Origin of the sequence: Lysinibacillus sp. FSL M8-0355 (genome assembly GCF_038008985.1) — a bacterium.
Taxonomy (GTDB): domain Bacteria; phylum Bacillota; class Bacilli; order Bacillales_A; family Planococcaceae; genus Lysinibacillus; species Lysinibacillus fusiformis_D.
Map to the genome: position 1 here is coordinate 4036027 of NZ_JBBPAI010000001.1, position 57671 is coordinate 4093697.

Here is a 57671-nt window from a genome sequence, read left to right on the forward strand (position 1 = left end):
AAACAAAAATCCTGAGGATTATTTTGCTGAGGTGGAACAGGCCGCATTCGGCACAGGGGTACTGGTTGATGGCTTAGACTTTTCTGATGATAAAATGCTGCAAGGTCGTACTTTCTCTTACTCTGATACACAGCGTCATCGTGTAGGAGCTAACTATCTACAGCTACCGATTAATGCGCCTAAAAAGCGTGTTGCTACCAATCAACATGGTGGGCAAATGATGTATAAACGTGATTTAGCACCCGGTCAAAATCCACATATAAATTATGAGCCATCTATGCTCAATGGTTTAAAGGAAGCGACACAAGCTGGGAAAGAACATACACCCTATGTAGAGGGAAATCTTGTTCGTGAATCAATCGATCGTCAAAGCAATACTAAGCAAGCTGGCGAAACTTACCGTAGCTTTGAGCAGTGGGAGCGAAATGAACTTCTTGAAAACTTAATACGCGATTTATCAGTCTGTCACGAGGATATTCAAAATGCAATGATTGCGCTAGCAGAGGAAGCGGATGAAGAATATGGTCGTTTACTCAAAGAAGGTTTGCATAAGGCACGAAAAAACGCCTCCGCTTCTAAACCACTTGGCAATATCGATGGCGATCAAGCACCTCAAGATGCTATCAATAAAGGTCATGATGCCGAGCCATATTAACTAAGTTAAAAATTGGCTGGGACAAACCAATGAAAACCCGATCTATTTTACGAAACATTCCTTTAGTGTTTTGTAGTAGCTCGGGTTTGCTTTTTGTCTTAAAATTATCTGACTTTCATAATAGCCAAATTAATTATGTATAAGCCTCTTTTTGTATTATTGCTCATAAGCCTTATACCAATGATAGGGTTGAATTTCTTTTAATAACTTAAATACTAATTCACCATTTGCATTCGTAATCGCAGCTTTCACATTCTCTCCTCAATAGAAAAGTCTTTCCTGACAGACCCCGCATGGTGTAAGTTCTGATTTTTCACTTTCTCGAGCAACACAAATTGAATGTGTAACCTTTGTATTGAATTGATGGGCCTCTAGAATAGCTCCCGTTCCCATACATAATTCAGTAGCTGGCATTCATGACCTCTGGTGCGATACTTGTTAAAATCCGCCCATCTTCAGTATACAAAGTTGCAGTTCCTCCCCAGCCAGAGGGATATCTTTTTTCTGCTAATGCTACTGCCGATTCATATAGTGTTTTTTCAATATCCATCCTACATCATTTATGTACGCCAGGTAATATTTTCAATACCTTTTCCTCGGCGTCTAAAATAGCATCCACTCCTAGTGGAATGGCAATATTCGTCGTTTCATGCCCAATCTTAAAGCCAGCCACAACCGGAATGCCCAATTCAGCAAAATACTCCTTCATCAACAGATGCAATGCCGCTTCATCAGCTCCTGTCTGTGTGAATGAGCCAATGATTACACCTGCTAACTGTTCTAACTTCCTAGCCTGTTTTAATTGCTGAAGCATCGAATCAATTCCTGGAATCGTTTCACCTAGTTCTTCTATCAATAAAATTCGACCTTCAGTACGCACTTCAAATTTGGTTCCTAATGTGCTGACAAGACGATAGAGATTGCCTCCGATAATTTCACCTCTTGCAACACCCCCAGCAATTGTTGTTAAAGGAGAAATCGCCTCTGTATACTGAATTTCCATCGGGGAAAATAATTGTAAAAACATTTTCTTTGATAAGTCATCCATCTTACTAGCTGCCATAAGCAGAGGGCCATGAAATGTCACTAGGTTGGCATATTCATTGATGGCACAATGTAAATATGTCAGATCTGAAAAGCCCCAAAAAATTTTAGGGTTTTCCTCTAATAAAGTATAATCAACTTTTTCAGCAATTCGTGCAGAGCCATAGCCTCCCTTGGCACAAAAGATCGCTTTCACTTCAGGGTTTTTCACCATTTCATGCAGATCACCTAACCTGGTCTCGTCATCTCCAGCTAAATAATCATGTTTAGCATGAATCGTATCACCTACAATATAGCGAAGCCCCAATTCGTCCAAAAAAGCTAATGCATCTCCTAACTTTTCAGGCTCTACAAGACTTGAAAGGGCAATAACACCAACTAAATCACCTTTTTGTAGATACGGTACTGTACTTTTCAACGCAATCACTCCTCTTTTCCTTATTTTAGCATAGCCATACTATGGGAGCATTGATTATTGCGATGCTTCATGCCTAAAATAAACCATAATATTAGAAGTTATCGCTTTATGATAATCTCGCCATAGAGTTACCTTCCAGACACACTATCTAGCACAAACTTTATTCCTTGGAAATAGACAGCAACGATTGCTGGTATTTTTGCTTCTATCGTTGCTTTTTTGCTGGAATAACAGTGTCATACTGTTTGGTGCGAACAAGGTGAATATTTATTTTTTTCGATGAAAATTATCCTACCGGAAAAACAAATAAGCAAAGACTTCCACTATAAGAAGTCCTTGCTTATTCTTGTTAGTTTGTTCCACCATAAATAATCGTAACATTAGGATGGTTTAATAATTGACTTGCTGGGAAATCTTCCGTCACATGACCACTCTTCAATTTTTCCATTGCATCCAACTTCTTCTCTCCAAAGGCAATAAGGACGATTTCCTTTGCCTTCATAATGGATTGAATGCCCATCGTAATCGCATGTGTGGGCACTTCAGAAGGGTCATCAAAGTAAATAGCGTTTTCTGTTCTTGTGGACTCTGTTAACTCAACTATATTAGTCATAGAATCAAACGAAGTGCCGGGTTCGTTAAAGCCTATGTGACCATTCACACCGATTCCAAGCAGCTGTAAATCAATGCCTCCTGCTTCCTCAATACGTCTATCATATGCAAGACATTCGGTAGCTAAGTCGGCTGCCTTGCCATTTGGCAAATGTATATTTTCTTCTTGTATATCTACAAAATTAAATAAATTCTTATGCATGAAAGTCCAATAGCTTGCTGGGCTTGTTTGCTCAAGACCTACATACTCATCCAAGTTAAAAGTTTGAACATCCTTAAAAGATAGATGACCTGCCTGATGTCTCGCCACTAATTTCTTATACATACCAACAGGTGATCCACCCGTTGCTAACCCTAAAATACTATTAGGTTTCTCTTGTATTTGCTTGGAGAAAATATGAGCTGCAACTTCGCTCATTTCCTCATATGTATTTACTTCTATCCACTTCATAGTAATTACGATACCTACCTTACCCTCAATATTATTAACTAATATGTAAAATATTTCACTTTATAGTAGCTAATATATTAATCTTACTAGTTATTTAGCTATTTTTCTATCATTTCCTCCTTCAGTTTATGCGTGTAATCTTAGACTATTTCGGTTATGTTATTAATAAGGAAGTGAGGCGATTTTATGAATTCTCAGATTCATCACTATTTACAGCATATTCAATTTCAAGGATCTTTAGAGCCAACTATACAACTACTTGGACAACTACAAACGAAACATCTATTGACCATTCCCTATGAAAATTTAGATGTTACCTTGAACCGTGGTATCTCCTTCGCTATCCCTGATTTATATCAAAAAATAATGGTTGAACGACGTGGTGGCAATTGCTTTGAACTCAATATCTTATTTAGCTGGCTCTTGCGGGAACTTGGATTCTCTGTTACGAATCGATATGCGCAGTTTTGGCGTAACGTGGCAGAAGATACACCTACAGAGGAGATTCCTATGCACCAGCTTTTATTAATAAATGAGGGTGGACAGACCTATATCTCAGATGTAGGAGTAGGTGCTTTAGCACCCTGTAAGCCAGTACCATTGATTGCAGGACATCAACATCGTGAAGGCCAAGAGTTATATAAAATAGAACGAGATGAAGCAAATGGTTGGATGCTGTTTGAACAAACAAAACAAAATTGGCGTTTGCTTTATAGTTTTCATGATGATGCAAATGAGGCAAAATTTGCACCTCGACTCTCGCAGCAAAAAAATAAAATTGCTATGATTCGCACTACTCGTGGACGTCATACCATGATGAACAACGAATTTAGAATCTATGAAGGTTCATCCTTAACAATTTATACTACACACAATGACAAAGAATGGCTGCAAGCTCTTCAGCGTTTTTTTCATATTACATTACAAAACTAACAACAAAGCAAGCCCACTTCAAAAAGAGGCTTGCTTTCAATTTATTTCATTGTACGATTTAATAACTCTAACACAACAATGTCATTGTGTAGCTCTTTCACTAAACCAATTCCATCTACAAAATAATAAGTTTTCACCACATCACTATAGATGGATCTTTCTTCAAGTATCACGACACCTGTATATTGAACCTCACCAGCTCGCACAGTACCGTTAGTCGTTTTAACTGTCACTCGTACACCAGACGTCACTCCCTCGTCATCCTCATGTAAAATGACACCTATTCTAAGTGGTAGTTCCAAATACAAATCATAATGTGTGGTAGCATCACTAGCAATAGCTTGACCATATATACGGTCATGTCCATATAACAGTTCATTAGGAAATGTTTGTGCTGTACTTACATTTTGGACTGTCCATACATCATTTTTACCGTCATGATGGTCATATTGATAGTTTAACGTATAGCGTTGATTATCACTTAAAGAATAATGAGCATACGTATAAACAAAAGCAGGATCTTTTAGCAAATCAGGCTTAGTCAGAGTCATCGCTCGTGCCAAAAATGCTGAAAAGTGAGCACGTGTAACAGGCTCATTTGGTTTAAATGCTCCATCCTCATAACCTCTTATTAAATGATTATGAGCCAATGTTAAAATCTCTTTATAGCCTGGTGTCTGCTCCGTTACATCCGAAAAATAATAAGGATCTGAGCCCTTTAATTGAAAGGCTCTGTGCAGTACAATAGCCATTTGTCCTCTTGTAATCATTGCATCTGGATGGAATTTATCGACTGCATTAAAAATGCCCGCATTTTGTACCGCAGCAATTTCTTTATAATACTTATGCGCAGTCGTTACATCCTGAAAATTAGGATTTTTTATATTGATTGTATTTAATCCTAGAGCACGAGTTAACATCACAGCAACCTGTGCTTTCGTAACTTTTTCGTTCGGCTTGAACAGAGTATTTGAATACCCCCTCACAATATCCTGCTCTACTAAATAATCAATTTCTGTTGATAATGTCTCATCAGTTAAATCTTTAAAGCTTGCTGCCCGTACTTCCTTAGGTAATAGACAAACAGTTATCAGGATTAAACATATAATTTTCAATAGGTTCTTCACATTATCCCTCCTCCTTCGATTCTTTACCCATCTAAGTCAATTTTTACTCTTCATATGAAAATACCACAACCATAAAAGATATGATTGTGGTAGTTCCAATTAGTACATAGCATTTGGTAACACAAGCCCATCGCTCATTTTAATAATACGATCAGCATAGGCGAGCATTTCTTCATCATGTGTCACCATTAATGTTGTAATCTTTAATATTTTCGTTAATTCTCTTAGCAACAGCATAATTTCTTTAGAACGCTGGGAGTCTAAACTAGCTGTTGGTTCATCAGCAAACAATACTTTTGGTTGATGAATGATGGCACGTGCGATTGCTACACGCTGCTTTTCTCCACCTGATAAGGAGGAAGGATAAGCCGTTTTACGATGAGCCATTCCAATTAATTGTAGTAGATGATTCACTTCATGCTGCTGTTCGTACTTCTTTAACCGAGACTCAGCAACATCTAGCATTAACAGCAGCTGCTCCTCCACTGTCAGAAATGGTACGAGATGCGCAAACTGAAAGACAAAGCCAAATTTACTTGCACGTAATTTCCGTACCTGCTCAGTGCTCATCGTTGTAAGATTTTGTTCTTCGAAAAACACTTGCCCATCTGTTGCTGGCTGTAGTCCCGCAGCTATCGTTAACAGTGTACTTTTCCCTGAACCAGACGCACCTACCAATGCAGTAATCTCCCCCTCTTTTAACGAAAGATTGATACCTTTTAAAATTTCCTCCTCCACTTCACCATTTTTAAACGTTTTTCGCACTTCATCAATTGTAAACAATGTCATGATTATGCCTCCCCTTGTTGTATGGCTTGTAACGGTTCAATTTTTTTAATTTGTAGACCCGACAATGTAGCTCCGATAAAGCCAATGATAAGAAACACAATAGATAACTGTGTTGTAGTGCCAATTGCTAAGGTGAAAGGCATTCCCTTAGGTGCAACAACATTAAATAACTGGCTAAGGCTAATGGATATGACAAGTGAGATCATTGTAATAATAGCCATCTGTGTCCAGATCATTTTAAACAACTTACTTGTTTTTAAACCAATTGCTTTTAAGATGCCATACAAACCAATTTTTTGCACATTCATCATATAGAAGAAAATGGCGAATAACATGCCACTAATGACAACTAAGAACCATATAATCATATTTAAAGATAGCTGTTCCGCACTATAGCTGGGAATTGTATTGAGAAATTCTTTATTGTTGTATGCTTGTAGCCCTTTAAACTCTTTTGGCTCGCTATTTGGTACATAAATTAACTGTTTGTCATTTACACGATACATCTCGTGATAGGCCTCTTCACTAATGTAAGCGACAGGTGCGTGGCTATATTTCTTTTGCTCCACAAAGCCTTTAACGATGAACTCACCATTGTATTGATTATTCTTTAATGTATCTCCGACTTTGATTCCTTTATCCTGTAACGAGCTATCTAACAGTACCTCCCCTTGATGCACATTTTGAAACAATCTGGACTCGGTAGATGTAACAAAGGCAACACTCTGCTGTTTATCGTCTTGATCATTTAAAAAGCCCATTTGAATCGAAAAAGCTACTGCTTCTTTCTCTTTCCCCATGACTTCCTGTTGAAGGTCGCTATCAATTCTCGAAAGATTAAACGCCCCCTCTGCATCTTCAGCCATGTAAATTTGTCCTTTCGGTAAATCTTTAATTAAAGCTGCATTATCCTGCGATAGACCATTTGCCAAACCCGAAATAATAAACGTTAAAAAACTAACTAGGAAGATAATGGAGCCTAAGATTAAAAACCGTACTTTATTCTTCTTTATCTCTTTCCACGCAAGATTCATTACTAACCCCTCCATTTCTTTGATTACTCATAGCTTAAAATGTTTACATGAACAGAGCATGAACTAATCATTAAAAATGAACGGGAAAATAAAAAACCGATCTATAAAGGAAGTTTTTATCCTATAGAACGGTTTAAAATATTTTTAATTTAAAAAAATTCATATAATCCATTTTTAAAGTAATTGTATTCATTTTGGTCTATTAACTTAACGCCGTACCCTTCATAGAATATCTGTTCGTCTTGTTCTGTTTCAAATACATGTGGTTTAGGGCGTACCGCCAGAGCAACATCATATCGTGGATCACCTAATGCTCCAGCACTCCAATCGATAACTCCTGAAATTTTTCTATTCTGTACAAGAACATTGTCAATTGTGAAATCACCGTGTATAAATGTTTGCTGAATGATTTTTGGTTTTTTCCTTTTCAATTTATCTAATAATTTTGGAGTGCCATCTACTTTAAAATTTTTCAAATTACACTCAGCTTGTCCCAACATATCGTCTATCCATGGTGTGTTTTTTACTAACTCTTGTGGACATCGGGTTGAATGAATGGCAGAAAGGATCTTTCCAAAATTAAATATTATTTCATGTCTGTTTTCCTCTTTAATCTCATTTTCTAGTGCACTTCTAACGGTGTCACCTTCTAAATATGCCATTAAAGCCCATGACTGATTTTCTAATGGTTGTTCAATAAAATAATGCAACGTTGGAACTGGTAATGTAGATTTTGATAAATGTTTAAGGACAGTTGCTTCTTTCGTTAACCAGGAACAAAATTGTGTTCCTTTTGTTCTTTTTAAAACGAATATTCCTCTTTTAGAATTAAGAATTCCTACATCCGATGTATGTCCTTGTCTTGGAAAATAAATATGGATAACTCCTCCAACATACTCAACTATGTCTTTAGGTATTTCATTTCGTTGTATGGGATGCAAAATTTTCACCACCAATGCTACTTATTTTAATCAGCCTTTCCTATTCCTTTAGTTTGATAAAGAACAGGATCTATATTACTCCACACATAAATTAATAAGTCTAAGTCTTTATTTCCTATATTAATCTTTTCCGTTTTTTCTAATCTAGCACCCAATCTCTCATAAAAACGCTTCGACTGATTATCCTCTAAAACCTCAACAAATATTTTTTCATAGCCTAATGCTTCCAACTTAGTAAACAATTTATTGACTAGTTTACTGCCTATTCCTTGACCCTGAAATTGATCTAAAATGTAGATGGATGTTAAATCCCCAGACCCTTCAATTTCATTTTCAGCTCTCTTACCACCATCAGTAAATCCAATAATTTCCCCATTATCGCTTTCTGCAACAAAGACATAATGATCAACTTTAGAGATGTTCCTTACCCATAATTCTGTTCTTTGCTCATAAGACAATTTTTCTAAATACTCGGTAGGAAGAATATTTTTATAAGTATTCTTCCAACTATCTACATGAACTTTTGCTATGCCTTTAGCATCCGACAATTTTGCTTCCCTTATAATCATATTCCATACCTACCTTCGTATTTACTGTTTATTCAATATGTATGTATTAATATCCTCTTTTGGCATAAGAAATTTTAATCATTCACGCGAGGTTTAGAATGAAATAACACAACTTCCCCATTTTCTCCTTCATATTCATCTTCAATCTCATTAAATCTTCCCTTCCTATAAACATACTTTCCAGTATATTTTTCATTGGACAAAATGCTTTTATTGTTCCTGCTTCAAATTTAAGATTAGGACCAACTACATTTATAGTTGATATTTCCTCTGTGATTTTTGTAATAATTTTCCCATCAAGCTATTAAATATGAAATGAATAATTTGTGATTAATCCTTATTAATCACATACTTTCGTTAGTAATCTAATTTATATATCCCAAATGCACTTTCCTACCAAAATGAACCCCCGATATAGATTTGGATAGCATAGATTGTTATACAGTCTGATGAACTTGATCTCTTCAGTATCCATCTATAGTTTCAAATAGGTTTATACCAAAAAAATTTGGTTGAAGAATGATATCTAAAATGCTTTGATAGTATTAAGATTTATTTTTCAGATCTTTCATAATAGATTAATTTGGAAGGGGTTAAACAATAGTGAGTATAAGAAAGTTCATTTTATACTTTTGTATTTTTGGTGATTCACTTATTAAGAATGTACTCCCAGATAGGAGTAACCCTAAAGATCAAATATTTTGTATTCTAATACAAGCATTTTTCGTTCCCTTATTTTGTGTTCCACTGACGATAATTATATTGCCACTTTTTTTACTACTATCTTCACATTCCGATATACTATTGTTTGAGGTCTCCAAATACATATATTTATTATTAGTGCTAACTTTTATGGTCCATATACTTTTAAACCAATCTAACAAGGAATATAGTTTTCCTAAAATAATAATTGAAGTCTATTTCACTTTTAAATATCTTCTAGAAGGAATAAAAATAAAATCCATTAACACAATAATAACTTTTACATTATTATTCACTATGATCTACTTTATAATAATAATTGGAAGTAAATTACTGACTTATTACCCATAATTGGAAGATATTCACATAGTATTTTTAGGTGTTGTATTTAGTCTAATTTTAATAATGCTTTTTCTAGAAGGAACTAAGGATGAGTTAAAGCGTGCTTTAAGACAATTTAGTTTTTGGCTAATTATTTTCTTGTTACTTTTAAGTTTTTCATTAACCCAAATTAATATATATATTTTACCTAAAATAAGCATTGAAAGTCTTATAAGTGCTACTTTAATATTAATTGGAATTCTATTTAACTTTGCTCAAGTATTAAGCACTGGGAGAACTGCATATAGTTTAGCGTTAAAAGAAGTTAATAAAGAGGGAATAATTGAACGTGCTTACAACGAAGCCTTTACATATTCAAAATTTTTAAGAATTGTAGGCGAATATAAAAATACACAAAAACAAATAATTAATGAAATAAAGAATGAAATAGCCAGAACAGGACTTAAAAAATTTCTTATTAATATGCTTCCTGTGTTGGGTTTAATTATATTTTTCTTATTTACTTTTACTATACTTAATTTATATTCTAGTAACATCTCTAGTCTATTTGAAAGTATGTTAGATTTTATAATTGATATTTGGATATTGTTATGGGGGGGAGATAAAGATTTTGCTATGTCTCTTTTCTTCTTAATATTATTATTCTATTTCTTCTTTAAACAGCTTAGTGTCCTTTTGTTATTATTCAAAGAAAAACATTTAATCCCAATTCTTAAAAAAATAGAAGTGATGCTTATAATATCTATATTCATTGTCATTTTCATAGATAACATCTTTATAAATATAACACTTATTGACGTTGCAGTTGTTCCATTAAGCATAATTACAATTTTATTGGGTGCATCACTTACTTTAATTGGAAAACTAAAAAGCAACAGTCTAAATTCAAATGACAAACATAAAAATAACGAATAAAAGATTTGTCAATCGTTTCTACTGTAGTCAATCCTTATTCAAAGCTAGTAATATTTACATTGTGAAATATACGACATTATATTGAATAAATAAACCTCATAAACAGTGAGTTCTTTAAAACTACAATGGACTTACCCCTGTCAAGTAGACAGCGCTAAAAAACACTACTCAACCATCTGGTGTCGATATTCTATCGGCGCTAGATGGTTGAGTCGTTTTTGAAAACGTTTATAGTTGTAAAAGTAGATATATTGCTCAACTGCTTGGATAATCTCTACTTCAGAATTATCCTGTAGTAGATACAAACACTCGCTTTTAAAATGGGAGAAGAATGATTCAATACAGGCATTATCGTGACAGTTCCCTTTTCGAGAATGGCTGCCAATCATGCCGAGTTGTTCCACTGTTTGATGATAGTTAATCGATGTGTATTGAAAGCCTTGATCTGAATGGAGAATACTTCGATACACATTTCTTTTTGCTGTCAATTCTTCAAGCGTATCCATGACCAGTTTTAGATCGTTTCGTTTGCTTATCTTCCAAGCGACAATTTCGTTATTATATAAATCTCGAACCGCAGAAAGATAGAGAAAACCAGTTTTGGTTGGTAAGTATGTAATATCTGTGACGAATACTTCATTTTCTGTACGCTCTTTAAATTGGCGTTCTACGATGTTATCGAATACACGAGATACTTGGTTTTTCCACACACGACGCTTCTTACGGATAATGAATTGAATTCCTAGCTCACTCATTAATCGATAGACTTTCTTGTGATTTACTTTGAATCCTTTGTCTCTTAAGGCGATTTGCATACGTGGGTAGCCATACACTTTATGTGTTTGATGAATCGATAAAATGTGCTCCTTTAAAAGGATATCATCCTGTTTATGTAACGATACATTTCCATTTTTCCCCACCTATAATAGCCTGAACGTTGCACTTTAGCCATTTCAGTTAGCCACGTAATTGGGTAACGATTCTTCATCTCATCAATAATTCGATATCGCTCTGGATAAGTTGGCATGCCTCCATTTACAGATTTGGATACTGCTTTTTTAGGTATTCCACCTGTGCCTTATAGTAATCCCGTTCTTCTTCCACATCTTTAAAGTGAACTCGTTTACCTTTCAGAGGATTCTTCACACCTTTCGCTCCAGAACCAACGGATGGAAGGCGGTTAAACGCTTCAATCGAACCCATTTCTTTAAACTTTTTGACCCAAGCTACCACCTGCGAACGATTTTGAATGCCATATTTTTCTGCAATTTTTTGCGGGCTTTCATTGCCTTTTAAATAAGCTTGTACTACTTCTAATTTCAATTCATTTGAATAAACCTTGTTTTTTCGAGCCATAGAAACATACTAACATTAGTAGTACAAACCAGGGCCATGGTTTGTGCTACTATTTTTTTATAGTAGAAGTGAAGAAAAGCCGACCAGCCTCTGGGACCATTTGTGAGTCCGTATATTAAACCGGCTAACTTCATGCCCTTATATGAATCAGTTTAGTATGTTGGGTCCAAGAGATCGTGTATAAGAAAGTGGAATCGATAAGGTACTGTGAAGGCTTCTATGATTGGTCAAAAGGAGAAGAATGAGATGAAACATGTCATTGCGTTAGATGTCAGTAAAGGAAAAAGTACCGTTGCGATTTATGATGGTCACCGCCAATGTGAGTTTGAAGGTATGCTACATCATACACGGTGTGATTTCGAGCGATTACACGAACGAATGGAAGAGATAACAAAGCAAGATGGACAAGCGCCAGCTATCGTATTTGAAGCAACAGGCATCTATTCAAAACCTGTCGAAGCATTTTTCAAAGATTACGGCTATGCATACTGCCGCGTGAATCCACTTGAAGCGAATTTACAGATGGCAACGATGCGTCGCAATAAAACTGATATCAGTGATGCCCATGAACTCGCGAAGACACATTTCAAAATGGAACGCGAAACAACGTACATACAAGACGATTATTATGAACAGATGCGTGCACTGACTCGTTATTACGATGAAATTGACGAAGAAATCATTTTACTCAAAAGTAGAATGCATGCCATTTTACAGCTAAGTTTTCCAGAATTAGAAAAGCTGATTACACCAAGTTCCGCACTATTTTTAAATATTGTACAACTCTATCCGCACCCCGCACTTTTACAGGCCCATTCAAAAACGATGATTAAAAATCGTTTAAAGGTCAATACGCGAAAAAACCTCTCGCTAATGCGTGCGGAGGCTAAAGCTATTACATTATTAGAAGCAGCTGAAAATAGTTACCCAGCGATTAAACCCACAGATATTCGTTGTGATCAAGCACGAGATTACGCAGCTCGCATTGCGGATTTATTAGAGAAGAAAGATGCGCTTGTGAAACAGATGGTGGAATTGTCGGAAGGACGAAAAGAATATCTAGTATTTCGTTCGATTCCTGGGATTGGCGATTCAACGGCGTGCCGATTAATTGGAGAGATTGGTGACATCCGCCGCTTTCAAAATGCGAAACAACTGAACGCTTACACAGGCATTGATATTATGCGGTACCAGTCTGGAAATACGCAATATCGAGACAGGATTAATAAACGAGGAAACAAACATTTACGGAAGATTTTATATTTTATGGTGTGCGCCATGCTTATGGCTAAAGGAAAACCGAATCATTTTGTGGACTATTACTACAAATTAAAAAAGCAACCTCAGAGGAAGCCTCATAAGGTTGCGATCATCGCCTGCATCAATAAGTTTCTGAAAGTGACATTTCAGTTACTGACGCGTGGCATTCTTTACGATTATGAGTCCGCACTACCAGCTCAGAAATCGTAATCACCTATAAAGAACTATATCATAATGACCTTTCGAAAAAAATAAAAATCGTCAGGTCTTTTTGGCGTATCTAAAAATGGGTGTGAAGTGGTGAGGGATATCCCTCACCACTTCACACCCATAAAAATATAAATTACTCTTTAAATAAGGTTGACTAATCGTAAGAAAGAGGCTGGGACAAAAGAAAAAATGTTAGACCATTTACAAGTTTGGTCTAACATTTTTTTGCGTTATTAGAACACATAAACTTTAATAAATCACAAAAGTAACATTCATTTTTTGCTTTTTCTCAATAAAATGAGTTATGTCCCAGCCTCAATATCATTTTAGTAAAAGAGGTTGTTTTTTTAAATTTAACTTATCAGTTATAAACACCATTGGCATATACATACATCGAGATTGTTCCCCCACTGTTTGTTCCTGTTGAACCAGTATAGGATACTTTGGCATTAACGATTAACATAGCTGTATTATTCTTATCAACAGAAGTACCTGTTGCTTTCAAGTTAGAAGAAGATGGTTTATTGATAATCTTGGCTGAATGATTTGTAGCCCCTACAATTTTCCCATCAGATATACATGTTGCATTTATGACTACCGAACCAAGGTTAGCGTTATTATAAAGATCAGTCATTACAACTGTCTTTGTTGCATTTATCCCCGCTCTTGTAAATGTAGGAAGTACTCTAAATTCAATCCCATCGATTTCGTAAACTTGCTCAGAATTGTCCGAAGCATTAATTTCGAGATGAAAACCTCCTTCTGTAGGTTCTGCAGTTTCTTCTTCTTGTGCAAAAGCAGCTACTGGTGTTACGATACATAGAATCATTGTCAACATACTCATCATCCATTTTTTCATTGTTAAATCCCTCTCTTTTTTTCATTTTTCTTGATGAATTACTTAGATTCGAAGGTGGCATCACATCACTTAAAGAAATCTTTCTATATGTGATAGTGATTTCTATGGTGTAGACTTCATATATCGTGGTGTAGTACCTATAGAACTCTGGCTTGGGAAAGGCAGATGATCATTGTTTGTTACCCAGCCACCAAAGCGAAATGTGAATTCTACACGTGTGTCAGTATTCTGTGTATCAATATCTCGCATATAGTCTTTCAATTTATTTTCTAAGTAATTCGGTGTGATAAAATCTGCATAAGGTAAAGACTTTATCTCATTAAATGGCAACAAATAGCCTTCGATAAGGGTATTGAGCTCATCATATTCAACAGGTGCTAGTAGCTCATAGTCATAGTCAATATGAATTACCGTAGTATATTTTTGTCCATTCTGTTTATGCACAATTTCAATCGGATATTGGTATCTTGCTTCCGTTCCAATAACCCCCTCTGAAAACACATCACGATAGAGCTCTTTGTTTATAGTAGGCTCAGGTGGCACCGTTTTTCTATCGCTCATATTCTTTGAGTAAATAATAAATTTGTCTGTTGCAAAATAGCCTCTTGATGCACCATTTAAAATGGATTCCTTCATAAATGTTTCGTCTAAATAGTTCAATGGCTTACTGGAAATAGCAAATGCTGAACTGACAGCCATTCCACCTGTTGTAAATAAAATTAATAGTGCCATCACAACGATTCCTGATTTCTTCTTGCTCATATCCATAATGGATAATATTCTCTTTTTTAGTATTTGTGTACTTCCTAGAAAATTTGTAGAAAACACACCTTCACCCCTTTTTAATTTCTCGGCATATAGTATCGTTTGGCTATATGTTTTTCTAAGTTGGATGTCAGTATTTTTTACTACTTCCTCATCACAAGCGTGTTCACAAAGATTGTCTAGTTCTTTAGAGAATAGATTGAACAATGGGTTGAACCAATGCATACTACTAATTAGCAATACGAAAGCTTTATACCATAAATCCTTTCGTTTTAAATGAACTAACTCATGCTTCAATATCAAGGTTAGTTCTTCTTCTCGATAAGTATTATTAGGTAGCCAGATAGTATTTTTAGTAAATCCCACTAACATGGGGGAATCGATAAAGCTACATTCTTTCAATGCGATTTCCTTCGTGATATTCATGTCGCTTTTAACTTTTTCAAGCAAATGAAGGGCTTTTGGTTCAGTGATCGTTTGCCCCCATCTTTTCACCATGTACATAAATCGATAATGTTTTACAAGATGAACTGCCAAAAATACAACGATTCCTAAAATCCAAATGATCATCACCATCTGCCAAACAGAAAGTGCTGTCACTGTATCTACGGATGAGGACACAAGCGTTATCTGACTACTGTTAGTTGGAATAGATTCCCTAGATGGTACTTGCACCGATTCTGATAGATTGATAACTGGAGTCGATATATTGATTGTAAATGGTAAAATAAAACCTGCAAGGATAACAATCCAACCATAATAAAGCCATCTAGCACTGTATCGTTTTAAAAGGAAAGGCGTTACAGCCATAAAGAGTAGTCCAATAAAGGACATAACTATGGATTTAAAGAATAAACCTACCATGATACTGTACATATTAATCCCTCTTTTCTTCCACCCATTTAATTAATGAAGCTAAATCTTCATTAGAAATAGTATCGGATTTATAGAGTGTACCTACTAAATTCATAAAGGAGTTTTTATGATAGAGCCTCATAAATTGTTCTGTTTCAAAACTTAGATAGGCATCTTTTTCTACTGTAGGGTAATAAAATCTTTCCTTAGCTTTTTTCTCACTGCGAAGAAATCCACGTTCAGTTAATCTTTTCATAAGAGATACTACGGTTTGAATCTTCCAACCTTTCTCATCTCCTATTTCGCTCATTATGATACTTGTAGTAATTGGAGGTTTACTTTTCCAAACTATCTTCATAATTTCAAATTCTGCTTCAGGCAATTTTTTCATATGTACTCACCCCTTTTCATTTAAGTCAATTGTCTTATTTGTATAATAAATCCTTTTTGAAATGATGTCAAATTTTGTTATAGAAGATATATATTATTCAAGTATATAAGGTTATCCCAACAGCCGTTCTCTGTTCCAAGTTGCTGAATTACTCTATGATAATGGAAGTTATTAGAAATATATTCGAAATACAAAGAAACACGGAATAGAATAAATCAATTAAATTGAATAAGATAGATTTGCTGAAGTTCTAAGAGAGGTTTAAATAGTATTAGGTTTGAAAAATAAATCTTATGCATAGAGAGAGGAATTTACACATATATCTATAAGTTATAATTAGGGCGATCAATGTGATTACATTTGAATAACTTTAGATTGCTAATACAGCACTAAATATAGCTGCTGTGTTAGCAACAATAAGATCCATTCAGTCTACCTCTTTTTTTCTCTGCTTATATACTTTCTATAATTTTCTACAACAAAAAAAGAATCCCTGATATATCAAGGATTCTTCATTGTAATTGATACCGGTGGTCGGGGTCGAACCGACACTCCAAAGGAACACGATTTTGAGTCGTGCGCGTCTGCCAATTCCGCCACACCGGCATAATGGAGATAAAAAAAATCGGATACACCGATTAGAGTTAAAATATGGAGGCGGCAACCGGATTTGAACCGGTGATAAAGGTGTTGCAGACCTGTGCCTTACCACTTGGCTATGCCGCCATCGAAGTTGGAGCGGAAGACGAGGTTCGAACTCGCGACCCCCACCTTGGCAAGGTGGTGTTCTACCACTGAACTACTTCCGCAAAATGGCTGGGGTACCTGGATTCGAACCAGGGCATGACGGAATCAAAATCCGTTGCCTTACCGCTTGGCTATACCCCAAAAGATAATTATATAAATGGGGCGACTGATGGGAATCGAACCCACGAGTGCCGGAACCACAATCCGGTGCGTTAACCACTTCGCCACAATCGCCATTATATTATGATTTGATTTTTATTAATTTTACTTTAAATGGGGCGACTGATGGGAATCGAACCCACGAATGCCGGAACCACAATCCGGTGCGTTAACCACTTCGCCACAATCGCCATAAAATTAATTGGCAGGGGCAGTAGGAATCGAACCCACACCAAAGGTTTTGGAGACCTCTATTCTACCGTTGAACTATGCCCCTATAATAATAAAACTGGTGGAGGGGGACGGATTCGAACCGCCGAACCCTAAGGAGCGGATTTACAGTCCGCCGCGTTTAGCCACTTCGCTACCCCTCCGGGAATACATGGTGCCGGCGATAGGAGTCGAACCCACGACCTACTGATTACAAGTCAGTTGCTCTACCAACTGAGCTACACCGGCAAAAAAACATGATGGGTCAGGACGGAATCGAACCGCCGACACTTAGAGCTTCAATCTAATGCTCTACCAACTGAGCTACTGACCCTTGTTATTAAAATAAATGGCGGTCCCGACCGGGATCGAACCGGCGATCTCCTGCGTGACAGGCAGGCATGTTAACCGCTACACCACGGGACCATTTGGTTGCGGGGGCCGGATTTGAACCAACGACCTTCGGGTTATGAGCCCGACGAGCTACCACTGCTCCACCCCGCGATAATCATATACTATTGTAAAAATAATGGTGGAGGATGACGGGCTCGAACCGCCGACCCTCTGCTTGTAAGGCAGATGCTCTCCCAGCTGAGCTAATCCTCCATCTGGGTATTTAAATGGTGACCCCTACGGGATTCGAACCCGTGTTACCGCCGTGAAAGGGCGGTGTCTTAACCACTTGACCAAGGGGCCAACTTTTGGAATAAATCAAAGTGCTGGCGGAGAGTAAGGGATTTGAACCCTTGAGACAGTGTTAACCGCCTACACGATTTCCAATCGTGCTCCTTCGGCCACTCGGACAACTCTCCAAGAATGGCTCCGAAGGCAGGACTCGAACCTGCGACAACCTGATTAACAGTCAGGTGCTACTACCAACTGAGCTACTTCGGAATGATTTTAGTATATAGCCTAGCGACGTCCTACTCTCACAGGGGGAAGCCCCCAACTACCATCGGCGCTAAAGAGCTTAACTTCCGTGTTCGGTATGGGAACGGGTGTGACCTCTTTGCCATCATCACTAGACTATTTGAAAGACAATACTTATTATAACATATTTTATCAAAATTACAAGTATATTATAATATTTTTTATTCTTTCAAAACTGGATAATCGTGCATTGAATGTTTCAAACATTTTTGGTTAAGTCCTCGATCGATTAGTATTCGTCAGCTCCATGTGTCACCACACTTCCACCTCGAACCTATCTACCTCATCGTCTTTGAGGGATCTTACTTACTTGCGTAATGGGAAATCTCATCTTGAGGGGGGCTTCATGCTTAGATGCTTTCAGCACTTATCCCGTCCACACATAGCTACCCAGCGATGCCTTTGGCAAGACAACTGGTACACCAGCGGTGTGTCCATCCCGGTCCTCTCGTACTAAGGACAGCTCCTCTCAAATTTCCTACGCCCACGACGGATAGGGACCGAACTGTCTCACGACGTTCTGAACCCAGCTCGCGTACCGCTTTAATGGGCGAACAGCCCAACCCTTGGGACCGACTACAGCCCCAGGATGCGATGAGCCGACATCGAGGTGCCAAACCTCCCCGTCGATGTGGACTCTTGGGGGAGATAAGCCTGTTATCCCCGGGGTAGCTTTTATCCGTTGAGCGATGGCCCTTCCATGCGGAACCACCGGATCACTAAGCCCGTCTTTCGACCCTGCTCGACTTGTAGGTCTCGCAGTCAAGCTCCCTTGTGCCTTTACACTCTACGAATGATTTCCAACCATTCTGAGGGAACCTTTGGGCGCCTCCGTTACCTTTTAGGAGGCGACCGCCCCAGTCAAACTGTCCGCCTGACACTGTCTCCTGCCCCGCTAAGGGGCATGGGTTAGAATTTCAATACAACCAGGGTAGTATCCCACCGACGCCTCCTTCGAAGCTGGCGCTCCGAGATCTCTGGCTCCTACCTATCCTGTACAAGTTGTACCAAAATTCAATATCAGGCTACAGTAAAGCTCCACGGGGTCTTTCCGTCCTGTCGCGGGTAACCTGCATCTTCACAGGTACTATAATTTCACCGAGTCTCTCGTTGAGACAGTGCCCAGATCGTTACGCCTTTCGTGCGGGTCGGAACTTACCCGACAAGGAATTTCGCTACCTTAGGACCGTTATAGTTACGGCCGCCGTTTACTGGGGCTTCAATTCGCAGCTTCGCTTGCGCTAACCACTCCTCTTAACCTTCCAGCACCGGGCAGGCGTCAGCCCCTATACGTCACCTTACGGTTTTGCAGAGACCTGTGTTTTTGCTAAACAGTCGCCTGGGCCTATTCACTGCGGCTCTCATGCGCTTGCACGCTCAAGAGCACCCCTTCTCCCGAAGTTACGGGGTCATTTTGCCGAGTTCCTTAACGAGAGTTCTCTCGCACACCTTAGGATTCTCTCCTCGACTACCTGTGTCGGTTTGCGGTACGGGCACCTCTCACCTCGATAGAGGCTTTTCTTGGCAGTGTGAAATCAGGAACTTCGTCCATACGGACTCGCCATCACAGCTCAACGTTACAGTGTGCGGATTTGCCTACACACACGCCTTACTGCTTGGACGCGCATAACCAACAGCGCGCTTACCCTATCCTACTGCGTCCCCCCATTTCTCAAACGGTGAGGAGGTGGTACAGGAATATCAACCTGTTGTCCATCGCCTACGCCTATCGGCCTCGGCTTAGGTCCCGACTAACCCTGAGCGGACGAGCCTTCCTCAGGAAACCTTAGTCATACGGTGGACGGGATTCTCACCCGTCTTTCGCTACTCATACCGGCATTCTCACTTCTAAGCGCTCCACCAGTCCTTCCGGTCTGACTTCAACGCACTTAGAACGCTCTCCTACCACTGACATCGTAGATGTCAATCCACAGCTTCGGTGAATCGTTTAGCCCCGATACATTTTCGGCGCAGCGTCACTCGACCAGTGAGCTATTACGCACTCTTTAAATGATGGCTGCTTCTAAGCCAACATCCTGGTTGTCTGTGCAACGCCACATCCTTTTCCACTTAACGATTACTTTGGGACCTTAGCTGGTGGTCTGGGCTGTTTCCCTTTTGACTACGGATCTTATCACTCGCAGTCTGACTCCCGTGTATAAATATCTGGCATTCGGAGTTTGTCTGAATTCGGTAAACCGGGATGGCCCCCTAGTCCAAACAGTGCTCTACCTCCAGTATTCTCATCACGAGGCTAGCCCTAAAGCTATTTCGGAGAGAACCAGCTATCTCCAAGTTCGATTGGAATTTCTCCGCTACCCACACCTCATCCCCGCACTTTTCAACGTGCGTGGGTTCGGGCCTCCAGTAAGTGTTACCTTACCTTCACCCTGGACATGGGTAGATCACCTGGTTTCGGGTCTACGACCACGTACTATTTCGCCCTATTCAGACTCGCTTTCGCTGCGGCTCCGCCTTCTAAAGCTTAACCTCGCACGTAATCGTAACTCGCCGGTTCATTCTACAAAAGGCACGCTATCACCCATTAACGGGCTCTAACTACTTGTAGGCACACGGTTTCAGGATCTCTTTCACTCCCCTTCCGGGGTGCTTTTCACCTTTCCCTCACGGTACTGGTTCACTATCGGTCACTAGGTAGTATTTAGCCTTGGGAGATGGTCCTCCCGGATTCCGACGGAATTTCACGTGTTCCGCCGTACTCAGGATCCACTCAGGAGAGAACGAACTTTCGACTACAGGGCTTTTACCTGCTCTGGCGGACCTTTCCAAGTCGCTTCATCTAACTCGCTCTTTTGTAACTCCGTATTGAGTGTCCTACAACCCCAAGAGGCAAGCCTCTTGGTTTGGGCTCTTCCCGTTTCGCTCGCCGCTACTCAGGGAATCGATTTTTCTTTCTCTTCCTCCAGGTACTTAGATGTTTCAGTTCCCTGGGTCTGCCTTCAAGACGCTATGTATTCACGTCAAGATACTACGCGATTAAACGTAGTGGGTTCCCCCATTCGGAAATCTCCGGATCAAAGCTCACTTACAGCTCCCCGAAGCATATCGGTGTTAGTGCCGTCCTTCTTCGGCTCCTAGTGCCAAGGCATTCGCCGTGCGCCCTTAATAACTTAACCTAACGGCTTTCAATAAAAATATCGGAAACCTCTTAATGTTATTAAGCCTATAAAAAAACTTAAAAAAATAAATGTGTTTGTTACAATTTCAATGTCGTTTTATCCAGTTTTCAAAGAACAAGTTTTGAAGCTTTTCATTCAAGAAGAATGAACCTTCAAAACTGAACGCAAAACGTAATCTTACAAACCCTAGGTTTGTATTCCGAAATAATCCTTAGAAAGGAGGTGATCCAGCCGCACCTTCCGATACGGCTACCTTGTTACGACTTCACCCCAATCATCTATCCCACCTTCGGCGGCTGGCTCCAAAAGGTTACCTCACCGACTTCGGGTGTTACAAACTCTCGTGGTGTGACGGGCGGTGTGTACAAGGCCCGGGAACGTATTCACCGCGGCATGCTGATCCGCGATTACTAGCGATTCCGGCTTCATGTAGGCGAGTTGCAGCCTACAATCCGAACTGAGAACGACTTTATCGGATTAGCTCCCTCTCGCGAGTTGGCAACCGTTTGTATCGTCCATTGTAGCACGTGTGTAGCCCAGGTCATAAGGGGCATGATGATTTGACGTCATCCCCACCTTCCTCCGGTTTGTCACCGGCAGTCACCTTAGAGTGCCCAACTAAATGATGGCAACTAAGATCAAGGGTTGCGCTCGTTGCGGGACTTAACCCAACATCTCACGACACGAGCTGACGACAACCATGCACCACCTGTCACCGTTGCCCCCGAAGGGGAAACTATATCTCTACAGTGGTCAACGGGATGTCAAGACCTGGTAAGGTTCTTCGCGTTGCTTCGAATTAAACCACATGCTCCACCGCTTGTGCGGGCCCCCGTCAATTCCTTTGAGTTTCAGTCTTGCGACCGTACTCCCCAGGCGGAGTGCTTAATGCGTTAGCTGCAGCACTAAGGGGCGGAAACCCCCTAACACTTAGCACTCATCGTTTACGGCGTGGACTACCAGGGTATCTAATCCTGTTTGCTCCCCACGCTTTCGCGCCTCAGTGTCAGTTACAGACCAGATAGTCGCCTTCGCCACTGGTGTTCCTCCAAATCTCTACGCATTTCACCGCTACACTTGGAATTCCACTATCCTCTTCTGCACTCAAGTCTCCCAGTTTCCAATGACCCTCCACGGTTGAGCCGTGGGCTTTCACATCAGACTTAAGAAACCACCTGCGCGCGCTTTACGCCCAATAATTCCGGACAACGCTTGCCACCTACGTATTACCGCGGCTGCTGGCACGTAGTTAGCCGTGGCTTTCTAATAAGGTACCGTCAAGGTACAGCCAGTTACTACTGTACTTGTTCTTCCCTTACAACAGAGTTTTACGAACCGAAATCCTTCTTCACTCACGCGGCGTTGCTCCATCAGGCTTTCGCCCATTGTGGAAGATTCCCTACTGCTGCCTCCCGTAGGAGTCTGGGCCGTGTCTCAGTCCCAGTGTGGCCGATCACCCTCTCAGGTCGGCTACGCATCGTCGCCTTGGTGAGCCGTTACCTCACCAACTAGCTAATGCGCCGCGGGCCCATCCTATAGCGACAGCCGAAACCGTCTTTCAGTATTTCACCATGAGGTGAAACAGATTATTCGGTATTAGCCCCGGTTTCCCGGAGTTATCCCAAACTATAAGGTAGGTTGCCCACGTGTTACTCACCCGTCCGCCGCTAACGTCGAAGGAGCAAGCTCCTTCTCTGTTCGCTCGACTTGCATGTATTAGGCACGCCGCCAGCGTTCGTCCTGAGCCAGGATCAAACTCTCCATAAAAGAAATTTGAATAGCTCAAATTGTTTTGCTGGCATCATTTTGATGTCCAAAATTTTGTTTCGTTCATTAACCGAAGTTAGTTACTAAAAACTTTATTGATTACGTTTTGCTTGTTCAGTTTTCAAGGTTCATTATTCAAGTCGTTTTTCAGCGACTTCTTAATATTAACATCTCGCTCAAATCATGTCAACTACTTTTTTGAAAAAGTTTTTTGTGTTTTTCATCGAGCATTTCGTTATGTCTTAGCGACAATTAATATAATACAATACCAAGATATCATTCGTCAACTACTTTTCTAAATCAGAACCACCAGTATAACTGGTGGTTTGCTCTGCGCGTGAAACGCTGGGGTACTGGCCCATGTCTAAAGACATTCTGAATGGTCTGCCAACCGCACTCCGTTTTCACACAAACCGCTAAAGCGGCTTACTTATTTTTTCTTTCTCTTGATTTCTTCTCCTGTGAATGGGTCAATGAATTCTTTCATCGTCATTTGATCTTGCAGGATATCTTCTTGTAATTGATTTTTTATATACTCTTGTATCTTTTTCTTATTTCGGCCGACTGTGTCCACATAGTATCCTCGACACCAGAATTGACGATTACCGTATTTATACTTTAAATTCGCATGTCGGTCGAAAATCATTAGACTACTCTTCCCTTTTAAATAACCCATGAACGCAGATACACTCAATTTCGGTGGAATACTTACCAACATATGAATGTGGTCAGGACAGGCTGTTGCCTCTATGATTTCTACATCTTTTCTTTCACATAATTGGCGCAATATTCTTCCAACATCTGCTTTAATTTGACCATAAATAATCTGCCTTCTATACTTTGGCGCAAAGACGATATGATACTTACAATTCCACGTTGTATGTGCTAAACTTTTATTATCCATTTATGGTGGCTCCTTTCGTACGAAGTCGGTTGACTAGACCTGACTTTATTGTACGTTTGGAGTTTTTTTATTGTCCATAGCTAAAAGCTTTCCGGAACCCCCTGCATAGCAGGGGGTTTTCAAAGCACACAAAAAAAATATCGAGGTATTTTTAAATACCTCGATTACAAGCATACTACAGTCATTGCCCCATTTCTAGTGCCTCTTTATTGACCTTGTAATGACGGTGAAATATCATCTCATTTTTTGCAGCAATTGGTTCTATTTGAATATAGCCTTTATCCACTAAATATTCGACAAACACTTCTAAATCTACTGAGTAATTCATGAGCTCATGATGGTCATGCAATTCCTGAATCGTCCACATGTCTTTCGTTTGCATAACTTCTAATATATGCTGTGCACCATCACGTGTACGAGAATGAATTAAAAACTCACTTGCTAAAAACAATAATTCTAAGCGCTTTTCTATTGGCTCATTACTCGTCACTAGCTCTTCATACAGCTTGTAGATAGCAGGCTCTATTTTTTTCACTTGTGCCCAAACAGTAACTTCAGGGTATAGTCCGCTATCTATAATAGAAAGACGACCCAAATGATGTAATGAATCGACTACGTGATTATAAGCATCCAAGTAACTTCCTTTATCGAAGTATTCTTTCCCCTCCAGATATCTGCGAATTAACTTTGAGAATTGGATGCCTGTTTTAATTTTACGACCGCTATACGGGAATTCTTGCAATTCTATTTTTAATTTATGCAAAAATTCATTACGATCAAATAACACCCTTCCAAAGAAAATCCAATCGACTACCTTCTTATTAGAACCGATGAGCAACCATTTTCGTATTAACTTCTCTGTAACTGTATGTAGAGCTACTTTATTTCCTTCATATAAGTAATGTTTCGAAAAGACTGGCTGCTCTGCTTCTTTTACGATAATTAATAAAACTGTATCAAATGTATCTGTAACGTTACTATGTTCCTCACGCTTCTCCACTAAAATTACGCCTAATGTATTCGACTGACTCGCACGTTCTTGGTAGATTGGACGCAATACCTGCTCCATGTTCAGCCCCCCTTTATTCATATAGGTTCTCTTGTTCCGTTAAAAATTCGACATACTCTAAAAGTATTCCTTCTTTCATTCATCTCAAAGCTAAAATACTTCGCCCTTATATGTTATAGTAGATTTTAGATTGGGAGGCAAGATGAAATATGAAACCTTACAAAAGTAAAATTAATAAAATTCGTTCATTCGCATTAGCACTAATCTTCTTCGGTTTTATTGTCATGTACGGAGGAATTTTCTTTAAAAATAGCCCGATATTAGTTTTAATTTTCATGTCATTAGGTGTTTTATGTATTATCGGTAGCACAGTCGTATATGCTTGGATCGGGTTGCTTTCAACAAGAGCTATTCAAGTGGAATGTCCTAATTGTCATAAACATACAAAGGTTTTAGGGCGTGTTGATATGTGCATGTACTGTAATGAACCACTAACGCTTGATCCAACTTTAGAAGGTAAAGAGTTCGATCAATCCTATAATAATAAAACAAAAAAATCCTAGCCCTTGTAAGAGCTAGGATTTTTATTGTACTTTAGCAGTAGCAACTTTACATGATGGACAAGTGCCGTATATCTCTAAACGATGCGAGTGCACATCAAAACCAGTTACCTGTGATGCAAAATGCTCTATTTCGTCGAGTCCTGGATAATGGAAATCGACGATCTTACCACAGCATTCACAAATCATATGGTAATGGTCATTTGTCACGAAATCAAAGCGACTTGAAGCATCTCCATAAGTCAGTTCTTTCACAAGACCCACTTCACGAAATACGCGCAGGTTGTTATAGACAGTCGCTACACTCATATTAGGGAACTTTCCCTCAAGTGCTTTATAAATTTCATCGGCAGTAGGATGTGCCATTGATTGAATAAGATATTCCAAAATAGCATGACGCTGAGGAGTAATACGAACACCAGTTGTTTTTAACGTGTCCAGTGCATCCTGTAAATGCGTTGCAGACATCGTCATGCACCTCTTCCATAAGTATTATTAATTTATAATTGTTATAAATAGTGTATCCAATTCGCACTACTTCGTCAACAATCACACATTGCTTATTCTCAATAAATCAATGGCTGGCCCTTAATATCCTCTAGATAAATCCATCGTATTTTCTAAATCCGTGTCACCCTTCAGCCATTTTGTTAGGCTTGGCTTGAAAATTTCTAAGCTTCGTTCAACATAACGAGAAGAATGGCTAGATACATGTGGTGATACAATGACATTCGGTAACGTCCATAATGGATTGTCCGTTGACAGAGGCTCTTCTTCAAAGACATCTAAAACGGCGTAACCAATTTGCTCTTTTTTGATTGCTTGAATGAGTACCTTTTCTCCCACTAAATTGCCTCGACCAAAATTCATGAAGATGGCGCTATTTTTCATAGCAGCAAAATGCTCTTCTTTTAATAAATGGGTCGTTTCTTTTGTTTTTGGTAACACCGAAATAACGATATCCGCATTAGGTAAGGCCTCTTTTAATTGAGCAAAGCTAATCATCGTATCCATATACGCCGCTTCTTTTCCAGAGCGGTTGCAACCAATCGTCGTCACACCAAAAGCCTGCAATAAACGCCCAACTTCTGAACCAATCGCTCCTGGGCCTAAAATAAGCGCCGTACTATCTCGTAATTCCGTTTGCTGCGCTTTTTTCGACCATTCACTTTTCTTTTGCTGCTCATACATCCAAGGTAACGCACGTTTAATCGCTAAAATATGGGCAAGCATCGATTCAGCCATTGGTGTTTTATGAATACCACGGACATTCGAAACTAAAATCCCACGTTCAATAATCGCTTGAGCTGGCATTTTTTCTATACCTGCTGAGGCAACGAAAATCCATTTTAGCTTTGTCGCATATTGGATACTTTCTTCTGTTAAATCTTCACCATATGTAACTAAAACATCCGCTTGTTGAAGAACTTCATTCGATAAGCCACTTTTGAAGATAAAATCAACCTGTGGAAATTCTGCTAATAACGGCTCTCGTAAATCTGGTCTAGGTTCAAATGTAAAATAGATTTTCACTTTGCTGCCTCCTGATCTGCTAAATAGGTATACACTTCTTCAATATGATTTTTTACACGTACTTTACGCCAAGCTTTTACAAGCTTACCCTCAGTATCAATTAAAAACGTTGAACGCTCTATGCCCATATATTCACGTCCATACATTTTCTTTAAAACCCACACACCATATGCTTCAGCAACGGTATGATCGTCATCAACTAATAATGAAAACGGTAAACCATGCTTATCAATAAATTTTGTATGTTTGTTTGCGTTATCTGGACTAACACCCAGAACAACAGCATTTAAATGACTGAAGTCCTCGAACTTATCACGAAAATCACAAGCCTCCGTCGTGCAGCCTGGTGTCATATCTTTGGGATAGAAGTATAAAATAACATTCTGTCCTTTCAAATTAGCTAACTGCACCATTTCTCCCTTTTCATTCATTAGAGAAAAATCTGGCGCCTTTTGTCCTTCTAGTAAAGTCATAACAATCTCCTCCTCTGTAGGTTCTATTTTACTCTAAGTAACAAATCAAGTCATATTCCTTAATTTCTTTGGATTTCTTACAACGATAGGTCTACAATAGATTACGTATAAAAAGTTAGGAGGCAATTCTATGAATCACGCAAAATCTGAAGCAATACATGCAGAGGCTATACAGCATATCGTGGGTGGTGTAAACAGCCCTTCTCGTTCATATAAAGCAGTAGGTGGCGGTTCTCCTGTGGCAATGGCTCGAGGAAAAGGCGCTTATTTTTGGGATGTAGATGGCAATCGTTATATCGACTATCTAGCAGCATATGGACCAATCGTTACTGGTCATGGCCATCCTCATATTGCAAAGGCCATTACACATGCAGCTGAAAATGGTACATTGTTTGGAACGCCAACTGAATATGAGGTTACTTTCGCAAAAATGCTAAAAGAAGCCATCCCATCTATGGACAAAGTGCGTTTTAACAACTCTGGTACTGAGGCTGTTATGACAACTATTCGTGTTGCACGCGCCTATACAGGCCGAACAAAAATCATGAAATTTGCTGGTTGCTACCACGGTCACTTCGATTTAGTATTAGTAGCTGCCGGTTCTGGCCCAGCAACATTAGGAACGCCTGATTCAGCAGGTGTAACAACTTCGACTGCTGAAGAAGTTATTACGGTACCTTTCAATAGCCCTGAAGCCTTTACAGAAGCTATGAATAAATGGGGCGAGGAAATTGCAGCGATCTTAATTGAACCAATCGTAGGGAACTTCGGTATTGTGGAACCAAACCCAGGTTTCCTTGAATTAGTACATGCGACAGCAAAAGAAAAAGGTGCTTTAACGATTTACGATGAAGTCATCACAGCCTTCCGCTTCCACTATGGTGGTGCTCAAAATTTACTCGGTCTAACACCTGATCTAACAGCACTGGGTAAAGTTATTGGCGGTGGCTTACCAATCGGAGCATACGGTGGTCGTAAAGAAATTATGGATACAGTTGCCCCCCTCGGCCCTGCATATCAAGCAGGTACGATGGCTGGAAACCCTGCCTCTATGCAAGCAGGGATTGCCTGCCTAGAAGTGCTACAAACACCAGGTATTTACGATGAAATGGATCGATTAGGTGGAATTCTAGAAGAGGGTATTTTAGCTGCTGCCAAGAAGCATGGCGTAACCATCACGTTAAATCGCCTCAAAGGGGCACTAACGATTTACTTTACAGATGTGAAAGTAGAAAACTACGACCAAGCTGAAAACTCTGACGGTGAAATCTTTGGTCGTTTCTTTAAATTGATGCTTGAGCAAGGTATCAATCTAGCTCCTTCTAAATATGAAGCGTGGTTCTTAACAACTGAGCATACGGAAGCAGATATTCTTGAAACTATTAAAGCCGTAGATACTGCGTTTTCTCAATTGTAAGCATGTGACAATACAAAGGCGACTTGTTAGTAAAAGTCGCCTTTTTCATATTCAAGCATACAAATCTATGTATTTTATGTGCACTTCCTTCTATAATGTAAAGAAACTAAAAAATATTAGACAGAAAGGACATCTTTATGAAATTAGGTGCCCGTGTATTTAAAACTGGTGTCGCTATTGTCTTAGCACTGTTTATCGCAGAGTTATTAAAGCTCCCTTCACCTGTTTTTGCTGGAATTGCAGCCATTTTTGCGATTCAGCCTTCTATTTATCGTTCATATCAAACTATTGTAGAGCAAGTGCAGGCAAATATTATAGGTGCGACTATCGCCGTTATGTTTGGCTTACTCTTTGGCCATCATGTTGTTGCCATTGGCATAGCCGTCATAATAGCTATTGGTTTAATGTTGAAGTTTAAACTTGAAAAATCGCTTTCGTTGGCGTTGGTGTCAGTCGTGGCTATTATGGAATTTCAAGGCGATGACTTCTTAACGTTTGGATTGATACGCTTTGTTACTATATTAGTTGGAGTGTTAGCAGCATTTGTTGTTAACCTTGTTTTCCTACCACCGAAATACGAGGTAAAACTATTCCGTAAAATCTATATTTTACAGGACGATATTATTCGTTGGACACGACTTGCTGTACGTCAGGCTTCTGAGCATACATCCACAAAGGGAGCATTAAGTAAATTTAAAAGCCGTATGTTGCGCGTGGATACGCTGTATGATTTATTCAAGGAAGAGCGTAATTACTTCAAAAATAAAAAGTATGTGAAAGCACGTAAACTTGTAGTCTATCGTCAAATGATTTTAACTTCCAAAAAAAGCTTAGAATTACTACAGCGTTTGCATAAGCATGAAAACGAATTGGCGCAGCTACCTACGCAATTTCACTTGATGATACAGGAGCGACTTGATTCCTTATTAACATACCATGAACAATTGCTCTTGAAATATACAGGGAAATTAAAGCCTGAGCATTCACAGTGGAGTAAAAGCATCGACTATGTCCAACGCAATGAACTGATGGAAATTTTCATCAAGCAAGTCAACTTTGCTCGTGAAGAAGGCGATATGGAATTTTCTAGCTATCACCTACTTTATATACTATCGCGTATTTTAGATTATGAGGAAAATCTAGAGCATCTAGATACACTCATCGTATCCTATCAAAGTCATCATGGACATGAAATCAATGTAGAATTTGAAGAAGAATTTATTTAACTAGCGTTTTAAGCGACAGATGATCTTAAATCAAGGGGAGTTTGAACATCCGCTAAATCAAGATTAATCTGTCGCTTTTACTATACAAAAAAATCCTCCAAGTAGTGACCTACTTTAGAGGAAGGGTGTTAGTTTCGCAATGTTAGCAGCTGTTGCTCTGCTTGCTGACGTTTTACCGTTTGCTCATCACGTAAATGCTGATAATTTTCAATACCTGAAACAATAATGTCCCACATTTCTTCGAGGCTCTGTGTTGGGCCTGATTGCTGACCCATAGCAGTGCTTAATTGCACCGCTTCATCGCTAGCTCCTCCGAATTGCTTCATACGATTTTCAAAGGCTGATGCAGATTGATTTTGTAATTGTTGTCGCCTATCATTCACCGCATTCATTAATCCCATTTTAAAAACAGGGATGGTCTTAACAAAAGCGCCATTAATTTGTTCCATCAGTTCACTATTGCCATGACGTAGCATTTCGATTTGCGGAGCTGTTAAAATGGCGACCATACGTGATTTTTCTAATTCATCTATTTTTTGTCGGAGCATTTCAGCAATTGCTTGCAAACTATTCAGCTCCATTTTCGCCACCTGATTACCAGCCTCGCTCTGCTTTTCATACATCGGAATCAATGTTGTTTGTACTTCATGTAATTTTATATCAGTAGCTACGATATATTTTTCTAGTTCAAGATAGTACATCAAGTCCTCGTTATATAATCGTGCAAGTATTCGATTATCCTTCGCTAATTCCTCTTCCATCAACACAAAATGATAATGAATTTTCTCAATATCTCTACCCAGTACATTGTATTTGGCAAATAAATCTTCATCATTTTTGGTTTTACGTGCAAATAGCTTTTTAAAAAAGCCCTTTTGCTCAGTAAAATCTTTTTTATCAAATGTCTGCATTAGAGCTTCAAGCTGCTTAAATAATTCATTTGATTCGAAGGATGTTGAGCGGGTGATAATAGCTAAAATCTGATCTGCAAATGTAGCTAATTTTGTCGCTGGCTCTTTTCCCAGCGCCAATAGTTCTAACTGATTTTTTATATTGATTCGATTAGCAATATGCTGAACCTCCGCATGGTCTCGCAACTGTTCTTTGACGGTGTTAGCGGTTTCTAAGGTCAGCTGCTCCAACGTCTTCGAGATATTTGACATTCGTGCCGCCTCCTTCCTGCCATTAGAAAAAACGATTAAAGAGTTTTTTAATGATTTTATCGGGTGCAGTTTTTTGCTGTTTTGGTTCTTCATAGGGCAAGTCAAATAGCATATGTTCTAAACGATGTACATCGAATGTATCCTCTTGCAAATGCTTTTCTAAGTCAAGTTGGCCTGTCGGATTATAAAATATAATATCCATACCAAAACGATTTAAAAATGCCAATAATGCCATGTCCTCACGTGATAAAGCTGGTTGCTGAGGTGCTTGATATAATACCAGTTTGGGTACATCTTGTGAATAATCAAAGCTTTGCATTAATCGCAGGATATCCTGAGGAATCATGGTCATTTGTTTGAATAAAAATAACTGTAAATCATATAAAGTCTCATTTGGCTGTTGTTTCAACATGGGCTGCTCACAGGAAGTTTTTATCGTGTGGGCGATTGCACGCTGTAGCTCCAATGTTAACTCACCATATTGCCACCAATCACTTTGCATAATACGCTCTACTGACAGTTCCCCATTCACTAAGCAATGCTTATAATGAAAATGAAAATTGGCTCTGCTTGTTGCTGCATAAGGAAATTCCTGTACAAAAACGGTTTGCGAACTTACCAGTAATTGATGCATTTGATGCCAGTATTCTTCTCTTTGGCTTGAAACACCACTAATTTTTGCAAATATAACTGGGATGACTACCTCATCTCCAATCACTTCAAACTGCGGTCGAACCAAAGCCTTCTCTTTTGCATAAATAAAAATATCATCATATGTCATCCGTAATGTTAATGAACGTGGCATAAAATCTTTAAACTGCCAAGGCTTATAGACACCTGATTGTTGATCATGCATTAATTGTTCGAAATGCTGACTAGAGCGATAACCTACCGTTGCCTGCCGATCACGAAGCTTATCAGGAAATGGCTGTAAAGTTGTTTGATTAGCATATGCGTACGTGATAGAGAATGTATCAGTAGGGTCAATCTCTGCCAATTCATCTATTTTAGCTGGATGGAAAATTAAGACGTCACAGCCAAGCTCCATTAATAGTAATAAGAAGTAACGCTGACTTATAGTGGTTTCCCCATACCAAACAACTTTAGGAAAATCATCCGTTGGTTTCATGGATTTTGTCCATATAATCCAGTGGTTTTTTAGCCACTTCACTATATCAATTAAAAATCGGCGAAAATCATTTGCTAGCAGACCTAACGATTGTTGTTGTTGAAATAGTTCTACTACTTTAATGGTCGCTAATTGTAAATGGCGATTCATCACACCATCATCATGCTTTGGTATTAAGTGATGACCATACATCATCGCCACTAGACGATTAATAGATAGCCCTTTTGGTGTTTGTTGATGCTGCGATAAAATTGTTTGTATGGCTTGAAAATCCTTTTGTTCAATATGCTTATTTAATTCTTCACTTAAAATATGGATATTAGCGTTTTGTGACAATGTAAATAACGAATTGAAATAATCATCTTCTTCGATTGGTACACCTAATACACGAACAGCAATCCTACTAAAACTAACTTGTTGTGCTGTTTCCTCATAAAATGCACGATCCTTTGGTGAATCTTGAAACGCCTGTAGCCAATCATCAGGATGACGCTCCAACACTGATTTAATTGTGATTGTTTGCATACAAACGCACCTCCTAAAATCATCCTCAGCATATGCTGAAGCATTCATTTGTCATAGGACGACTCTATCTTATGACAAAAATAATTGAAAGCTTATACTATTGTCTGTTGTGAAGTCATCTGTAAAACCGTATCTAGCAAATCTTTAGTAAATGCTTCACCATTATAAGCCGAGTAAGTTGTATTTTGTAAAACTTTTGGCTGTTTATCCTTTAAATCTCCATGATTCGGTGTAAAAGCTAAATCAGCCATCGCCAGCATTCCATAATCCATAATAGAATCCCCTGCCGCTATATGCACATCGTATGTACAGAACTCTTTCATATATTCGATAGCCGCTTCCTTCGTCAGTACCTTGGGCATAAAATACAATTTTTTACCTTGTAAAAGAACATACCAGCCATACGTATCAAACTCTTGAATCATAGCTTGTAATTCCACGTGTGGTAAAGTTTCAACATCCACATGGTGTACATAAAACAGATCATCTATATACAAAGAACGTTGTAGCCATGTATCGGATTTAATTGATTGAAAATGCTTTAACAGATCCTCTCGTGGGATTGAAGAATCTTCAATACGTCTACATAGTGTTTTCGTCCATTTTTCAGAGGGCTGGCCTTTTTCTAATATTGTACCCCCATTGCTTGTAATTGCAAAAGCAGGACACATATCACTAATAAAATGGATTCTTTTATATTGATGTAATGCCCTAGTCGTAACAGGTACAAATATTGTTTGTTGGTGTATCTGTTGCAATAGAGATGCTGTTGCCTGCGTCATCATGCTCATTGCTTTCTCCGCCTTGTGTTCAACGACCACTGTCTCTGTAATCGGCGGAAAACTCTCCATCATACGTTGAGAATAAATAAGCGTTCTATCTAAATCCGATGTAAATAGTATCATCATAATCTCCTCTATAATGCTTTGATTAAGCCACAACATGCATAGGACATATTCGAATATTCTTCTACCTGTACATTTTTTTCTTTGGCTAATAATAAAATATGTCCCAATTCATGCAAGTACTGTGGATTAATTAAAATTTTCCAAGGTAACCGTCGAAGCAACACTCTAGTCGTCTCACCTACACCTGGTTTGATAAAATGAATATTCTCAATGCCAAAATCGCGTTGAATCTTTTGCACAGACTTCATGCCCTCCCAAGTAATGGGAGCGATGACCTGCTCTTGAAATTGTTGCAATATCGTACTCTGTACATGTTCAAAACATGTGACGATACGTTCTATGTACAGGTTAGAGACATCCATATCTTCTAACTCTTTGTAGTATTTAGCACCATGAAAGTCATTTGCATCCATGAACTGTAAATTTAACACCGTTCTACTCACCAATCCAGATACAGTCGAATTTAAACAAGCAGACGGGATTAAAAAGTCTTGACGAGTTCCATAGATGGTAGCACAATGCCCAGGATCAGCCAATACAGCTAAATTGGCATTTAATTGTCCGGGCTGTTGCGCATTAAATTTTTGACAGGAATGGATTAATTCATTGGTAATTGCCCCTTTTCCTGTCCAGCCATCAATAAATTGAAGATTTCCTAGGGGATGCTCTGTCAAAATGTAACGGATCGCTACCTCATCAAACCCTCGACCACGTAGTATAGAAATAGAGTAATGTGGAATATTCACCCTATATCGCATGGCTATATACCGTTTGATTAAAATGCCAATGGGTGTACCTGCCCTTGCTAAACTAACAAGCACTAAGTTTTCTAGCCCTCTATTTTCAATGATTTGCTCTGCCACCACTCCAACAGCGATGGCTACTCTCTCTACATGCGCATCTAACGTTTTATAAAAAAGATTCATATAGGTGTTAGATGGTTGCCTTTCCATTGGTAGCATTTCAGAATAATGTGTGCCTGATTGAATAAGCTGTTCACGTTTTTCATTATCCAGTTCAAGATAAACATGCCCAATATCACGCAATAAAAATAGAACATCCTCTGGTGCATAGCTCCCCATTTTGTCTGGCTGCAAAGTTGAAATCATTGTTCTACCTCCCATTCATGCATACAAATCACGTAGACTTTGGCGTTACTTAGTATTTGTAACTCCTTTACCACACGAGCAACAACCTCTTTACTTGCTATACGTTCCACCATAAAGAAAAGTTCCGTGTAGGATTTGCTTTGTATATTATATAAATAATTATCAACGCCATTATTCTCTGGACTTTCAAAGGCTATTTTTTCAGTAATCGTGTATCCTAAATCGTCCGTACAATAGATCGGACTACGAGTAGTTGATTGAAAATAAACGTCGTTTCCTAAATAAGAGGCAATTTGCATAGGAACATACATAAACTCACCTGTTCCAATAACTAATGCCGGACCATCTGTACGAAGCTTTTGTAATTGCTTGGCGATGGTCTGTAACATTTTCTTTTGTTGAAAATGCTGTTTTGACGTGAGCATAAATCTCCCTGTTGCTACTAGATAGGGTTGACTATTTACGAATTTATTCTCAGCAATAGATCGATAAAACTTACGATCAATAGATTCTTGAATTGGCCATAGTGTCAGATTATTTGTAGGTTGTGTTAGTATATTAGGCTGTGTGCTCGTTAAGCTTGGTATACCAGAACAATTAAAGTGTCCACAGATGATTGAGGTGAACGTAATGGAAATACCCCATTGCTCTTCTAATTGCTGAAAAATCTTTTGTTGCTGTTCAGAACGCCAATCTAAAATAGAGAGCACAGCATACTGCTTAACTAACGGAAATTTCTGTCTTAATGTTTGAATGATATTAATAACCGTATTTCCAGTAGTAATCTCATCATCAATTAACACAATGCGTTTAGCTTGTAGTAACACTTCTGGCTCCTCAGTATAAATTCTATGGCTTGTCGCATGGGAGTGTTCTTCCTCAAATGTAACAAAGGGCTCAAAATCGGGAAGCACTTCACGTGTTGTGTGAATATACATTGCATTCGAATCGTATGCGTTAAATACCGCATGTCCTAGTGCAGTAGCTGTCTCGGCAAATCCAATGAACAATGTTTCTTGTGCTAACTCGAGGCTACCCTCTGTAGAATTTTGTACTTCTGACAAATCCGCACCCTCTTTTAAAGCTTTAACGACTGCTGATGAAGCTGCTACTTTTTGTCCAGTAAGATGCTGACGATACATCATGGCGAGCAGGGTCCCTGTCAGTAAGGGCACTTGCGGGCGCACAGCTAAATGTTTACCAAGTACAGTGCTCACAAACAAAAATTGTCTCTTCTTATTAATACGAGCAGCCATTTTAAACAAGTTGGTTAGCGCAAAATTATGCGGATTGTGGGTAATTTCTATATCGATTGAATAATCCGGTAAAATGCTTAATTTACTCATTTGTTGTTGCATAAACACTACCACCTATTTCTGAATTTAATAAGAGTGAGGCAAAATCGACAGATTCATGATAGACACCATAGACTTGTGCCTGTTTTAATATTCGCTGCGCCCATCTCATATGTGGTTTGATTTCATTCATCTTGTTCGCATAGTGACTTTTCATCACACCTTTGCGACCATCATTATTCTCTACAATACTTAGCGCATCTAAATATTCTTCATAGGAAATGGCATAGAGGGCATGAACAACACGGATATGACTAGGATGAATAATTGTTTTTCCCACAATACCATTTTGTTTATCCATTAACACTTCTTTCATTAATCCATCTAAACAATCGTCTAATAATGCTTTCCTCGTATCAAGAGCTCCCTTTTCACTAAATGGTGTTTCTCTTAATGCAGGCTTTAATACACGCTGATTACTAAAATACTCCCACACAGGCCCGGAGATAACAAACCCGTCTTCCTCACGACCAAGGACGTTGACAATATCTGCAATACAATCACGGATCACACTGATATCATAAATGGTCGAGTCCATACGACGACGAATTCCATAAATGCCACAGAAATCAGTGGCACCAATACGTACATTTAATACACGAGCTCTGTATTGATGTAGCACTGCCTTAATGTCTAATAATGCTTCCATGCGAGATTCCTTATAGAGCACCTCACGGCTCTCTAAAATCGGCATACCATATAGAATTAAGTCATTTTCTAAAATTGTTTGTTCAAGAAGCTCAAAATAACGGGCACCCTGTGCTGCTGTAAACTTTGGAAATACATAGCCCGTTAGTATTTCTTGCTTTTCCCCTAAAATAGTTGTTAACCTTTGAAATTGCTCAACATGACGTACACGAATAAAAAGTAATGGTAGATCCTGAAGTAATAATTTTTTTTGTTGATAGAGTGCATATAGCTCACTAATATCCTCCATCAACTTCGCTTCACAATCTTGTAATTCTATATCGCCTACTGCATCCTCCAGATCAATGACGAGTGATGTGAGTTCTTCATATTTTTGTGATTGAATCAAACTCACAATCGCAGGCATAGAAGCTGGCATATACAGAGTCGCACCTAGAGCATATGATAAAATATCTGGCGTTTCCCACTTAGTAAAAGGCTGTGGCTTCTTAAAAAAAATCGTCTCTGCTTCTGTTGCAAAGTGTTGCATCTAATCCTCTCCCCGATAACTATGCCTTTTGTGAAAAAAGCACTGTATCAGCCTGTTCTATACAGACCAATACAGTGCCTTGTTTACACTGCTGTTTTCTTATTCATCTTGTGAACAATAAACGTCAATAAGAATGCAGCAATTAAAATAATAAAGAATACTTCATGTGAAAGATGGAATCCAAAAATACTAGCAAACATTTTCAATGCAATAATGGCAATTAAAATATAGGCAGTCGTTTCAAGTTCTGGTACACGTTCAATCAATGAAAGAAATACACCAGCGATGGTACGCATCATAATAATGCCTAAAACTCCACCTAATAAAAGAACCCATACTTGATCGGATATGGCAAATGCCGCTAATATAGAGTCTACTGAAAAGGCGATATCCATTAATTCAACTGAAATAACAGTCGCCCAGAAAGTACCAAAGACTCGAACCATCCAACCTGTCTTCTTAAACTCGTGTGCGTCTCCTTCATCAGTGCTTTTATTTTTAAAATGTAATATGACTAACCACATTAAATAAGTTGCACCGATCACTTTAACAATAGAGAATTTTACGAGGTAAACGCCAATACCGATGAAGAGAAATCGGAAAAAATAAGCCCCAAACATCCCATACATTAGCGCTTTTTTCCGCTGATGCTGTGGAAGATGTTTAACAAGTACTGCTAAAACAAGCGCATTGTCTGCAGACAATAGCCCTTCCATAATAATCAATGAAAAAATAAGGCCCCATGATACTGGATCTGTTAAAACTTGTCCCCACATCTGCCAGTTAAAAAACTGTGCATATGTATTTAATATCTCGTTTATTACATCCACCGAAGATCCCCCGTCATGTACCTATACCCTACTCGTTACTGTAGGCCATATGCGTTGATTAATGCTGCTAGTCCACCCTGATAGCCTGAGCCTACTGCGGCAAATTTCCACTCGCCATTATGACGGTAGAGCTCACAAAATACAACGGCAGTTTCAATACTGAAATCTTCGCCTAAATCATAGCGTAATACCTCTGATCCCGAATCTTCATTTGTCAATCGAACATAAGCATTTAGTACTTGTCCGAAGTTTTGATGACGACCCTCAGCATCATAGATAGTAACCGTTACCACAATCTTTTCAATTTGAGGTGATACTTGCTTTAAGTTGACAAGAATCTTTTCATCATCCCCATCACCTTCACCTGTACGATTATCACCTGTATGAACAACAGATTGGTCTAGACTCGCTAAATTATTATAGAAGATAAAATCTTGTTCATTACGACATTTACCTGATGCATCTAGTAAAAATACAGATGCATCGAGGTCAAAGTCTTGCCCACCATCAAATTGCTTAACATCCCAGCCTAAGCCAATGCCAATGCTATTTAATCCTGGGTCTTGCTTGGTTAAATCAATACGTTGCCCTTTACTTAATTGAATAGCCATTCAAAATCTCCCTTTCTGTCCAAAGATGAAATTTTAGTTTACACTTAAGCCGTAATCATTACATAAAGCAGCTAAGCCACCTTGGTAGCCAGCACCAATTGCATTAAATTTCCATTCTCCATTATGGCGGTATAATTCCCCTACTACGATAGCTGTTTCAATACTGAAATCCTCGCCTAAATCATAACGGATAATTTCCTCGTTGGAAGCAGCATTAACAATACGAATATACGCATTAGACACCATTCCGAAATTTTGACTACGAGACTCTGCATCATGGATTGTTACAGTGAAGGCTAATCGTTGAACATGAGCAGGCACTTGCGTTAATGCAACTTTTACCACTTCATCGTCACCTTCACCAACACCCGTTAAATTATCGCCCGAATGTTCAACTGAACCGTTGCCACCTGTTGTATTGTTGTAAAAAATAAAGTCATTTTGATCAGCTACTTTGCCTGTATCAGCCAGTAAAAATACAGATGAATCTAAATCAAAATCATTACCACCGTCATATTTATTTGTATCCCAGCCTAAACCTACAACAACATTTGTTAATCCTGGATTTGTTTTTGTTAAATCTACCTTTTGACCTTTTTGTAGTGAAATTCCCATACTCTTTATTCCTCCTATATAGTCATTTATTTATTGATATCTTCGAACAACATCGCCAAGTTTTATATCATTCGTTCCCGTACCAACTGCAGCAAATTTCCAGTCACTATTATGACGGTAAATTTCTCCACAGACTAACGTCGTTAAATTCGAATAATTATCAGTTAAATTATAGCGAATTAGTTCGCTTCCTGTCCTGTCATCATACACACGAATATATGCATTTTGAATCATACCGAAATGTTGATTACGACCTGCTGCATCATAAATGTTTACAACAAACACAAGTTTGTTATATTGCGTTGGTACAGACGATAGCTCAATTGTAATTACTTCATCATCGCCATCGCCGTCTCCTGTTAAATTATCACCAGAATGTCGAACAGAGCCGCAATTACTTGTTAATTTTCCAAAGTAAACAACATCGTCTCCAGCTATCACCTTATCATCTTGCAGCATTAAGACTGAAGCATCACAGTCTATACTTCTGCCACTGCCACTATTTCTACTAGAAAATAAACCACCTAAAAAGCCGCCACTTTTCTCTTGCGCTACAGGGTCCCACCCTAAACCTACTTTAATTTTATTTAAACCTGCGTTACCTTTTGTTAAATCAACTCGTTGCCCTTTTTGTAAATTAATCCCCAATTTTAACACCCTCCTCAAATATGTATTTCAACTGAAAGATTATATGGTAAGTAATAATCTACTAAAATAAAATTTTTCTACTTTTTAAGTCTAAAATAACGTGACAAAAAATTCAATTAATGGCTCCTAAAAGATATTTTCGCTTATTTTTAGAAAATTCCTCCTGTTACCTACTACTCTTTAAAACGACTTTGCTGTAAAAGAGTTCCTTTTATTCCCTTTCGTATAGATGGGCAAAATAGCTAAAAAAACCTTCTAACTAGTAGAAGGCTATAGTATTTAACTAACTTTTCATCTTTGGATCGAGTGCATCTCTTAGGCCATCTCCCATCAGGTTAAAGCCAAGAACCGTTAGCATAATTGCTAATCCAGGGAAAATCATAGTCCAAGGAGCATTTAATAAAAACTTTCGAGCATCTGCTAACATTTTTCCCCACTCAGGTGCTGGTGCTTGAGCGCCCAGTCCGAGGAAGCCTAATGCTGCTGCTTCGATGATGGCAGTCGCAATTGCAAGCGTTCCTTGTACAATAATAGGCGTCATAGAATTCGGCAAAATATGTGAAAATAAAATTCGTGAATCACGCATGCCGATTGCTTTTGCTGAGACAATATACTCTTCTTCTTTGACGCTCAACACTTTGGAACGAATTAAACGTCCAAAATTCGGTATGTTAATAATGGCAATGGCAATTAATGCATTTTGTAAGGATGGTCCTAGTACCGACACAACAGCAATCGCTAATAGCATACTAGGGAAAGCGAGCATAATATCAAAAATACGTGAAATAATTGTATCAATCCATTTACCATAATAACCAGCGATAATACCAAGCAAACTACCAACAATTACCGATAAAACAACTGAAAAAAAGCCTACCCATAGCGAAATTCGTGCACCATGAATGATTCTAGAAAAAATATCTCGCCCAAAATCATCTGTTCCAAACCAATGATCACCTGATGGTGCTAGTAAACGCTTCGATAAATCTTGTTCATTTATCCCTTGTGGTGCAACGAGCGGTCCTACTACAGCAAGTAATATAAAAAATATAACAATCCCTGCACCTATTAAAGAGATTTTGCTCTTTTTAAAGCTTCGCCAGCCCTCTAACCATGGACCGACCGCTCGTTCTTGAACTGGTGCTGCTTCTTTTTTTATGTCAATTGCTCCAGTCATCATTGCAGCTCCCTTCTATTTGTATTTAATACGTGGATCAATCACTGTATACAGTAAGTCCACGATTAAGTTAATCATGATGAAAATAAATGCAACGATTAGAATACCTGATTGAATGACAGGATAATCCCTGAAGCCAATCGCATCATAAATATAACGACCAATTCCTGGCCAACTAAAAATCGTCTCTGTTAGAATGGCTCCCCCTAGTAGTAACCCCGTCTGTAACCCGATTACCGTTATTACAGGAATAATAGCGTTCTTTAAAGCATGCTTATACACAACAATAAACATTTTTTGGCCTTTTGCTCTTGCAGTACGTACATAATCTGAGCGCATAACTTCTAACATAGAAGATCTTGTGATTCTTGCAATAATAGCCATAGGAATGGTTGCCAGTGCAACTCCCGGTAATATTAACCTCTTTACAACTTCAATAAATTGATCGAAGCGCCCTTGAATGAGCGTATCCAATAAATAAAAATGGGTTATAGAGGTTATTGGATTTCGAACATCCTCTCGACCAGAAGTAGGTAACCAGCCAAGCTGACTACTAAATGTCCACTGTTCCATCAAGCCTAGCCAGAATACAGGTACAGATACACCAACTAATGCCACCACCATCGCTGTATAATCGAACCAAGAATTTTGGAACCATGCAGAAATAATACCCGCATTCACCCCAATAACAATGGCAATAATCATTGCGAAAAATGCAAGTTCAGCTGTTGCTGCTAAGTATGGAAAAATTTCTTCTGATACAGGTAATTTTGTACGTAAGGAAACACCTAAATCTCCCTGAAAAATGCCTGCTAAATAACTAAAATATTGTGTATACCAAGGCTTATCTAATCCTAAACTTGCGTTTAACGCCTCGACCGCCTCTTTTGTCGCCTGTTGTCCTAAAATAACTTGTGCTGGATTACCAGGTATTGCGCGTATCAACATAAAGACGATAAAAGTCATTCCAAGCAAAACTGGGATTAGCTGGAGTAAACGTCTCCCCATATAGTGAAGCATCTTCATCACCTCTCTATGATTTTCATAATCTACTTTGAAGTCTTTATATACTGTTGAAAGGTTGAACCTTCACCAAACGATTTTGAATGTTTAGATGAGTGATCTTTCACACAGGAGAAAATGATTGTCTATTACTAGAAAAGAATCTGCGAGATTTCCACGGCTTACCCGCAGAAAAGCAAGCAGATTCTTTTAAACTCCTCTATTCAATTAGAAAATGAAGTTTACTATTGAATATCTACTGCATCTAAACGGTCAGAACCTGTAGGATGCGCAATATAATTCGTCACTTTCGCATTAGCAGCTAAAATTGGAATAGAGTGAGCAAGTGGAACCCATGGAGCATCCTCAGAAATCATGACTTGAGCTTGCTTATAAAGTTCATTACGCTTGTCCTCATCAATTTCAGTTTGAGCAGCTGTCAATATTTTGTGTAATTCTGGATTGTCATAGAATGTATAGTTATTAGAACCGATATTATCGCCGTCTAATAACGTGTATAGGAAGTTATCCGCATCTCCATTATCACCTGTCCAGCCAAGTAAGAATGCATCCGCTTCACCATTTTGTGCTTTTTCTAAATAAGTAGCCCATTCAAATGATACAATTTTAGATTTAATGCCTACATCTTCTAAGTTCTTTTGAATCGCTTCTGCTACTTTTTGTCCGTCTGGCATGTATGGACGTGGTACTGGCATTGCCCATAGTTCAATTTCTTTACCATCATAGCCTGCTTCAGCAAGTAATGCCTTCGCCTTTTCAGGATCATACGTATAGCCTGTAACATCATCGTTATAACCTGAAATTACTGGTGGCATTGGGTTTTTCGCTGGCTCTGCTAGTCCTTCATAAAATGCATCCACCAATGCTTGCTTATCAATTGCATAGTTGACTGCTTGACGCACTTTGACATTATCGAATGGTGGTCGAGTCACTGTTAAACCTAGATAACCAACGTTCATAGATGGACGTTCGATTAATTGTAATTTAGCATCGCCTTCGATTGTTGCTTTATCAGATGGACTTAAACCATCAGCCACATCAATATTGCCTGCTAACAAATCATTTAAACGCGCAGAGTTATCTGGAATAGAACGATAAATAACTTTATCTAATTTTGGATAGCCATCAATATAGTAGTCTGGGTTTTTCTCGATCGTTACAGAATCATTACGTACCCAGCTAACAAATTTGAATGGGCCTGTTCCTACTGGATTTGCAGATAAGCCTTCTTCATCTGCCTCAAATGCTGTAGGCGAAGCAATCGCAAATGGGGACATGGCTAAATTCTTTAGGAATGGTGCTTGTGGTTGACTTAACTTAAATACAACCTTATAGTCACCTTCAGCAGTAACTGATTCGATTACTTGTTTGTCTCCAACGACAAATTGGGAGCTAAAATAAGGATATTTATCAGTACTTGACTTCCAACGTTCAATATTTTTCACAACTGCCTCGGCATTAAAATCTGTACCATCATGGAACTTCACACCTTCTTGTAGCTCAAAAGTATAAGTTAATCCATCTTCTGAAGCCTCCCATGATTTTGCTAACCCAGGTTGAATCGTTACATCTTGTTCGCCAAAGTTTACTAATGTTTCATAAATATTAGCTGTTACCGTAAAAGATTCACCATCTGTAACAACAGCAGGGTCTAGTGCTACTGAATCTCCACCACGACCATACACTAATATTTTTGGTTCACCACTGCCAGCTGTATCGCCACCAGTTGATGTATCTTTACTACCCGTATCCTTAGTATCTGAGCCGCCACAAGCTGCTAAGATTGTCGAGAGAATAAGGAGTAGCATTACACCTAAAGTCCAAAGCTTCTTTTTCTTCATTAAATTTCCCCCTATGAGTTTTTATATCATTGAATGTTGAAGCGCCTCATAAAGATGGCAAGCAACATAATGACCCGGTTTTACTTCTTGCATTTTAGGTACTACTTGTGAGCATTGCTCCTTTTTAAAAGGACATCTCGTATGGAAAGTACAACCGCTTGGCGGGTTTGATGCACTCGGAATATCTCCAGAAATAATGATCTGTTCCCGTTCAAACATCGGATCAGGAACAGGGACTGAAGATAAGAGTGCCTGTGTATATGGATGAAGCGGTTCAGCATATAAGTCCTCACTCGCTGTCAACTCTACTAATTTACCTAGGTACATTACGCCAACACGATTGCTGATGTGGCGCACTACCCCTAAATCATGGGAAATAAAAATATAAGTCAGCTTTAAATCCTTTTGCAGCTTTTGCAATAAATTTAATACTTGTGCCTGTATGGACACATCTAGCGCAGATACTGGCTCGTCCGCAATAATTAAGCGCGGGTTGGTCATCAAGGCTCTAGCAATTCCGATACGCTGCCTTTGCCCTCCGCTAAACTGGTGCGGATAACGCTTGATATGATATTCATTCAATCCAACAATCTCAAGTAGCTCCAACACCTTTTGTTTCCGCTCTTTGGCATTTCCTATGCCATGAACAATAAGGGGCTCCTCTAAAATTTTGCCGATGTTATGGCGCGGATTTAATGAGGCATAGGGATCCTGAAAAATCATTTGAATATCTCTACGTGCCTTCCTCATTTCATTATTGGATAATTCTGAAATTACTTTACCTGCGAATTCTATTTTACCTTCCGTTGGCTCCAATAAACGCATTAATAAGCGGCCTGTTGTGGATTTACCACAGCCTGACTCTCCTACAATGCCTAATGTTTCTCCCTCAAATACCTCAAATGAAACATCATCCACCGCCTTCACATCCCCAGCATGTGAATTCAGGACACCCTTTCGAATAGGAAAATATTTTTTTAAACCATCAACCTTTAATAACGCTTTCGACACGCTGTTCCACCCCCTGCTTCTCTAGTAAAAAACATCTCGATTTATGGTTCTCTGCTGCCTCAAATAAAGGTGGTGTTTCTTGTAAACAACGTTCCATCGCATGTTCACAGCGTGCCGCAAATCGACAGCCGACCTGGATGCTCCCAGGTTTTGGTACACTACCAGGAATAGAATATAGATTGTCTTTTTTGTAACGCATATCAGGTACTGATTGAATAAGTCCTTGTGTATAAGGATGTTTCGGATTAGTAAAAACTTCTTGAATCGGTGCCTCTTCCACGATTTGTCCAGCATACATTACAATCACTCGCTCACAAGTCTCCGCTACAACGCCCAAATCATGTGTAATTAACAACACAGCTGTATTCAACCGTTTATTTAAGTCTTTCATGAGCTGTAATATTTGAGCCTGAATCGTCACATCTAATGCGGTTGTAGGCTCGTCTGCAATTAATACTTGAGGATCACAAACAAGTGCCATGGCAATCATAACCCTTTGACGCATTCCACCAGATAGCTGGTGGGGGTAATCCTTTAACAATTCCTCAGCCCGTGGTAAACCGACAAGTTTCATAATTTCAACCGCTCTTGCAAACGCTTCCTTTTTCGACCATTTAGGATTATGAATTTGAATCGCTTCTTTAAGCTGGTCACCAATCGTAAACAAGGGGTTGAGAGAAGTCATTGGTTCCTGGAATATCATCGCAATGTCTTTTCCACGAATTTTTTGCATTTGTTTATCCGTACATTTTGCGAGATTTTTGCCATCTAGCAAAATTTCGCCACCTGTTATTTTCCCTGGTGGTGATGGGATCAATCCCATGATGGACAACGACGTAACGCTTTTTCCGCTTCCCGATTCTCCTACAATTCCTAAAATTTCTCCTTCATGGACAGAAAAATCGATATCATCTACAGCAGGAATTTGTCCATTATCTGTGAAAAAGGTTGTTTTTAAACCTTTTATTTCTAGTAGCTTCTTCCTCATGCGCAACGTCCCACCCTACCTATATTTTACTTAGTTGTATAATGTTATTAATAGCATACTATAACTTTCGTTAAATTCCCTATTTTCAGATAATTCTACCTAAAAATCTTTGCTCTTTCAATCACTAATATTCTCCAAATTACATAGTATTTCTACATTAATCTCATTTCATAATAACTAAATCTTATAAAGAGATAGTTTTTTAGCCTTTATAACAAAAAAATAGCCTTCATTAAATGAAAGGCTATTTTGAAAAAATTCCATATATCATATAATTTTTAATCTAAATGCTGTACTTGGAATAAATTATAATACGTTCCTTGTCTGTCCATTAATTGTTCATGTGTACCATTTTCTATTAATTGCCCATGATCTATGACGAAAATCTTATCCGCATGGGTAATAGTAGACAGACGATGTGCGATGATAATGGTCGTCCGTTCATGAGCAAGTTTATCGAGTGATTCTTGAATCAATGCTTCACTTTCTAAATCTAACGCAGAAGTAGCTTCATCAAGGATTAAAATCGGTGGATTTTTTAAAAATACTCGCGCAATAGCAACCCGTTGTTTTTGCCCGCCAGATAGCTTTACGCCTCGTTCTCCAACCTTTGTATCATAGCCATTAGGCAAACCCATAATAAAGTCATGTGCATTTGCAGCTTTAGCTGCCTCAATGACTTGTTCATCTGTTGCACCTGGTCGTCCCATTAAAATATTTTCTTTAACAGAATCACTAAAAAGTATATTATCTTGCAGAACAATACCAATCTGTGAGCGTAACGAATGTATAGTGACATCTCGTACATCGTGTCCATCAATCGTCACCTTACCACTTGTTGTATCGTAAAAACGAGGAATCAAACTGATAATCGTGGATTTACCACCACCACTCATCCCAACAAATGCAACAGTTTCTCCAGGATTAATCGTAAAATCGATAGCATTTAAAATAGATGCGCCAACTTTTTCATATTGGAAGGACACGTTGTGAAAGCAAACTTCCCCATTTGCACGTAGTAGTTCACGAGCATTGTCCTTGTTTTTCACTTCATAAGGCTCATCTATTAATTCAAACATCCGATCCATTGAGGCGATCGACTGCGTCAAAGTAGTCGAGGCACTTACAAGGCGGCGAAGTGGACCATACAATCGTTCAATATAAGCAATAAAAGCAACCATTGTTCCAACTGAAAGTGATCCATTTATGACTTGGTAGCCCGCATAGGCTATGACCAACAATGGCGCTACATCCGTGATTGTATTAACTACTGCAAATGACTTAGCATTCCACTTTGTTTGGTCGAGTGCCTTTTCTAAAAATTCCCCATTTGCTGTATCAAATAATTTTTGTTCATGCTTTTCTAGTGTGAAACTCTTAATAATGCTCATACCAGCTACACGTTCATGTAAATAACTTTGTACACCCGCAAGTGCTTGAGAACGTTTACGTGTTAAAGCTCGCAGTTTGCCAAAAAAGTATTTCACACTTAATGCATAAAATGGGAAAGCGACTAATGCGACTAATGTCAGCTTTACATCCATTGTTAGCATAATGACAATCGCAATAATAATCGTCGCTAGGTCCAGCCAAACATTCATTAACCCCGTCATAACAAAGTTCTTCGTTTGCTCAACATCATTAATGACCCTTGATATAACATCTCCAGCACGTGTATTGGCATAATATTTTAAACTTAATCGCTGTAAATGTGCGTAGATTTCCTTACGAATATCAAACAACACCTTATTACTAACGTGTTGTGCAAAATATTGACGATAATACTCGATTGGTGGACGGATAATAAAGAACACAATAATGGTTCCGCCTAACCAATATAACAGCTCTTTTGTTTTATCTACATCTGTTAGGTCTTCTGCTGCAATAATATCATCTAACACAATTTTAATGAGTAGTGGAATAAACAGGGGAATAGCAAATTTCACTATACCAATGATAATCGTTAAAATAATTTCCCATGTATATGGTTTTACAAAGCGCATATACCGCTTTATGCTTCCCAACTTTTCATCACATCCTTACAAAAAGAAACAGACATTCGATTATGAATGCCCTACGTATTATAGCAATATTTTGATTAAAATACAGTTATATTGACTTTACAGCGAACTATTTTACTTCTCTCTTTACAGTTGGCTGTATCCAACAAAAAAACACCTATTAGGTAAACTAATAGGTGTCACTAACAATCATCTGACTGCATATCAAGCTGGAACTTGTAACGATTTGTCCAGACATCGATGAAGTCGGGTGCAAATGGTCCTCTTTTTTGTTGAATCCAGCTTATTAATTTATCGACATTGCGCTTTAAAATTTTATCAATGACTTCAGGATAAGACATTTCCTTACGATGAAGCTCATATTCATCCTCATCTAAGAGGGTATAAGACATGTCAGGATAAACTTTAATGTCTAAATCATAGTCGATATATTTAATGGCATTATTATCGAAAACAAATGGTGAGCTTAGATTACAATAATAATACACACCGTCTTCACGTAGCATACAGATGATGTTAAACCAGTGTTCCGCATGAAAGTAACAAATAGAAGGCTCTCTCGTTAGCCATGTCCGACCATCGGATTCTGTCACAAGGGTCCGTTCATTCGCACCGATAACGATATTCTTTGTTCCTTTTAAAACCATCGTTTCTTGCCAAACACGGTGGATACGGCCATTGTGCTTATAACTATGTATTTGTATCGTTTCTCCTTCTACCGGTAATGCCATTTTGAAGCCCACCTTTTCGTCTATGCTACCTAAATCTAGCAGTCTCTAGTATATTATAGCAATGTGTACGCGAAAGGTGTAGTTAGAAAACCACAAATTTCACTACGCCATTTTGAATTAGTATAAAATTTAGTCAATTAAAGCGATTTTTATAAGCTTGTCAGCCTCAGTGGGATTATTTAATTAATTGCAACGCTATACCACTTTTAGAGGATTTTCTTAGCAATTAGAAAGGGGCTGTCTTTTTCATCTTTTCGGATTTTAGACAGCCCCTTAGAGGTAAATGCAGTTATGCAGTTACAAAGTGTTACTCACCTAAATCTTGGTTAGTTTTAGAGAAACGGCCTGAAGCTGGAGCTTTCTTTTGCTCTGCTTTTGCATTTTGCTTTTGCACTTCATTTACGTCCGTTTCATAACCAAACTCTTCACTTTGACGTTGCATGTTTTTATTCGGTTGGAAATTTTGGTTGTTTTGTTTTTTCATCCTTCATTCACCTCCACGCTAGTTATTGTGTACTGAGGTGATGACTTTTATGCTCATGAATTGATTATTTTAAGATGGATTTAATTTCCTGCGATTTACTTTTTGACTTCTTCCCAAATTTTTAGCATCGGGACAGGCATCGGCAAACGTTCTATTTGCTCTCGGCTTAGCCAGTCGCCCTGCGCAAAAGACTCACATTTCATATAATAGCTATTTATATGCCAAGTTAAATGTGAAAAAACATGTTTAAATGTAAGCAACTCATGTTCGGCATGAACATTTACTGTAAATTCTTTTTTAAAGTTTTCTACTGTAGATTGGCTTGTGTCAATCATCGGAAATTGCCATAGATTAGCAAGTAGACCTTTCTCAGGACGCTGCTGCATTAAAAATCGTCCGTTTTCATCTTCACATACAAGGACATCATATGTAAGGTGCTTCATTTTTATTTTTTTTGATTTGACAGGTAATTTGTCTGGTTCCCCTTCATTAAACGCCGTACAATATTCTCGTACTGGGCATAATAAACATTTGGGCGAGGTAGGTGTACAAATAAGCGCGCCGAGTTCCATTAAACCTTGGTTAAAAGAGGAAGCATGCTCAGGATCAATGAGTTTCTCCACCGCTACTTCGAAAACTTTCTTCGTTTTTGGCATAGCGATGTCATCATGTATATCAAGTACCCTACTTAAAACTCGCATAACATTACCGTCTACTGCATGTTCAGGCTTGTTGTAGGCAATACTTAAAATAGCACCTGCAGTATAGGGACCAACACCTTTTAATTTTGATATTTCGTGGCGATTGTCTGGTACTACGCCTCCGTAATTTTCTAAAACCTCACGAGCACCTGCTTGTAAGTTGCGAGCTCGAGAATAATACCCAAGACCTTCCCAATGCTTCAGTAAGTATTCTTGTGGTGCTTCTGCGAGCAAATCTAATGTTGGAAAACTTTCCATAAAACGATTGTAATAAGGAATAACTGTGTCGACACGTGTCTGCTGTAGCATCACTTCTGATACCCAAATTTTATAAGGGTCAGTTGTATGTCTCCACGGTAAGTCGCGTTTCTCAGCGTTAAACCAGTCGACTAAAGATTGTCGAAATTCTGTTACATATGGGTAATTCACAGTGACCTCCGTTGTTTTTACGATTTAATTTATGATGAAAAGGGTATACAATTAAGAAAAGAACATTCGGGTTTAGTCGACAAAAATCGTCTCCTTTGCTTGAATGTCATAAAATTTAATAGATCTTTTATTATTATTGAAATAAAGATGTATGCACATTGTACTCGATTTTACCGCATACTAGGAGTGGATATTTTTGGATTCAGGTACACATTTCGTTATGGGTATTGCCCTTGGCGGTCTTGCATTAGCCGACCCTGTAGTAGCCAATCATTCAATGACTTTTACAGCAGTAATGGCAGGGACAATTATTGGCTCACAAGCTCCAGATGTCGACACTGTGTTAAAGCTACGTAATAACGCTATCTATATTCGACATCATCGAGGAATTACACATTCACTACCAGCTGTGGCTATTTGGCCTATTTTAATTACAGTTGTTTTATCGCTTATTTTGCAAGACGTAAATGTGTTTCATTTATGGCTTTGGACCTTTTTAGCTGTTGGCCTTCATGTCTTTGTTGATATTTTTAACGCCTATGGTACGCAAGCAATTCGGCCATTCTCTAAAAAATGGGTAGCATTAGGTGTCATCAATACATTCGATCCAATTATCTTTTCCTTACATTGCCTCGGTATAGTGTTATGGGCATTTGGCACAAATCCAGTTTGGACATTTAGTATCATGTATATCGTAATTGTGATTTATTATATTTTACGATTTGCTGTTCAAAGAGCTGTAAAAAAAGCTGTGCATCATACCATTCAGGACGAGGAATATGTTATTGTAGCACCTACAATGCGCTTCTTCCACTGGCGAATCGCAGCCAAGTCTAAGACTCATTATTATGTTGGGCGTGCTTATGGAAGGACTGTTAATATTTACGATAAATTCGAAATCAAGCCTTTACCTAAAACTCCAGTTATAGATGCGGCAATGAAAGATTCTAATCTAGCTGCATTTGTGTCCTTCTCTCCAATGTACAGATGGGAAATTTCAGAACTTGAAAATGGCTTAACAGAAGTAAGGTTAATCGATTTACGTTATCGTAGTGATAATCGCTATCCTTTCGTAGCTGTTGCACATTTAAACGATGATTATGAAATTGTTACGTCTTATACAGGGTGGATTTTTACAGAAGATAAACTACAGAAAAAGCTACAAATTGGCGCAAGTAATTAAGCAGTAAACCCTGACCAATAGTGGTCAGGGTTTTATTATTGTAACATATCATCACTGGCATCTAAGAAATGAGCATATTTCGGATTGCGTCCTGCAAAAACATGTAATTTATCACCATAGCTTGCAATTAATTGACGCACAAGATTTTCTGTGTACTCTGCCCCACGATAAGCATATCCTGCTTTCGCAGCTGTTGATTCAAAATCACTCCATAATAATTCCACCCAAACTCGTGCCCGTCCAACAGACATTTGTGGATTTTTTGCTAGTAACTCTGCTGTTAATTTTTCAAGTTTTTCTTCCATTTACTTACCCGCCTTTACAGGGGATAATATCGATACAGGTAATGCCTCTTGGTACTTGTCCCCGCCTAAACGATGTCCCCAAGCAAAGCGACCCTTTAAATAATCTACTTGGAAAAACTCATTATCTGAACCATCAATACGATACATTTCTCCAGGAACAATCGTATCCAGATCTACTAAATACGCTGCTGCCATTAAAGCTTTGCGCTCATAAACAGCAAACTCATTGAGAATTCCTAGCTGTTCTGCCTTTCGAGCTTTCTCTTTTAGAAAAGCAATTTCTTCTCGCAGTTCGTGCTCGGTCATCGCAGCATAATTTTTTTCGTTCATTCTTCATTCTCCTTCTCTTCTATAAAACGATCTATTATTTCTATAGGAAAACCCTTTTGATAGAGCGCCTGTTTAACTTTCATCTTTAGCTCATAACCAGTATACTTCGATACATACTTTTTCCAAACTTTTTCGCCTTGAGTATTTAATAACTGCTGCCAGTTATCATCATCCTGCACTATCTCAACTTGGCTAAGCACCTCTTCCACGATCGGAAATGCATAACCTTTTCTTAAAAGAAAGTCCTGGATCTTGGTCTTTATTTGTGTTGGCGTTTTCTTATTCTGTGAGCGAATAATTTTCTCCGCTAACTGCATTGCCAGTTTTAATTGTTCCTCAAAACTATATGTAGCAAGCACTTCATCCTGCAAATTTTTCTCAATGCCCTTTTTAATAAGATCTTGTCTAATGGCTCTCGGCCCTTTTTTCATCGTAGCCTTCTTGGTATCAAGCAATGCCTTTGAATAGTTTTCATCATTGATAAAGCCATAAGACTTTAACTTCTGAATTGCCTCCAATATTACGGCTTCTCCAAAATCTAATGCGAGCAGTTTTTTCTTCACCTCATGCTCGCTTCGCATTTGATAAGAAAGAAAGTTTAACCCCTTATTAAAGGCCTTACGTATTTCATCCTCATAGGCAATCTCTTGGATTTCAAATTCATCAAGCACCTTTCCCTTTGTTAAACCGAATTGAATAAGTATGGCTTCATCAACTGGAAAAGCATATTCCTCATTTATATAGATATTATATCGTTCAGGATTGTTTTTTTGACGTGCAATTTTCGTAATTATACGCATAGCAAACACCTCACTATTGCATATTATAGCATTTCTTTTTTTAGGGAGCAGTGATCTGACAAGAGGGTTTTGCTTTCATTCGCGAGTATTCCTCTTCACTCCGCGAGTATTTCTCTTCACTCCGCAAGTATTTCTCTTCACTCCGCAAGTATTCCTCTTCCTTCCGCGAGTATTTACGCTTATTCTGGAATGCACTGAAGATGTTCGCTTTTGAGTTAAGTGTTAAACTTACTAGTAAGTGTTTTTATTCGATCAGAGAAGAGGTGCTTGTTATGAAAATCGTTATTGCAGGTGGCACTGGCTTTGTCGGGAGTGCACTCATAAAGCTATTACAGGATAATGGACATGATGTTTTTGTCTTAACACGTCATCACTCAAGACTAGAAAATGGTATTCACTATGTACAATGGCTACAGCAGCACGAGCAGCCTTTGCCTTTTTTAGAGGGTGCTGATGCCTTTGTTAATTTAGCAGGTGTTTCATTAAATGATGGGCGCTGGACGAAAAAACAGAAGAAGGCTATTTATTGGAGCCGAATGAATGCAACGCTTGAATTAGTGAAGATAATGGACTTGCTAACGTCAAAGCCTAAAGTTCTTATCAATGCTAGTGCCGTGGGGATTTATCCTACTTCTACAGAAGCTGTCTATCATGAGGATTTTATGGACTATGCCCATGATTTTTTGGGTACAACCGTCCATGATTGGGAACGACATGCGAAACGAGCAGAATCATTAGGGATTCGCGTGGCTTTTGCACGCTTTGGTGTCATCTTAGGCCGAAATAGCGGTGCACTACCACCTATGCTATTGCCCTATCAAATGTATATAGGTGGAACAATTGGTTCTGGTGAACAATGGCTCTCTTGGGTACATATTGATGATGTAGTACGCGCAATTTATTTCGCGATTATAAATGAAAATATTCGTGGTCCATTTAATGTAACAGCTCCAAATGCTATGCGAATGAAAGAGTTCGGACAAACAATCGCAGAAGTCATGGGCAGACGCCATTGGATGCCTGTCCCAAGTTTTGCGATGCGTTTAGCTCTTGGTGAACAAAGTTCGCTTGTTTTAGAAGGACAACATGTGCTGCCCACTGTTTTACAACAACATCATTTTACATTTAAATATCCTGTTTTAAAGCAAGCACTTGAAGATTTGCTAAAAGCTCAGAATTAGCAAAAATTAAGTTGGATAATTTTTTTATAAACTACGCATTCTAATGAAAAAGAAAGGATGCGTTTTTTATGTGGAAACAACATATTGTAGGTGCGGTAATTGCTACTTTTATTATTGCCGCAGGAATTAGTATTAATCCTTATTTCGCTGCTGGTTCTGATGAGCACCATTGGGGCTTTAAGCGTGCTAAAAATGGTGAGCAGGCGGAAGCAGGAGCGCAGCTTGATCAGCTACTTGACCAATATGGTGCGATTTACAAAGGAAAGCCAGATAAAAAAATTGCCTATTTAACATTTGATAATGGCTATGAAAACGGCTTTACTGAAAGTATTTTGGATACATTGAAAAAAGAAAATGTACCAGCAACTTTCTTTTTAACAGGGCATTATTTAGACAGTGCCAGCGATTTAGTGAAACGCATGGTGGAAGATGGTCATATTATTGGGAATCATTCATATGGTCATCCCAATATGGCGCGACTTTCTCCAGATGGAATGCGTGCGGAATGGCGGAAATTTGATGGGAAGTTACGTGAATTAACTGGAATCGATCGTACAACATATGCTCGGCCACCTGAAGGTTCTTTCAATGCAAAACTTTTAGAAGTCGGAAATGCTGAAGGTTATCGCCATATTTTCTGGTCTGTGGCTTTCAAGGATTGGATGAAGGATGAACGTCGTGGTGCGGATTATGCCTATAACGCACTTATGGAACAATTACATCCTGGTGCTGTTATTTTAATGCATACTGTAGCACAGGATAATGCCGAAGCTTTACCAATGTTTATTGCGGAAGCTAAAAAGCAGGGCTATACCTTCTTATCGCTTGACGATTTAGTATTGGAATATGAAGATTTTCCTGTCGCTTTGCAATCGCCTGCTCCTTCGTTATAATGGGGAGATGACATTATAGAGCAGGGACGTGGAATGTTTGACGCAGCAAACAACAATGACCGTGGGACAAAAATTCCCACTAACAATAAAAAGGCTTGGTATTAATGGTGAGGGTGTAGGGTTTTATAAACGTAATGTAGTTTTTGTAAAAGGAGCTATTCCCGGAGAAGAAATTACAGCTCAGGTGACAAAAACACAGCGTAATTTTGCTGAAGCAGAAGTTTTAGACATTCGTAAAGCTTCGAAGCATCGTCAGGAGGCACCTTGCCCAGTTTATAACGAATGTGGCGGCTGTCAGCTTCAACATATGACATATAATAAACAGCTAATTGAAAAGCGAGACATTGTCATTCAAGCATTAGAACGTTATGCCAAACCTTTAACTGAAACGATCGAAGTACGTAAAACACTTGGTATGGATAATCCTTGGCACTATCGTAATAAAAGCCAATTCCAAGTACGTAAAGAGGGTAAGCGTGTATACGCAGGTTTATTTGCTGAAGGAAGCAATAAGCTCTTGAATATTAATGATTGTCTCGTACAGCACCCAGTCACTTCTAAAATTACCGTAGCCACAAGAAAGATTTTGCAAAAACTAAATATCACTATATACGACGGTCGTACGCTAGATGGTTTAGTGCGTACGATTGTTGTACGTACAGGGATTCGTACTGGTGAGACACAAGTAGTTCTTGTCACAACACGAAAAGAAATCCCTCATTTAACTGAACTTATCACACGTATAAAAAAAATCGATCCGAGTATCGTATCGATAGCACAAAATATTAATCGTGAAAAAACATCATTAATATTTGGTGATGAAACCATTGTACTGGATGGCAAGGAAACGATTCATGAAGAGCTTGGTGAACTAGCCTTTGATTTATCAGCTCGTGCCTTTTTCCAGCTAAATCCAACGCAAACTGTTCATCTTTATGATGAAATAAAAAAGGCCGCTGCATTAACGGGGAAAGAAACAGTTGTTGACGCCTATTGCGGTGTTGGAACAATTGGACTATGGCTAGCAGATCAGGCGAAAGAAGTACGTGGGATGGATGTCATTCCAGAGAGCATTCAAGATGCGCGTAAAAATGCGCGCAACCATGGCTTCAAGCATACAAAATACGCAGTCGGCACAGCCGAAAGTGTCCTTGCCAAATGGCGCAAGGAAGGTTTTACTCCAGATGTCATTACAGTAGACCCACCACGAACTGGACTAGCACCAGAATTTATTCGAACAGTGCTTAAGCTAAAACCTAAGCGTTTTGTTTATACGTCCTGTAATCCATCCACTTTGGCGAAGGATTTACAACAATTATCAAAGCTTTATCATGTTGAGTATATCCAGCCTGTCGATATGTTCGCACAGACGGCACAGGTGGAATGCGTTTGCAGCATGGTTTTGAAACCTGAGTATCAGAAATAGTTTGGCGACTTTTTAGATGCAGTCTGTATATTACAGGCTGCATCTTTTTTACCTTGGTTTCCTTTTTATATGAATGAATGAATAAATAAAAAACACATCAAAATTAATTGATGTGTCAGACTGTAGACAAACTCAAAAAATTTGAAAGTTTGCCTACAGTCTGAGAGTAGCACATGCTACTCTTTCTCAATAAAAATATTCAATTCAAGCTTCTTCATAAGCATTTTTCATTCCGTGATATAAATTAATATCTTTAAAATCGTCTTTATTAATATGTAGTTGTACACTTACCTCATACAAAAAATAAAGCCATTCCGTATCATTTTCCTCAACAGCTTTAGCACAAGCATTTTCTATATATATACTATTCACATGACGTTCTAGACTCTTTATATAATCTAAGGCTTTTGATGCTCCTGGCCAATTCAAATCCTTAAATAATTCATATAACTTAGGCAAAGCCACTTTGTTATTTGGATAGCCGATAGATATGACGACATCGACTGCGTTCTCCCAACATTCTTTTGAATATTTTTGAAATATAAGTGGCAATAGTTCATTGGGAATTTGACAAAGAAATGCTTTTGCTTCGTTTTGAATTGTCTCTGGCAAATTCCAATTCAAATTATAGGAATAATAAATCACTAAATTATCTTTCATAAAAATGCATACCTTTCAAAGAAACATTGCTTATTCCCCTTTAAGTAGACAATATAAAAAAGACTGTAATTACAGTCTGAAAGGACATCTCAAAATAAATTGAGATGTCCTTTT

General features: G+C 38.6%; 49 protein-coding genes, 16 tRNA genes, 3 rRNA genes and 2 pseudogenes (1 of these 70 running past the window's edge). 11 read left to right on the forward strand and 59 right to left on the reverse strand.

The window, feature by feature from the left end:
- A protein-coding gene (locus tag MKY46_RS19695; RefSeq protein WP_271910948.1) for a catalase crosses the window boundary here: on the forward strand, nt 1-655 show its 3' portion. 932 nt of this gene lie to the left of the window's left edge; 655 of the gene's 1587 nt are visible here — the last part of the coding sequence; the start codon falls outside the window, past its left edge; the stop codon is at nt 653-655.
- A 156-nt stretch (nt 656-811) separates the two neighbouring features.
- On the opposite strand, the pseudogene MKY46_RS19700 reads toward MKY46_RS19695, so the two are convergent.
- From MKY46_RS19700 to nagB, 3 genes and pseudogenes are all read right to left on the reverse strand, one after another.
- Nucleotides 812-1205 (reverse strand): annotated as a pseudogene (locus MKY46_RS19700) (cytidine deaminase).
- 6 nt (nt 1206-1211) lie between these two features.
- Nucleotides 1212-2117, reverse strand: coding sequence for a S66 peptidase family protein (locus MKY46_RS19705; protein ID WP_036119268.1), 906 nt, complete (start codon nt 2115-2117; stop codon nt 1212-1214).
- 349 nt (nt 2118-2466) lie between these two features.
- Nucleotides 2467-3180, reverse strand: a complete 714-nt coding sequence (nagB, locus tag MKY46_RS19710; protein WP_249646140.1) for a glucosamine-6-phosphate deaminase — start codon at nt 3178-3180, stop codon at nt 2467-2469.
- 186 nt (nt 3181-3366) lie between these two features.
- Between nagB and MKY46_RS19715 the strand changes: the two genes are divergently transcribed.
- A complete protein-coding gene (locus MKY46_RS19715) occupies nt 3367-4113 on the forward strand; it encodes an arylamine N-acetyltransferase family protein (protein WP_340835181.1) in 747 nt (248 codons plus the stop codon).
- A 41-nt stretch (nt 4114-4154) separates the two neighbouring features.
- Here MKY46_RS19715 and MKY46_RS19720 read toward each other — a convergent pair whose 3' ends face one another.
- The 5 genes from MKY46_RS19720 to MKY46_RS19740 all read right to left on the reverse strand — a co-directional run bounded on the left by MKY46_RS19720 (nt 4155) and on the right by MKY46_RS19740 (nt 8573).
- Nucleotides 4155-5240, reverse strand: a complete 1086-nt coding sequence (locus MKY46_RS19720) for an S-layer homology domain-containing protein (RefSeq protein WP_249646139.1) — start codon at nt 5238-5240, stop codon at nt 4155-4157.
- Nucleotides 5241-5339: 99 nt separating this feature from the next.
- Nucleotides 5340-6029: an ABC transporter ATP-binding protein gene (locus MKY46_RS19725; protein ID WP_340835183.1), complete on the reverse strand. Its 690-nt coding sequence runs from the start codon at nt 6027-6029 to the stop codon at nt 5340-5342.
- 2 nt (nt 6030-6031) lie between these two features.
- Nucleotides 6032-7063: an ABC transporter permease gene (locus MKY46_RS19730; RefSeq protein ID WP_340835185.1), complete on the reverse strand. Its 1032-nt coding sequence runs from the start codon at nt 7061-7063 to the stop codon at nt 6032-6034.
- 149 nt (nt 7064-7212) lie between these two features.
- Nucleotides 7213-8004, reverse strand: coding sequence for a phosphotransferase family protein (locus MKY46_RS19735; protein ID WP_340835186.1), 792 nt, complete (start codon nt 8002-8004; stop codon nt 7213-7215).
- Nucleotides 8005-8030: 26 nt separating this feature from the next.
- Nucleotides 8031-8573, reverse strand: a complete 543-nt coding sequence (locus MKY46_RS19740; RefSeq protein WP_340835189.1) for a GNAT family N-acetyltransferase — start codon at nt 8571-8573, stop codon at nt 8031-8033.
- A 1053-nt stretch (nt 8574-9626) separates the two neighbouring features.
- On the opposite strand from MKY46_RS19740, the gene MKY46_RS19745 reads away from it, so the two are divergent.
- A complete protein-coding gene (locus tag MKY46_RS19745; protein WP_340835191.1) occupies nt 9627-10532 on the forward strand; it encodes a hypothetical protein in 906 nt (301 codons plus the stop codon).
- 164 nt (nt 10533-10696) lie between these two features.
- Here the strand turns inward: MKY46_RS19745 and MKY46_RS19750 are convergent.
- Nucleotides 10697-11888: pseudogene (locus MKY46_RS19750) on the reverse strand (IS3 family transposase).
- Between the two features lie 246 nt (nt 11889-12134).
- On the opposite strand from MKY46_RS19750, the gene MKY46_RS19755 reads away from it, so the two are divergent.
- Nucleotides 12135-13358, forward strand: a complete 1224-nt coding sequence (locus MKY46_RS19755) for an IS110 family transposase (RefSeq protein ID WP_340835193.1) — start codon at nt 12135-12137, stop codon at nt 13356-13358.
- A 361-nt stretch (nt 13359-13719) separates the two neighbouring features.
- Here the strand turns inward: MKY46_RS19755 and MKY46_RS19760 are convergent, their stop codons facing one another.
- From MKY46_RS19760 to MKY46_RS19875, 24 genes are all read right to left on the reverse strand, one after another.
- Nucleotides 13720-14217: a hypothetical protein gene (locus MKY46_RS19760; RefSeq protein WP_058845279.1), complete on the reverse strand. Its 498-nt coding sequence runs from the start codon at nt 14215-14217 to the stop codon at nt 13720-13722.
- Between the two features lie 102 nt (nt 14218-14319).
- Nucleotides 14320-15858, reverse strand: coding sequence for a M56 family metallopeptidase (locus tag MKY46_RS19765; RefSeq protein WP_089935054.1), 1539 nt, complete (start codon nt 15856-15858; stop codon nt 14320-14322).
- 1 nt (nt 15859) lies between these two features.
- Nucleotides 15860-16228 (reverse strand): BlaI/MecI/CopY family transcriptional regulator, encoded by a 369-nt coding sequence (locus MKY46_RS19770; protein WP_340835197.1) that lies wholly within the window; start codon nt 16226-16228, stop codon nt 15860-15862.
- A 525-nt stretch (nt 16229-16753) separates the two neighbouring features.
- Nucleotides 16754-16834: transfer RNA gene (locus MKY46_RS19775), tRNA-Leu, on the reverse strand.
- Between the two features lie 46 nt (nt 16835-16880).
- Nucleotides 16881-16954, reverse strand: a tRNA-Cys gene (locus tag MKY46_RS19780).
- 8 nt (nt 16955-16962) lie between these two features.
- Nucleotides 16963-17037 (reverse strand) — tRNA-Gly (locus tag MKY46_RS19785).
- A 4-nt stretch (nt 17038-17041) separates the two neighbouring features.
- A tRNA-Gln gene (locus MKY46_RS19790) sits at nt 17042-17116 on the reverse strand.
- Between the two features lie 17 nt (nt 17117-17133).
- Nucleotides 17134-17209, reverse strand: a tRNA-His gene (locus MKY46_RS19795).
- Between the two features lie 40 nt (nt 17210-17249).
- Nucleotides 17250-17325: transfer RNA gene (locus MKY46_RS19800), tRNA-His, on the reverse strand.
- 12 nt (nt 17326-17337) lie between these two features.
- Nucleotides 17338-17411 (reverse strand) — tRNA-Trp (locus MKY46_RS19805).
- A 13-nt stretch (nt 17412-17424) separates the two neighbouring features.
- Nucleotides 17425-17508: transfer RNA gene (locus MKY46_RS19810), tRNA-Tyr, on the reverse strand.
- Between the two features lie 9 nt (nt 17509-17517).
- Nucleotides 17518-17593: transfer RNA gene (locus MKY46_RS19815), tRNA-Thr, on the reverse strand.
- Between the two features lie 12 nt (nt 17594-17605).
- Nucleotides 17606-17678 (reverse strand) — tRNA-Phe (locus MKY46_RS19820).
- Between the two features lie 16 nt (nt 17679-17694).
- Nucleotides 17695-17770: transfer RNA gene (locus tag MKY46_RS19825), tRNA-Asp, on the reverse strand.
- A 3-nt stretch (nt 17771-17773) separates the two neighbouring features.
- Nucleotides 17774-17848 (reverse strand) — tRNA-Met (locus tag MKY46_RS19830).
- 26 nt (nt 17849-17874) lie between these two features.
- Nucleotides 17875-17950 (reverse strand) — tRNA-Val (locus MKY46_RS19835).
- A gap of 15 nt (nt 17951-17965) precedes the next feature.
- Nucleotides 17966-18040, reverse strand: a tRNA-Glu gene (locus MKY46_RS19840).
- Nucleotides 18041-18064: 24 nt separating this feature from the next.
- Nucleotides 18065-18156, reverse strand: a tRNA-Ser gene (locus MKY46_RS19845).
- A 5-nt stretch (nt 18157-18161) separates the two neighbouring features.
- A tRNA-Asn gene (locus MKY46_RS19850) sits at nt 18162-18238 on the reverse strand.
- Nucleotides 18239-18254: 16 nt separating this feature from the next.
- A 5S ribosomal RNA gene (gene rrf, locus MKY46_RS19855) occupies nt 18255-18370 on the reverse strand.
- Nucleotides 18371-18483: 113 nt separating this feature from the next.
- Nucleotides 18484-21411 (reverse strand): 23S ribosomal RNA (locus MKY46_RS19860).
- A gap of 218 nt (nt 21412-21629) precedes the next feature.
- Nucleotides 21630-23181 (reverse strand): 16S ribosomal RNA (locus tag MKY46_RS19865).
- Together the 16S, 23S and 5S rRNA genes with 16 tRNA genes alongside form the textbook arrangement of a ribosomal RNA operon.
- A 430-nt stretch (nt 23182-23611) precedes the next feature.
- Nucleotides 23612-24085 (reverse strand): IS200/IS605 family transposase, encoded by a 474-nt coding sequence (gene tnpA, locus MKY46_RS19870; RefSeq protein WP_036129052.1) that lies wholly within the window; start codon nt 24083-24085, stop codon nt 23612-23614.
- Nucleotides 24086-24266: 181 nt separating this feature from the next.
- Complete coding sequence (locus tag MKY46_RS19875) at nt 24267-25154, reverse strand: nucleotidyltransferase-like protein (protein WP_036122165.1); 888 nt, start codon at nt 25152-25154, stop codon at nt 24267-24269.
- A gap of 149 nt (nt 25155-25303) precedes the next feature.
- Between MKY46_RS19875 and MKY46_RS19880 the strand changes: the two genes are divergently transcribed.
- Entirely contained in the window at nt 25304-25657 is a 354-nt protein-coding gene (locus MKY46_RS19880; protein ID WP_004230509.1) for a YgzB family protein, read from the forward strand.
- Between the two features lie 21 nt (nt 25658-25678).
- Here MKY46_RS19880 and perR read toward each other — a convergent pair whose 3' ends face one another.
- From perR to bcp, 3 genes are all read right to left on the reverse strand, one after another.
- Nucleotides 25679-26122 (reverse strand): peroxide-responsive transcriptional repressor PerR, encoded by a 444-nt coding sequence (perR, locus tag MKY46_RS19885; RefSeq protein ID WP_004230508.1) that lies wholly within the window; start codon nt 26120-26122, stop codon nt 25679-25681.
- Nucleotides 26123-26242: 120 nt separating this feature from the next.
- Nucleotides 26243-27187 carry a D-2-hydroxyacid dehydrogenase gene (locus tag MKY46_RS19890; protein ID WP_036122172.1) on the reverse strand — a complete coding sequence of 315 codons (945 nt, stop codon included), beginning with the start codon at nt 27185-27187 and terminating at the stop codon, nt 26243-26245.
- Entirely contained in the window at nt 27184-27660 is a 477-nt protein-coding gene (bcp, locus tag MKY46_RS19895) for a thioredoxin-dependent thiol peroxidase (RefSeq protein ID WP_036122175.1), read from the reverse strand. Before bcp ends, MKY46_RS19890 begins: the two co-directional genes overlap by 4 nt.
- A gap of 130 nt (nt 27661-27790) precedes the next feature.
- Here bcp and MKY46_RS19900 point away from each other — a divergent pair, with 130 nt between their 5' ends.
- Both MKY46_RS19900 and MKY46_RS19905 read left to right on the forward strand, forming a co-directional pair.
- Nucleotides 27791-29077, forward strand: coding sequence for a glutamate-1-semialdehyde 2,1-aminomutase (locus MKY46_RS19900; RefSeq protein ID WP_036122177.1), 1287 nt, complete (start codon nt 27791-27793; stop codon nt 29075-29077).
- A gap of 137 nt (nt 29078-29214) precedes the next feature.
- Complete coding sequence (locus tag MKY46_RS19905; protein WP_036122179.1) at nt 29215-30303, forward strand: FUSC family protein; 1089 nt, start codon at nt 29215-29217, stop codon at nt 30301-30303.
- A gap of 128 nt (nt 30304-30431) precedes the next feature.
- Here the strand turns inward: MKY46_RS19905 and MKY46_RS19910 are convergent, their stop codons facing one another.
- The 19 genes from MKY46_RS19910 to mutY form a co-directional block, all read right to left on the reverse strand.
- Nucleotides 30432-31466, reverse strand: coding sequence for a toxic anion resistance protein (locus tag MKY46_RS19910; protein WP_340835199.1), 1035 nt, complete (start codon nt 31464-31466; stop codon nt 30432-30434).
- A 22-nt stretch (nt 31467-31488) separates the two neighbouring features.
- Complete coding sequence (locus tag MKY46_RS19915; protein WP_340835201.1) at nt 31489-33120, reverse strand: YceG family protein; 1632 nt, start codon at nt 33118-33120, stop codon at nt 31489-31491.
- A gap of 92 nt (nt 33121-33212) precedes the next feature.
- Complete coding sequence (locus MKY46_RS19920; RefSeq protein WP_340835203.1) at nt 33213-34025, reverse strand: hypothetical protein; 813 nt, start codon at nt 34023-34025, stop codon at nt 33213-33215.
- An 11-nt stretch (nt 34026-34036) separates the two neighbouring features.
- Nucleotides 34037-35137 carry a cysteine protease StiP family protein gene (locus MKY46_RS19925; RefSeq protein ID WP_340835205.1) on the reverse strand — a complete coding sequence of 367 codons (1101 nt, stop codon included), beginning with the start codon at nt 35135-35137 and terminating at the stop codon, nt 34037-34039.
- Nucleotides 35134-36495: a phosphoribosyltransferase family protein gene (locus MKY46_RS19930; protein ID WP_340835206.1), complete on the reverse strand. Its 1362-nt coding sequence runs from the start codon at nt 36493-36495 to the stop codon at nt 35134-35136. Before MKY46_RS19930 ends, MKY46_RS19925 begins: the two co-directional genes overlap by 4 nt.
- Nucleotides 36476-37669, reverse strand: coding sequence for an HpcH/HpaI aldolase/citrate lyase family protein (locus tag MKY46_RS19935; RefSeq protein WP_340835208.1), 1194 nt, complete (start codon nt 37667-37669; stop codon nt 36476-36478). The genes MKY46_RS19930 and MKY46_RS19935 overlap by 20 nt, the downstream gene beginning before the upstream one ends.
- A gap of 83 nt (nt 37670-37752) precedes the next feature.
- Entirely contained in the window at nt 37753-38499 is a 747-nt protein-coding gene (locus MKY46_RS19940; protein WP_058844622.1) for a TerC family protein, read from the reverse strand.
- Nucleotides 38500-38534: 35 nt separating this feature from the next.
- On the reverse strand, nt 38535-39110 hold the full coding sequence (locus MKY46_RS19945) for a TerD family protein (RefSeq protein WP_036122208.1): 576 nt from the start codon (nt 39108-39110) through the stop codon (nt 38535-38537).
- 33 nt (nt 39111-39143) lie between these two features.
- Complete coding sequence (locus MKY46_RS19950; protein WP_036122212.1) at nt 39144-39725, reverse strand: TerD family protein; 582 nt, start codon at nt 39723-39725, stop codon at nt 39144-39146.
- Nucleotides 39726-39755: 30 nt separating this feature from the next.
- Nucleotides 39756-40373 carry a TerD family protein gene (locus MKY46_RS19955; protein ID WP_036122214.1) on the reverse strand — a complete coding sequence of 206 codons (618 nt, stop codon included), beginning with the start codon at nt 40371-40373 and terminating at the stop codon, nt 39756-39758.
- A gap of 283 nt (nt 40374-40656) precedes the next feature.
- Entirely contained in the window at nt 40657-41553 is an 897-nt protein-coding gene (gene nikC, locus MKY46_RS19960; RefSeq protein ID WP_036122217.1) for a nickel transporter permease, read from the reverse strand.
- 12 nt (nt 41554-41565) lie between these two features.
- Nucleotides 41566-42570 (reverse strand): ABC transporter permease, encoded by a 1005-nt coding sequence (locus tag MKY46_RS19965; RefSeq protein ID WP_036122220.1) that lies wholly within the window; start codon nt 42568-42570, stop codon nt 41566-41568.
- A 227-nt stretch (nt 42571-42797) separates the two neighbouring features.
- Nucleotides 42798-44414: an ABC transporter substrate-binding protein gene (locus tag MKY46_RS19970; protein ID WP_036122223.1), complete on the reverse strand. Its 1617-nt coding sequence runs from the start codon at nt 44412-44414 to the stop codon at nt 42798-42800.
- A gap of 21 nt (nt 44415-44435) precedes the next feature.
- On the reverse strand, nt 44436-45425 hold the full coding sequence (locus MKY46_RS19975) for an ABC transporter ATP-binding protein (RefSeq protein ID WP_036122226.1): 990 nt from the start codon (nt 45423-45425) through the stop codon (nt 44436-44438).
- On the reverse strand, nt 45400-46413 hold the full coding sequence (locus tag MKY46_RS19980; protein WP_036122228.1) for an ABC transporter ATP-binding protein: 1014 nt from the start codon (nt 46411-46413) through the stop codon (nt 45400-45402). Before MKY46_RS19980 ends, MKY46_RS19975 begins: the two co-directional genes overlap by 26 nt.
- A 278-nt stretch (nt 46414-46691) precedes the next feature.
- Complete coding sequence (locus MKY46_RS19985; RefSeq protein ID WP_196243740.1) at nt 46692-48416, reverse strand: ABC transporter ATP-binding protein; 1725 nt, start codon at nt 48414-48416, stop codon at nt 46692-46694.
- 200 nt (nt 48417-48616) lie between these two features.
- Nucleotides 48617-49165 carry a nucleoside tri-diphosphate phosphatase gene (gene ntdP / locus MKY46_RS19990; RefSeq protein WP_036122234.1) on the reverse strand — a complete coding sequence of 183 codons (549 nt, stop codon included), beginning with the start codon at nt 49163-49165 and terminating at the stop codon, nt 48617-48619.
- Nucleotides 49166-49472: 307 nt separating this feature from the next.
- Nucleotides 49473-49649 (reverse strand): gamma-type small acid-soluble spore protein, encoded by a 177-nt coding sequence (locus MKY46_RS19995; protein WP_008173504.1) that lies wholly within the window; start codon nt 49647-49649, stop codon nt 49473-49475.
- A gap of 95 nt (nt 49650-49744) precedes the next feature.
- Nucleotides 49745-50779, reverse strand: a complete 1035-nt coding sequence (gene mutY / locus MKY46_RS20000; RefSeq protein ID WP_036122236.1) for an A/G-specific adenine glycosylase — start codon at nt 50777-50779, stop codon at nt 49745-49747.
- Between the two features lie 196 nt (nt 50780-50975).
- Here mutY and MKY46_RS20005 point away from each other — a divergent pair, with 196 nt between their 5' ends.
- Nucleotides 50976-51962 carry a metal-dependent hydrolase gene (locus MKY46_RS20005; protein WP_036122239.1) on the forward strand — a complete coding sequence of 329 codons (987 nt, stop codon included), beginning with the start codon at nt 50976-50978 and terminating at the stop codon, nt 51960-51962.
- Between the two features lie 35 nt (nt 51963-51997).
- Here MKY46_RS20005 and MKY46_RS20010 read toward each other — a convergent pair whose 3' ends face one another.
- From MKY46_RS20010 to recX, 3 genes are read right to left on the reverse strand one after another with little or no spacing between them, the layout of a single operon-like run.
- Nucleotides 51998-52267, reverse strand: coding sequence for a YfhJ family protein (locus MKY46_RS20010; protein ID WP_036122243.1), 270 nt, complete (start codon nt 52265-52267; stop codon nt 51998-52000).
- On the reverse strand, nt 52268-52597 hold the full coding sequence (locus MKY46_RS20015; RefSeq protein WP_036122247.1) for a YfhH family protein: 330 nt from the start codon (nt 52595-52597) through the stop codon (nt 52268-52270).
- A complete protein-coding gene (gene recX, locus MKY46_RS20020; protein ID WP_036122249.1) occupies nt 52594-53397 on the reverse strand; it encodes a recombination regulator RecX in 804 nt (267 codons plus the stop codon). Before recX ends, MKY46_RS20015 begins: the two co-directional genes overlap by 4 nt.
- 272 nt (nt 53398-53669) lie before the next feature.
- Here recX and MKY46_RS20025 point away from each other — a divergent pair, with 272 nt between their 5' ends.
- The 3 genes from MKY46_RS20025 (at nt 53670) to rlmD (ending at nt 56897) form a co-directional block, all read left to right on the forward strand.
- Nucleotides 53670-54578 (forward strand): TIGR01777 family oxidoreductase, encoded by a 909-nt coding sequence (locus MKY46_RS20025; protein ID WP_089934587.1) that lies wholly within the window; start codon nt 53670-53672, stop codon nt 54576-54578.
- Nucleotides 54579-54646: 68 nt separating this feature from the next.
- Nucleotides 54647-55471, forward strand: a complete 825-nt coding sequence (locus MKY46_RS20030) for a polysaccharide deacetylase family protein (RefSeq protein ID WP_036122253.1) — start codon at nt 54647-54649, stop codon at nt 55469-55471.
- 37 nt (nt 55472-55508) lie between these two features.
- Entirely contained in the window at nt 55509-56897 is a 1389-nt protein-coding gene (gene rlmD, locus MKY46_RS20035) for a 23S rRNA (uracil(1939)-C(5))-methyltransferase RlmD (RefSeq protein ID WP_089934589.1), read from the forward strand.
- Nucleotides 56898-57101: 204 nt separating this feature from the next.
- Here the strand turns inward: rlmD and MKY46_RS20040 are convergent, their stop codons facing one another.
- Nucleotides 57102-57557 carry a hypothetical protein gene (locus MKY46_RS20040; protein WP_271910993.1) on the reverse strand — a complete coding sequence of 152 codons (456 nt, stop codon included), beginning with the start codon at nt 57555-57557 and terminating at the stop codon, nt 57102-57104.
- Between the last annotated feature and the right edge of the window lie 114 nt (nt 57558-57671).

Coding starts and splice junctions, on each gene's coding strand:
- nagB (WP_249646140.1), bottom strand. CDS start 3,180: ATGAAGTGGATAGAAGTAAATACATATGAGGAAATGAGCGAAGTTGCA.
- MKY46_RS19715 (WP_340835181.1), top strand. CDS start 3,367: ATGAATTCTCAGATTCATCACTATTTACAGCATATTCAATTTCAAGGA.
- MKY46_RS19725 (WP_340835183.1), bottom strand. CDS start 6,029: ATGACATTGTTTACAATTGATGAAGTGCGAAAAACGTTTAAAAATGGT.
- MKY46_RS19730 (WP_340835185.1), bottom strand. CDS start 7,063: ATGAATCTTGCGTGGAAAGAGATAAAGAAGAATAAAGTACGGTTTTTA.
- MKY46_RS19740 (WP_340835189.1), bottom strand. CDS start 8,573: ATGATTATAAGGGAAGCAAAATTGTCGGATGCTAAAGGCATAGCAAAA.
- MKY46_RS19755 (WP_340835193.1), top strand. CDS start 12,135: ATGAAACATGTCATTGCGTTAGATGTCAGTAAAGGAAAAAGTACCGTT.
- MKY46_RS19760 (WP_058845279.1), bottom strand. CDS start 14,217: ATGAAAAAATGGATGATGAGTATGTTGACAATGATTCTATGTATCGTA.
- MKY46_RS19765 (WP_089935054.1), bottom strand. CDS start 15,858: ATGTACAGTATCATGGTAGGTTTATTCTTTAAATCCATAGTTATGTCC.
- MKY46_RS19770 (WP_340835197.1), bottom strand. CDS start 16,228: ATGAAAAAATTGCCTGAAGCAGAATTTGAAATTATGAAGATAGTTTGG.
- tnpA (WP_036129052.1), bottom strand. CDS start 24,085: ATGGATAATAAAAGTTTAGCACATACAACGTGGAATTGTAAGTATCAT.
- MKY46_RS19875 (WP_036122165.1), bottom strand. CDS start 25,154: ATGGAGCAGGTATTGCGTCCAATCTACCAAGAACGTGCGAGTCAGTCG.
- MKY46_RS19880 (WP_004230509.1), top strand. CDS start 25,304: ATGAAACCTTACAAAAGTAAAATTAATAAAATTCGTTCATTCGCATTA.
- perR (WP_004230508.1), bottom strand. CDS start 26,122: ATGTCTGCAACGCATTTACAGGATGCACTGGACACGTTAAAAACAACT.
- bcp (WP_036122175.1), bottom strand. CDS start 27,660: ATGACTTTACTAGAAGGACAAAAGGCGCCAGATTTTTCTCTAATGAAT.
- MKY46_RS19900 (WP_036122177.1), top strand. CDS start 27,791: ATGAATCACGCAAAATCTGAAGCAATACATGCAGAGGCTATACAGCAT.
- MKY46_RS19905 (WP_036122179.1), top strand. CDS start 29,215: ATGAAATTAGGTGCCCGTGTATTTAAAACTGGTGTCGCTATTGTCTTA.
- MKY46_RS19910 (WP_340835199.1), bottom strand. CDS start 31,466: ATGTCAAATATCTCGAAGACGTTGGAGCAGCTGACCTTAGAAACCGCT.
- MKY46_RS19915 (WP_340835201.1), bottom strand. CDS start 33,120: ATGCAAACAATCACAATTAAATCAGTGTTGGAGCGTCATCCTGATGAT.
- MKY46_RS19920 (WP_340835203.1), bottom strand. CDS start 34,025: ATGATACTATTTACATCGGATTTAGATAGAACGCTTATTTATTCTCAA.
- MKY46_RS19925 (WP_340835205.1), bottom strand. CDS start 35,137: ATGATTTCAACTTTGCAGCCAGACAAAATGGGGAGCTATGCACCAGAG.
- MKY46_RS19930 (WP_340835206.1), bottom strand. CDS start 36,495: ATGCAACAACAAATGAGTAAATTAAGCATTTTACCGGATTATTCAATC.
- MKY46_RS19935 (WP_340835208.1), bottom strand. CDS start 37,669: ATGCAACACTTTGCAACAGAAGCAGAGACGATTTTTTTTAAGAAGCCA.
- MKY46_RS19945 (WP_036122208.1), bottom strand. CDS start 39,110: ATGGCTATTCAATTAAGTAAAGGGCAACGTATTGATTTAACCAAGCAA.
- MKY46_RS19950 (WP_036122212.1), bottom strand. CDS start 39,725: ATGGGAATTTCACTACAAAAAGGTCAAAAGGTAGATTTAACAAAAACA.
- nikC (WP_036122217.1), bottom strand. CDS start 41,553: ATGATGACTGGAGCAATTGACATAAAAAAAGAAGCAGCACCAGTTCAA.
- MKY46_RS19965 (WP_036122220.1), bottom strand. CDS start 42,570: ATGCTTCACTATATGGGGAGACGTTTACTCCAGCTAATCCCAGTTTTG.
- MKY46_RS19970 (WP_036122223.1), bottom strand. CDS start 44,414: ATGAAGAAAAAGAAGCTTTGGACTTTAGGTGTAATGCTACTCCTTATT.
- MKY46_RS19980 (WP_036122228.1), bottom strand. CDS start 46,413: ATGAGGAAGAAGCTACTAGAAATAAAAGGTTTAAAAACAACCTTTTTC.
- MKY46_RS19985 (WP_196243740.1), bottom strand. CDS start 48,416: ATGCGCTTTGTAAAACCATATACATGGGAAATTATTTTAACGATTATC.
- ntdP (WP_036122234.1), bottom strand. CDS start 49,165: ATGGCATTACCGGTAGAAGGAGAAACGATACAAATACATAGTTATAAG.
- MKY46_RS19995 (WP_008173504.1), bottom strand. CDS start 49,649: ATGAAAAAACAAAACAACCAAAATTTCCAACCGAATAAAAACATGCAA.
- MKY46_RS20010 (WP_036122243.1), bottom strand. CDS start 52,267: ATGGAAGAAAAACTTGAAAAATTAACAGCAGAGTTACTAGCAAAAAAT.
- MKY46_RS20015 (WP_036122247.1), bottom strand. CDS start 52,597: ATGAACGAAAAAAATTATGCTGCGATGACCGAGCACGAACTGCGAGAA.
- recX (WP_036122249.1), bottom strand. CDS start 53,397: ATGCGTATAATTACGAAAATTGCACGTCAAAAAAACAATCCTGAACGA.
- MKY46_RS20025 (WP_089934587.1), top strand. CDS start 53,670: ATGAAAATCGTTATTGCAGGTGGCACTGGCTTTGTCGGGAGTGCACTC.
- MKY46_RS20030 (WP_036122253.1), top strand. CDS start 54,647: ATGTGGAAACAACATATTGTAGGTGCGGTAATTGCTACTTTTATTATT.
- MKY46_RS20040 (WP_271910993.1), bottom strand. CDS start 57,557: ATGAAAGATAATTTAGTGATTTATTATTCCTATAATTTGAATTGGAAT.